Origin of the sequence: Paraplanobispora siamensis, assembly GCF_016863175.1 — a bacterium.
Taxonomy (GTDB): domain Bacteria; phylum Actinomycetota; class Actinomycetes; order Streptosporangiales; family Streptosporangiaceae; genus Planobispora; species Planobispora siamensis.
The window spans coordinates 1-49144 of sequence record NZ_BOOJ01000026.1 but is presented as its reverse complement, the minus strand read 5'-3'; the positions used below and the strand labels follow the sequence as shown (position 1 = coordinate 49144).

At 73.0% G+C, this 49144-nt stretch carries 37 protein-coding genes and 1 tRNA gene; 18 read left to right on the top strand and 20 right to left on the bottom strand.

The features are described 5' to 3' along the window. Positions 1-48: 48 nt before the first annotated feature. Entirely contained in the window at positions 49-1326 is a 1278-nt protein-coding gene (locus tag Psi01_RS14425; RefSeq protein WP_204064510.1) for an alpha/beta hydrolase family protein, read from the bottom strand. Positions 1327-1413: 87 nt separating this feature from the next. On the opposite strand from Psi01_RS14425, the gene Psi01_RS14420 reads away from it, so the two are divergent. Further along, positions 1414-1944 carry a helix-turn-helix domain-containing protein gene (locus tag Psi01_RS14420; protein ID WP_204064509.1) on the top strand — a complete coding sequence of 177 codons (531 nt, stop codon included), beginning with the start codon at positions 1414-1416 and terminating at the stop codon, positions 1942-1944. Here Psi01_RS14420 and Psi01_RS14415 read toward each other — a convergent pair. From Psi01_RS14415 to Psi01_RS14405, 3 genes are all read right to left on the bottom strand, one after another. Beyond that, positions 1925-7540, bottom strand: coding sequence for a non-ribosomal peptide synthetase/MFS transporter (locus Psi01_RS14415; protein WP_204064508.1), 5616 nt, complete (start codon positions 7538-7540; stop codon positions 1925-1927). The two genes, Psi01_RS14420 and Psi01_RS14415, sit on opposite strands and share 20 nt — an antisense overlap. A 142-nt stretch (positions 7541-7682) precedes the next feature. Then, the gene (locus Psi01_RS14410) at positions 7683-14189 is read right to left on the bottom strand and encodes a non-ribosomal peptide synthetase (RefSeq protein ID WP_204064507.1); all 6507 of its coding nucleotides are present in this window, start codon (positions 14187-14189) and stop codon (positions 7683-7685) included. A 289-nt stretch (positions 14190-14478) separates the two neighbouring features. Continuing rightward, a complete protein-coding gene (locus tag Psi01_RS14405) occupies positions 14479-15279 on the bottom strand; it encodes a helix-turn-helix domain-containing protein (RefSeq protein ID WP_275424525.1) in 801 nt (266 codons plus the stop codon). Positions 15280-15405: 126 nt separating this feature from the next. Between Psi01_RS14405 and Psi01_RS14400 the strand changes: the two genes are divergently transcribed. Further along, positions 15406-16665: an aminoglycoside phosphotransferase family protein gene (locus Psi01_RS14400; RefSeq protein WP_239127651.1), complete on the top strand. Its 1260-nt coding sequence runs from the start codon at positions 15406-15408 to the stop codon at positions 16663-16665. A gap of 124 nt (positions 16666-16789) precedes the next feature. Here Psi01_RS14400 and secA2 read toward each other — a convergent pair whose 3' ends face one another. Continuing rightward, positions 16790-19003: an accessory Sec system translocase SecA2 gene (gene secA2, locus Psi01_RS14395; RefSeq protein ID WP_204064513.1), complete on the bottom strand. Its 2214-nt coding sequence runs from the start codon at positions 19001-19003 to the stop codon at positions 16790-16792. 161 nt (positions 19004-19164) lie between these two features. Between secA2 and Psi01_RS14390 the strand changes: the two genes are divergently transcribed. The 3 genes from Psi01_RS14390 to Psi01_RS14380 all read left to right on the top strand — a co-directional run bounded on the left by Psi01_RS14390 (position 19165) and on the right by Psi01_RS14380 (position 22808). Next, complete coding sequence (locus tag Psi01_RS14390) at positions 19165-20316, top strand: lactate 2-monooxygenase (RefSeq protein WP_204064506.1); 1152 nt, start codon at positions 19165-19167, stop codon at positions 20314-20316. Next, positions 20313-21104: a class II aldolase/adducin family protein gene (locus tag Psi01_RS14385; RefSeq protein ID WP_204064505.1), complete on the top strand. Its 792-nt coding sequence runs from the start codon at positions 20313-20315 to the stop codon at positions 21102-21104. The genes Psi01_RS14390 and Psi01_RS14385 overlap by 4 nt, the downstream gene beginning before the upstream one ends. A gap of 102 nt (positions 21105-21206) precedes the next feature. Next, positions 21207-22808: a sensor histidine kinase gene (locus tag Psi01_RS14380; protein WP_204064504.1), complete on the top strand. Its 1602-nt coding sequence runs from the start codon at positions 21207-21209 to the stop codon at positions 22806-22808. Between the two features lie 670 nt (positions 22809-23478). Here the strand turns inward: Psi01_RS14380 and Psi01_RS14375 are convergent. Both Psi01_RS14375 and Psi01_RS14370 read right to left on the bottom strand, forming a co-directional pair. Continuing rightward, complete coding sequence (locus Psi01_RS14375; protein WP_204064503.1) at positions 23479-24711, bottom strand: CU044_5270 family protein; 1233 nt, start codon at positions 24709-24711, stop codon at positions 23479-23481. A gap of 38 nt (positions 24712-24749) precedes the next feature. After that, entirely contained in the window at positions 24750-25379 is a 630-nt protein-coding gene (locus tag Psi01_RS14370) for an RNA polymerase sigma factor (RefSeq protein ID WP_204064502.1), read from the bottom strand. A 133-nt stretch (positions 25380-25512) separates the two neighbouring features. Here Psi01_RS14370 and Psi01_RS14365 point away from each other — a divergent pair, with 133 nt between their 5' ends. Then, positions 25513-25878 (top strand): VOC family protein, encoded by a 366-nt coding sequence (locus tag Psi01_RS14365; RefSeq protein ID WP_204064501.1) that lies wholly within the window; start codon positions 25513-25515, stop codon positions 25876-25878. A 58-nt stretch (positions 25879-25936) separates the two neighbouring features. Here Psi01_RS14365 and Psi01_RS14360 read toward each other — a convergent pair whose 3' ends face one another. The 5 genes from Psi01_RS14360 to Psi01_RS14340 all read right to left on the bottom strand — a co-directional run bounded on the left by Psi01_RS14360 (position 25937) and on the right by Psi01_RS14340 (position 29300). Next, on the bottom strand, positions 25937-26938 hold the full coding sequence (locus Psi01_RS14360; protein WP_204064500.1) for a DMT family transporter: 1002 nt from the start codon (positions 26936-26938) through the stop codon (positions 25937-25939). 221 nt (positions 26939-27159) lie between these two features. Then, a complete protein-coding gene (locus Psi01_RS14355; protein ID WP_204064499.1) occupies positions 27160-27483 on the bottom strand; it encodes a hypothetical protein in 324 nt (107 codons plus the stop codon). Continuing rightward, positions 27480-27791, bottom strand: a complete 312-nt coding sequence (locus Psi01_RS14350; protein ID WP_204064498.1) for a type II toxin-antitoxin system prevent-host-death family antitoxin — start codon at positions 27789-27791, stop codon at positions 27480-27482. Before Psi01_RS14350 ends, Psi01_RS14355 begins: the two co-directional genes overlap by 4 nt. An 81-nt stretch (positions 27792-27872) precedes the next feature. Continuing rightward, positions 27873-28535, bottom strand: coding sequence for a hypothetical protein (locus Psi01_RS14345; RefSeq protein WP_204064497.1), 663 nt, complete (start codon positions 28533-28535; stop codon positions 27873-27875). Between the two features lie 111 nt (positions 28536-28646). Beyond that, positions 28647-29300 carry a maleylpyruvate isomerase N-terminal domain-containing protein gene (locus Psi01_RS14340; RefSeq protein WP_239127649.1) on the bottom strand — a complete coding sequence of 218 codons (654 nt, stop codon included), beginning with the start codon at positions 29298-29300 and terminating at the stop codon, positions 28647-28649. 126 nt (positions 29301-29426) lie between these two features. Between Psi01_RS14340 and Psi01_RS14335 the strand changes: the two genes are divergently transcribed. Together Psi01_RS14335 and Psi01_RS14330 are read left to right on the top strand one after the other, a co-directional pair. After that, positions 29427-30422 (top strand): GlxA family transcriptional regulator, encoded by a 996-nt coding sequence (locus Psi01_RS14335; RefSeq protein ID WP_204064496.1) that lies wholly within the window; start codon positions 29427-29429, stop codon positions 30420-30422. A 154-nt stretch (positions 30423-30576) separates the two neighbouring features. Then, entirely contained in the window at positions 30577-31494 is a 918-nt protein-coding gene (locus Psi01_RS14330; protein ID WP_239127648.1) for a DMT family transporter, read from the top strand. A 6-nt stretch (positions 31495-31500) separates the two neighbouring features. Here the strand turns inward: Psi01_RS14330 and Psi01_RS14325 are convergent, their stop codons facing one another. Then, a complete protein-coding gene (locus tag Psi01_RS14325; RefSeq protein ID WP_204064495.1) occupies positions 31501-32715 on the bottom strand; it encodes an FAD-dependent monooxygenase in 1215 nt (404 codons plus the stop codon). A 72-nt stretch (positions 32716-32787) separates the two neighbouring features. On the opposite strand from Psi01_RS14325, the gene Psi01_RS14320 reads away from it, so the two are divergent. Then, a complete protein-coding gene (locus Psi01_RS14320) occupies positions 32788-33453 on the top strand; it encodes a TetR/AcrR family transcriptional regulator (RefSeq protein WP_204064494.1) in 666 nt (221 codons plus the stop codon). A 21-nt stretch (positions 33454-33474) separates the two neighbouring features. Here the strand turns inward: Psi01_RS14320 and Psi01_RS14315 are convergent, their stop codons facing one another. Further along, positions 33475-34083, bottom strand: coding sequence for a GNAT family N-acetyltransferase (locus Psi01_RS14315; protein WP_204064493.1), 609 nt, complete (start codon positions 34081-34083; stop codon positions 33475-33477). 44 nt (positions 34084-34127) lie between these two features. Then, the gene (locus Psi01_RS14310) at positions 34128-34727 is read right to left on the bottom strand and encodes a YdeI/OmpD-associated family protein (RefSeq protein WP_204064492.1); all 600 of its coding nucleotides are present in this window, start codon (positions 34725-34727) and stop codon (positions 34128-34130) included. A 72-nt stretch (positions 34728-34799) separates the two neighbouring features. On the opposite strand from Psi01_RS14310, the gene Psi01_RS14305 reads away from it, so the two are divergent. The 3 genes from Psi01_RS14305 to Psi01_RS14295 all read left to right on the top strand — a co-directional run bounded on the left by Psi01_RS14305 (position 34800) and on the right by Psi01_RS14295 (position 38417). Then, positions 34800-36014, top strand: a complete 1215-nt coding sequence (locus tag Psi01_RS14305) for an acyl-CoA dehydrogenase family protein (RefSeq protein ID WP_204064491.1) — start codon at positions 34800-34802, stop codon at positions 36012-36014. Then, entirely contained in the window at positions 36011-37177 is a 1167-nt protein-coding gene (locus Psi01_RS14300) for an acyl-CoA dehydrogenase family protein (protein ID WP_204064490.1), read from the top strand. The genes Psi01_RS14305 and Psi01_RS14300 overlap by 4 nt, the downstream gene beginning before the upstream one ends. A 127-nt stretch (positions 37178-37304) precedes the next feature. Further along, complete coding sequence (locus tag Psi01_RS14295) at positions 37305-38417, top strand: acyl-CoA dehydrogenase family protein (protein ID WP_239127646.1); 1113 nt, start codon at positions 37305-37307, stop codon at positions 38415-38417. A gap of 68 nt (positions 38418-38485) precedes the next feature. On the opposite strand, the gene Psi01_RS14290 is transcribed toward Psi01_RS14295, so the two are convergent. After that, complete coding sequence (locus Psi01_RS14290) at positions 38486-39124, bottom strand: TetR/AcrR family transcriptional regulator (protein WP_204064488.1); 639 nt, start codon at positions 39122-39124, stop codon at positions 38486-38488. A 114-nt stretch (positions 39125-39238) separates the two neighbouring features. Between Psi01_RS14290 and Psi01_RS14285 the strand changes: the two genes are divergently transcribed. Next, a complete protein-coding gene (locus Psi01_RS14285) occupies positions 39239-40054 on the top strand; it encodes an SDR family NAD(P)-dependent oxidoreductase (RefSeq protein ID WP_204064487.1) in 816 nt (271 codons plus the stop codon). Here the strand turns inward: Psi01_RS14285 and Psi01_RS14280 are convergent. Continuing rightward, positions 40023-40616: a TetR/AcrR family transcriptional regulator gene (locus tag Psi01_RS14280; protein WP_204064486.1), complete on the bottom strand. Its 594-nt coding sequence runs from the start codon at positions 40614-40616 to the stop codon at positions 40023-40025. The genes Psi01_RS14285 and Psi01_RS14280 overlap by 32 nt on opposite strands. Positions 40617-40814: 198 nt before the next feature. Here Psi01_RS14280 and Psi01_RS14275 point away from each other — a divergent pair, with 198 nt between their 5' ends. Then, a complete protein-coding gene (locus Psi01_RS14275) occupies positions 40815-41594 on the top strand; it encodes a nuclease-related domain-containing protein (RefSeq protein WP_204064485.1) in 780 nt (259 codons plus the stop codon). A gap of 30 nt (positions 41595-41624) precedes the next feature. Here the strand turns inward: Psi01_RS14275 and Psi01_RS14270 are convergent, their stop codons facing one another. Next, positions 41625-42992: a vWA domain-containing protein gene (locus Psi01_RS14270; RefSeq protein ID WP_204064484.1), complete on the bottom strand. Its 1368-nt coding sequence runs from the start codon at positions 42990-42992 to the stop codon at positions 41625-41627. Between the two features lie 34 nt (positions 42993-43026). Next, a complete protein-coding gene (locus tag Psi01_RS14265) occupies positions 43027-43878 on the bottom strand; it encodes an AAA family ATPase (RefSeq protein WP_204064483.1) in 852 nt (283 codons plus the stop codon). A gap of 99 nt (positions 43879-43977) precedes the next feature. Here Psi01_RS14265 and Psi01_RS14260 point away from each other — a divergent pair. After that, positions 43978-44051 (top strand) — tRNA-Lys (locus Psi01_RS14260). 231 nt (positions 44052-44282) lie between these two features. Further along, complete coding sequence (locus tag Psi01_RS14255; protein WP_204064482.1) at positions 44283-45863, top strand: right-handed parallel beta-helix repeat-containing protein; 1581 nt, start codon at positions 44283-44285, stop codon at positions 45861-45863. 48 nt (positions 45864-45911) lie between these two features. Here the strand turns inward: Psi01_RS14255 and Psi01_RS14250 are convergent, their stop codons facing one another. Beyond that, the gene (locus Psi01_RS14250) at positions 45912-47222 is read right to left on the bottom strand and encodes a diacylglycerol/lipid kinase family protein (RefSeq protein ID WP_204064481.1); all 1311 of its coding nucleotides are present in this window, start codon (positions 47220-47222) and stop codon (positions 45912-45914) included. A 202-nt stretch (positions 47223-47424) separates the two neighbouring features. Here Psi01_RS14250 and Psi01_RS14245 point away from each other — a divergent pair, with 202 nt between their 5' ends. After that, entirely contained in the window at positions 47425-48273 is an 849-nt protein-coding gene (locus Psi01_RS14245) for an aldo/keto reductase (protein ID WP_204064480.1), read from the top strand. 159 nt (positions 48274-48432) lie between these two features. Then, positions 48433-49144: hypothetical protein (locus Psi01_RS14240; RefSeq protein ID WP_204064479.1), on the top strand; the 712-nt coding region annotated here is incomplete at its 3' end.

Sequence of the window (49144 nt, the reverse complement as noted above, 5' to 3'; positions counted from 1 at the left end):
GGGCGGCGGGCGGGGATGCCGTACGCCGCCCGCCGCGCCGTACCGCCCTCAGGCCTGACGACCGGGGAGCCGGTCGGTGATCCAGCCGGTCACCGTGGCGATGACCTCGGGGTCGGTGGGCCTGCGGATCTGCTGCTTGTAGGTGCTCAGGCCGCCGGCGCCCGCCTCGCGGCGGAGCAGGTGGGTCAGGTCGGGCACCCGGACGGTCGTGACGTCGCCGCCCGCCGTGGCGGCGACGACGTCGAGGTCGGCGGGGTCGGCCTGGACGTCCTTGGCGCCGGTGAGCGCCAGGATCGGCACGCGCGTCCCGCGCAGCGACGGCTTGGGGTCGAAGGCGATGAACTCGCGGTGCCAGCGCGCGTTCGACTTGCGTCCCTGGACCCGGGCGACGTCGGTCGTGCTCGCCTTGAAGGTGGCGATGGCCTCGTCCTGCTTCTTGAACAGGTCGGTGCGGAGCAGGCGCAGCATCGCCCGGACCGGCGCGGGCAGGTCCCCGGCGATCTGGCGCGCCTGCCAGCGCAGGGTCTCCTCGCCGGTCTTCGCCATGCCGGCCAGCAGCACGACCCCGGCCAGATCCGCCTCCCCGGCGGCCAGGGCGGTGGCGATGACGGCCCCCTCGCTGTGGCCCAGGACGAACACCGCCGCCGGGTCGATCTCCTCGCGCCCGCGGACCCAGGCCACTGCGGCCCGGGCGTCGGCGATGTTGTCGCTCAGGCCCGCGGCCAGGAAGTCGCCCTGCGACTCCCCGACGCCGCGCTTGTCGTAGCGGAAGGAGGCCACGCCCGCCTCGGCCAGGGCGTGCGCGAAGTCGCGGCTGACCCCCAGGGGCATGCGCTTGTGGTCGGCGTCGCGGTCCAGCGGGCCCGAGCCCGTCATGATGACCACCACCGGGTGCGGCCCCGGACCGGCGGGCAGGGCCAGCGTGCCACCGAGGACCAGGTCGCCGGAGCGGAAGGTGACGCGCTCCTCGGCGACCGGCGCGGGCAGCCCGGCCCACTGGCGGATGCGCCCGGCTAGCTCCGGCGCGTTCTCGTCGCTGACCAGCAGCTCGTCGTAGCCGGTCCCGCTCAGGCTCACCCGTACGGCGGGCACGCCCCGGTGGGCGGCCACGAACGTCCGGTGGCCGGGCCTGCGCCAGGTTCCGATCTTGGTCCGGCCCGGCAGGGCCAGGCCGGGGGCGCGCAGGCCGCCGGCGCCCGCCACCGCGTCCTCCACGACGGCGACCCGGCGGACCGCGGCGCGCGGCACGCGGATGTCGCCGTGCAGACCCGCCACCTTCTCGCCCTGGCTGAGCGCCAGCACCAGCTCGCCACCGGTCATCGTCATCGTCGCCATCGTGCTTCCTTTCCGCTTTCGTCTGGTCATGAGTATTCTCATCTTTGAGATTGATGTCAAATGTGAGAATATTGGTTCATGAAGACGACAGCTGATCTACTGCTCCACCCGGTACGGCTGCGCATCGTCCAGGCACTGCTGGGAGATCGTCATATGACCACGACGGCCCTGGCGGCCGAGCTCTCCGACGTCTCCACCGCCACGCTCTACCGGCACGTCGGCACGCTGGCGGACGCCGGGGTCCTGGAGGTGGTGGACGAGCAGAAGGTGCGCGGCGCGGTGGAGCGCACCTACGCGCTGCGCATGTCCGCGGCCCAGGTCACCGCGGAGGATCTGGCCGCGATGTCCCCCCAGGACCACCGGCAGGCGTTCACGGCGTTCGTGGCGGGACTGCTGTCGGACTTCGACCGCTACACCGAACGGGGGGACATCGACCTGGGCCGCGACGGCGTCGGCTACCGCCAGGCCGCGCTGTGGCTGTCCGACGAGGAGATGGCCGAGTTCGTGACGGACCTGCGCGAGGTGTTCGCCGCCAGGGCGGGCAACGGGCCCGGCGACGGACGGGTGCGCAGGCTCGTCACGACCGTTCTCATGCCTTCAGTGCCTTAGCCGCCGCCGGGACCTGCGGGACCTGCGGCTCGTCGTCGTCGCCGTCGCGCCGGAGCGCCTGGAGTCCCACCAGGTCGTCGGGGGCGGCGTCGGCGATCTCGTCGTCGAAGCGGGACAGCGGCCCGCCGCGCAGGCAGACGATGGCCAGGACCGCGATGGCCAGGCTCGCCAGCAGGTACATCAGGGCGATGCCGCGTCCCGGGCCGACGCCGATGATCTCGCCGACGGATCCCGCCAGCAGCCCGTCCGGGGTGAGCAGCGGGTCCAGCAGGGCGGCGGCGGCCGGTCCCACCACGGCGAAGCCGAACGGCATCGTCGACCAGGCGATCAGGGTGTTCAGCGCGAAGACCCGGCCGTGGAAGCGCTGCGGGACCTTGACCTGGACGATCGTGGCGTAGATGCCGTTGAGCAGGGAGACCCACAGCCCCAGCCCGAACGCGCCCGCCGAGATCATCACGAGGTCGGGCCGCAGGCCGATCAGCGTGCCGGAGACGGCCAGTGCCAGGGTGCACAGCAGCACGCCGTACATCCTGCGGTGACGCGGCCCGCCCCACACGGTCATCGACAGGCCGCCGAGGAAGACGCCCAGGCCCGAGAAGAACGCGACGGTGCCGACCTCGTCGAGGGTGGCGAAGGAGAGCACCAGCGGGGACGTCATCAGGAACAGCGGGGACAGGAAGATGTTCAGGATGGCGAAGAACACCAGCATGGACCGGAAGCCCCGGTTCCCCCAGGAGTAGCGGAACCCCTCGACCATCTCGGCCATGACCGACTCGCGCCGCTTCCATGCCATCGTGGAGGGGAAGCGCACGCACAGGATGACGGTCACCGCGAAGACGTAGCTCAGCACGTCGATGATGAGGATGCCCTCCAGGCCGATGGTGGCCATCAGCCCGACCGCGATGATCGGCACGATGAGCTGCGAGGTGCCGTTGACCATCTGGGTGATGCCGTTGGCGTGGCCGAGATAGCGCTTGGGCACCAGCTGTGGAATGGCCGAGCCGTAGGCCAGGCGCTGGAAGGTCAGGGCTATGGACAGGCAGACGATCAGCGGATAGAGATGCCAGGTCTGCAGGTTGCCCGTCCACAGCAGCAGTCCGAGCACCAGCTGCGTGCCTCCGGCGCACAGGTCGCCCACGAGCATGATCCGGCGCCGTTCGGACCGGTCGACGATCACTCCGGCGAGCGGCGCGACCAGCATGCCCGGCACGATGGCGAGTACGGAGAACAGGGCGAAGCGGACCAGCGATCCGGTGGTGAGATAGATCCAGATCGGGATCGCGAACTCGGTCAGGGCCGAGCCGGTGATGGAGATCAGCTGCCCGGAGGCGACCATTGCGAAGCGCCGCATGCTGGGCTGCGGGCCGGTCGGCACGACCGCCGAGGTGGAGTGCGAGACCGCGTGCAGCCACCAGGTCGCGGAGCCGTCCGCCGGCGCTCCGGACCGGGACTCCGCGCGTGTGCGCGGTACGGCGGGTTCCGGCGCGCCGCGTGTGTCCGATCCCGCGGAAGTGCCCGATCCCGCGGAATCCGCAGCGGCGGGGTCCGGGGGTTCCGGGTCGGCGCGCATGGACACGTGGATGCCGGTGACGATCTCGGCGAGTTCCGCGGCCCGGTACTTCAGGAAGAAGTGCCCCGCCTCCTCCAGCACCACCACGGCCGAGTCGTCGGTCAGGAAATGCCACTCGCGGAAGCGTTCCTGGTAGTAGTCGGTGGCCGGATCCCGCTCGCCCGCCACCGTGATGATGGGCGCCCGAAGCCGCTGCGCCGAGCTCTCGAACAGTTCGGTGAAGTACTGCTCGGCGGCCTCGGAGTCGCGCCGCATGTTACGGATGATCAGCCGGGCCCGGTCCGGGTCGAGGTCGCTCATGTCGACGCCCATCGAGGTCAGCCAGTTGGCGTACCCCTGGTCGCCGCGGAGCGACTCCATCCGGGCCAGCCGGGCCAGGCGTGACATCGCCCCGCCCCGGGGCCGGGCGAAGGGGAAGATCGCCCCGATGTAGACGGCCTCCAGCTGCCTGCCCTCGGCCTCCAGCCGCCGGGCGATCTCCACGATCAGCGCGGAGCCGACCCCGCAGTGGCCGTACAGCGCGATCGGCCCCTGGACCTTCTCCTGGATCTCGGCGACGCACCTGGCGGCCAGCTCGTCGAAGGGCAGCCGCTCCTCGTCCAGGCCCACGTCGTGCCCGGGGATGGCGACCGACCACAGCCCGTACCCGGCCGGCAGCGCGTCGGCGAGCGGCTGGTAGACCACCGCGCTGCCGCCGCCGTACGGCACGCACACGTAGCTCAGCTCGGTGGCGCGCGAGCGGGTCAGCTCGTGCAGCAGGCCGCGCGGCTCCCGGCTGTCGGCGGGGGTGTCGACCAGCGCGGCCAGCTCCCGCACGGTCCGGTGCTTGAAGACGTCCATCACCGAGACCCCGCCGCCCACGGCCGTGCGCAGCCGGGCCACGACCTGCGTGGCCAGCAGCGAGTGCCCGCCCAGGTCGAAGAAGTCGTCGTCGGCCCCGATGGTCTCGATGCCGAGGACCTCCGACCAGACGGCGGCGATCGTCTGCTCGGTCGGGGTGGACGGCTCGGCGAAGACGGCGCCCTCCTCGCGGGAGAACACCGGCTCGGGCAGCGCCGCGCGGTCGAGCTTGCCGTTGGGAGTCAGGGGCAGGGCGGGCAGCGTGACGAAGGAGGAGGGGACCATGTAGTCGGGGAGCCGCCGCTTCAGCTCGGCGCGGTGGTCGGGCGCCGGCCCGTCGGGATCCTGCTCCTCGACCAGGTAGGCGACCAGCCGCCGGTCCCCGGGGCGGTCCTCGCGGACGATCACGGCCGCGTCCGCGACCCCGGGCCGGGCGCGCAGCGCCACCTCGATCTCGCCCAGCTCGATGCGCAGGCCGCGCAGCTTGACCTGGTTGTCGATGCGGCCCAGGAACTCGATCGTCCCGTCGGGGCGCCAGCGGGCCAGGTCACCGGTCCGGTAGAGCCGTCCCCCGTTCCCGGCGAACGGGTCGGGCACGAACCGCTCGGCGGTCAGCGCCGGGCGCCGCACATAGCCGTGCGCCACCTGCACGCCGCCGATGTACAGCTCGCCGGGCACCCCGACGGGGACCGGGCGCATGCCCGCGTCCAGCACGTACAGGGTGGTGTTGGCCACCGGGCCGCCGATCGGCACCCGGGCCAGCCCGGACAGCGCCTCGGGCGCGCAGTGCCAGGCGGACACGTCCACGGCCGCCTCGGTGGGGCCGTAGAGGTTGTGCAGCTCGGCGGGGAGCGTCTCGACGCAGCGGCGGGCCAGGTCGACGGGGAGCTCCTCGCCCGAGCAGACGACCGTGCGCAGCGTGCCGCAGTCCGCCACACCCTCCTCGGCCAGGAACACCGCGAGCATGGAGGGCACGAAGTGCAGCGTGGTGACGCCCTCGGCGGTGATCAGGTCCCGCAGGTAGGCCGCGTCCTTGTGCCCGCCGGGCCGGGCCAGCACCAGCCGGGCGCCGGTGAGCAGCGGCCAGAAGAACTCCCAGACCGACACGTCGAACCCGGCCGGGGTCTTCTGCAGCACCACGTCCCGCGCGGTCAGGCCGAAGCGCTCCTGCATCCACTCCAGCCGGTTGACGATGCCGCGGTGCCCGTTGGCCACGCCCTTGGGCCGGCCGGTGGAGCCGGAGGTGTAGATCACGTAGGCGGTGTCGTCCGGACCCGCGCCCGGCCCCGCGGGTACGGCGGCCGGCCAGGCGTCCGGGTCGTCCAGCGGCAGCACCGGGCAGCCGGCCGGCCCGCCGGAGTCGCGCAGGGCCCGCAGGGCGTCCGGGCCCGCGGGGCCGTCCCCCGGGAGCGCGGAGTCCTCCGCCGGAGTGAGGGTGAGGACCGCCGACAGCCCGGCGTCCCCGGCCATGAAGGCCAGCCGGTCCGCGGGGTACTCCGGGTCGAGCGGGACGTACGCGGCGCCCGCCTTCAGCACCCCCAGCAGCGCGGCGACCAGCTCGAAGGACCGCTCGGCGCAGACGCCGACCAGGCTCCCCGGCCCGGCGCCCAGCCCGCGCAGGGCTCCGGCCACCCGCTCGGCGCGCGCGTCCAGCTCCGCGTAGGACAGGGTCGCGCCCTCGAACGTGACGGCCGGAGCGTCCGGGGTCCTGGCCGCCTGCGCCTCGAAGAGCGCGTGCAGGGTCGTCTCGCCCTGCGACGGCACGGCGGTGGCGTTCCACTCGGTCAGGATGAGCCGCCGCTCCTCCTCGCCGAGCACCTCCAGATCGGACGTCCGCAGGGACGGGTCGGCGGCCACCCGCTCCAGCAGGGCCGTCAGGTGCGCGGTCAGGCGCTCGACGGTGGCCGCCTCGAACAGGTCGGTGTTGTAGACGAACAGGCCCGCCAGCCCCTCGGCGTCCTCGCTGAGATAGAGCTCCAGGTCGAACCGGGTGGCCCAGGTCCCCAGCGGGAAGCCCTCCAGACCGGGGCCGTCGCCGTCACCGCTCTCGCCCGTGTAGTTCTGCATGGCGAGGATCACCTGGAACAGCGGCGAGCGCGACACGTCCCGGGCGACGTTGAGGTCGGCGACCACCCGCTCGAACGGGGTCTCCTGGTGGGCGTAGGCCTCCAGCGCCAGGTCCCGGACCCGCGCCAGCAGCTCCAGGAAGGTCGGGTCCCCCGACAGGTCCACCCGCATCGTCAGCATGTTGACGAAGCAGCCGACCAGTCCCTCCAGCTCGGCCAGGGGACGGCCGCCCACCGGGGACCCGATCGCCACGTCGTCCTGGCCGGAGTGGCGGCCGAGCAGGGCGGCGAAGGCCGCCAGCAGCGTCATGTACGGCGTCGCCCCGTGCTCGTGCCCGATCGCGGTCAGCCGATCGGCGGTCGCGGCGTCCACGCGGAAGGCGTGCGCGGCCCCGCCGTAGGTCTGCTCGGGCGGCCGGGGATGGTCGGCGGGCAGGGCGAGCGGCTCCACCCCCGCCAGGCGCCGCCGCCAGAAGTCCAGGTCATCCCGTTCCTGTTCCCGGCCGCGCTGCCAGAGCGCGTAGTCGCCGTAGCCCACCGGCGGCGGGGGCAGTTCCCGGCCGTCGTGCAGCGCGAACAGCTCGCGCAGCAGGACGGAGGTGGACCACCCGTCGGCGGCGATGTGGTGGATCGCCAGGGCCAGCACGTGGTCCTCGGGCGCCAGCCGTACCAGCAGGGCCCTGATCACCGGCCCCTCGGCGAGGTCGAACGGCACGGCCAGGAAGTCCGCCACCGCCGCCCGCGCCTGCGGCTCTCCGGCCGCCTCCACCACGGTGAACGGCGCGGTCGCGGCCGACGGCGGCACGACGACCACCCGGGGGCGGCCCTCGTCGTCGGCCGGGTACCGCATGCGCAGGGCCTCGTGCCGGGCCACGACCTCGGCGAAGGCCCGCTCCAGCGCGCCGGGGTCCAGCGGGCCGCGCACCCGGCGGGAGACCGGGATGACGTAGGCGGTCTCACCGGGCGTGTACTGGTCGAGGAACCACAGCCGCTCCTGGGCGGAGGACAGCGGCGGCACCTCGCCCTCCGGGCGCGGGGTGATCGCGGGCCCGGTCTTCCTGCGCCGCAGCCGCTGGGCGACCAGGGCCTTCCTGGCGTCGGCGGTGGCGGACTCGGTCATCGGCGGACCTCCGGAGTGGCGGACTCGGTCATCGGCGGGTTCTTCACGGGAGACGGGCTCTTCACGGACGGCGGGTTCTTCACGGACGGCGGGACGATCACTCGACGGTCTCCCCGGCGGGCAGCGGCGGGCGGTGCGGCGGTCACCGGACGGCTTCTCCGGCGGCGAGCCGGGCGGTGACCTCGTCGTCGGAGAGCTCGTCGACCTCGGCCGCGATGAGCTCCTCGACGGCCTCGGCCAGCTCGGCGACGGTGCGCCTGACGAAGAGGGTCTTCAGCGGGACCTGGACCTCGACCGCCGTGCGCAGCCGCGCCGTCACCCGGGTCGCGAGCAGCGAGTGCCCGCCCAGGGCGAAGAAGTCGTCGAAGGCGCCGATCCGGTCCCGGCCGAGGACCTCCGACCACACCTCGGCGACCAGCTCCTCGGCGTCCGAGCGGGGGGCGACGTAGACGGTGGCCCGGGCCTCGGGCCGGGGCAGCGCGGCCCGGTCCACCTTGCCGTTCACCGTCATCGGCAGGGCCGCCACCGTCGTCCAGAACGTCGGGACCATGTACGGCGGCAGCGAGGCGGCCAGGTGGCGGCGCAGCTCCGCCTCGTCCACCGGGGGCGCCTGGGACACTTGGGACGCCGGGGACGCCGCGCCCGCACCGGCCTCCGGGCCGGGGGAGGGGACGACGTAGGCCGCCAGGGTCTCGCCGTGCGCCAGCACCGCCGCCTGCGCGACCCGGGGATGCCCGGTGAGCAGCGCCTCGATCTCGCCCGGCTCGACCCGGAAGCCGCGCACCTTCACCTGGTCGTCCATCCGGCCCAGGAACTCCAGCTGACCGTCCGCCCGCCACCGGGCCCGGTCGCCGGTCCGGTAGAGCCGCGATCCGGGCGGGCCCCACGGGTCGGGGACGAACCGCTCGGCGGTCAGCGCCGGACGGCCCAGGTAACCGCGGGCCACGCCGTCACCGCCCACGCACAGCTCTCCCGCCGCGCCGCGCGGCACCGGCTCCCCGTGGGAGTCGAGCAGACGTACCGAGGTCGCCGAGATCGGGCGGCCGATGGGCGGGCGCTCCTCGCCGGTCGCCTCGGCGGCCGTCGCGATGATCGTCGCCTCGGTCGGCCCGTAGGTGTTGACCAGCCGGACCCGGTCGCCGAAGTGCTCCCGCCAGCGGCGTACGGCCGAGCCGTACAGCTGCTCGCCGCCCAGGATGACCAGGCGGAGCGTGTCGGGCCAGGTCACCTCGTCGATCACCTCCACCAGCCGGTGCCAGTAGGCGGTCGGCAGGTCCAGGACCGTGACCCGCCGTCCCTCGGGCGTGGCCAGGAAGTCGGGCAGCGTCTCCGGCCCGCCCGGCAGCAGGACGAGAGTGGCCCCGGCGGACAGGGTGGGATGGATCTCCTCGGCGTGCGCGTCGAAGCCCAGGGAGGCGAACTGCACCACCCTGTCCCCGGGCCGCAGGCCGTACTCCCGGACCATCCAGCGCACCCGCGCGGCCAGGCTCCGATGCTCGACCACGACGCCCTTCGGCACGCCGGTCGAGCCCGAGGTGTAGATGAGATAGGCGGCGTCCCCCGGCTGCGTGGCCCGCTCACCCGGCTGCGCGACTCGCCCGCCGGACTGCGTGGCCCGCTCGCCCGGCTCGGGGACCCCGTCGTCCCCGGACCCGCGGGCGCCGACGGCAGGTTCGAAGACGGCAGGTTCGAAGACGGCAGGTTCGAAGACGGCGGGTCCGACGACTCCGGCGGGTCCGACGACCTCGACGGCCTCGGTCTCGTCCGACCCGGTGACGAGGGCGACCGCCCGGCTGTCGGCGAGCAGGTGGGCCCGGCGGGCGTCGGGCGTGGCGGGATCGACGGGCAGGTAGGCGGCACCCGCCCGCCAGGCGGCGAGGATCGCCACCAGCGTGCCGATCGACCGCTCGGCGCGCACCGCGACGACCGTGCCGGGACCGGCACCGGTCTCCCGCAGGCGGTCCGCCAGCCGGGTGACGCGCCGGTCGAGTTCGGCGTAGGTCAGCTCCCGCCCGCCGCGCTCCACCGCGACGGCGCCGGGCGCGGAGGCGGCGATCAGGGCGGGCACCAGGTCCGTGCGGTCGTCGGCGGGACCCTGCGCGAGTCCGGTGAGCGCCTCCCGGTCGGCCTCCGCGCTCAGCGGGAGCAGGGAGACCGGGCGCTCGGGGTGGGCCGCAACGCCGCGGAGCAGCGACTGCAGGCCGCTCGCGAACCCCGCCACGGTGCCGGGGTCGAACAGCGCGGCGTCATAGCCCAGCACCATGGACAGCCCGTCGGCCTCCCGCCACGCCTCGAAGGCGAGGTCCAGCTTCGCCTGCGCGTACCCGGTGTCGAAGAGCCCGGCCCGGACGTCGCCGAAGTCGGCGGGGCGCCCGCCCTGGTTGTGCAGCACGGCCATGGTCTCGAACAGCGGCGTGCGGGTCAGGTCCCGCTGCACGCCGAGCTCGGTGGCCAGCCGCTCCAGCGGGACCTCCTGGTGCGTCAAGGCGTCCAGCACGTCGCGCCGGGTACGGCCCAGCAGCTCGGTGAAGGCCGGATCCCCCGACAGGTCGCCGCGGAGCACGAGCATGGTGGTGAAGCAGCCGACGATCGGCTCGAACTCCGGCCGGTCGCGCCCGGCGTACGGCGAGCCGACCAGCAGGTCGTCCTGGCCGGTGTGCCGGGCCAGCAGCACCTGGTAGGCGGCCAGCAGCACCATGAACAGGGTCGCCCCCCGCTCCCGGCCGATCTCCTCCAGCCGGGAGACCACCTCCTCCGGGAGCCGGAACGGGTGGAAGGCTCCCCGCCGCGCCTGCCCGCGCGGCCGGTCGGTCGGCAGGTCGAGCACGGGCGGGCGGGCCAGCCGCTCCCGCCAGTGGGCCAGCGCCGCGCTCTCGTCGCGCCCGCGCTGCCACAGGGCGACGTCGCCGTACTGCAGCGGCAGCGGGGGCAGGGCGGGCAGCCCGGCCACGCGCGCGCTGTAGAGGCGGGCCAGATCGTCCAGCAGCACGTTGAGCGACCATCCGTCCCCGATGATGTGGTGGAAGACCACGCACAGCACGTGCTCGGCCGGGCCCAGCCGCAGCAGTCCCGCGCGCACCGGCGGCGCGGCCGCCAGGTCGAAGGGGGCGTTGGTCCACTCGGCGACGATCCGGCGGGCCGCCGCCTCCGTCTCCTCGGGCGTCCCGCCCGGTACGTCCAGGTGGGTGAGCACCGTGGCGGCGGCGGGTTCGACGACCGCCAGCGGCTGGCCGTCCCGGTCGGGGAAGCGGGTCCGCAGGCTCTCGTGCCGCTCCACCAGGGCGGTGAACGCCTCACCCAGCGCGGCCGGATCGAGCGGCCCGCTCAGCCGGCGCACCAGGAACATGGTGTAGGAGGCGTCGTCGGGGTCGAGCCGGTGCAGGAACCACAGCCGTTCCTGGGCCCGGGACAGCGGTGGGGCCGTCCCGGCCGGGCGCGGGACCGGCGGGGAGGCGAGCCGGCCGCCGGAGTCACCGGGGTCGCCGGAGGCGGCGCGGCCGGTGAGGTCGTCGAGGGCGGCGGCCAGCCCGGCGACGGTCGGGTTGCCGAACAGCACGGGGATCGGGACCTCCACGCCCAGCTCGGCCTCCAGCGCCGCGATCACCTTCACCGCCAGCAGCGAGTGCCCGCCCAGCGTGAAGAAGTCGTCGTCGGCCCCCACCTCCCGGGCGCCGAGCACCTGGGAGAACAGGCCGGCCACCCGCAGCTGCGAGGCGCCGGTCGGCGGCCCGCCCCGCCCCCCGGCCGGGAGCGCCGGATCCGGCAGCGCGTCCCGGTCCACCTTCCCGTTCGGCGTCAGCGGCAGCGCGGACAGCCAGGTGAAGGTCGAGGGCACCATCACGGCGGGCAGCAGCCCGGCGGCGTACTCCCGCGGGTCGACGCCGTGCGGATCGATGCTCTGCAGGTCGACGCCGTGCGGGTCGACATTCTGCGAGCCGGTGCCGGACGGATCGGCCGTACCGGCGGACACGAGGTAGGCGGCCAGGCGGTCGTCCCGGACGACGACGGCGGCCTGGGCGACCCCGGGGCAGGACTCCAGCACGGCCTCGATCTCGCCGGGCTCGATGCGGTGGCCGCGCAGCTTGACCTGCCGGTCGGCGCGGCCGAGGAACTCCAGCGTCCCGTCGGGCCGCAGCCGCACCCGGTCCCCGGTGCGGTAGAGCCGCGAGCCGGGCGGGCCCCACGGGTCGGGGACGAAGCGCTCGGCGGTCAGCGCGGGGCGGCCGAGATAGCCGCGGGCGAGGCCCGCGCCGCCGATCACGAGCTCGCCCGGGACCCCGATCGGGGCCTGCCGGTCGTCGGGGTCCAGCACGTACACCTGCGTGTTGGCGATCGGCCGGCCGATCAGCACCTCGCGGGGGTCCCGCGGGACCTCCCACGCCGTCGACCAGATCGTGGTCTCGGTCGGGCCGTACATGTTGACCAGGCGCCGCACCCGGGGCCGCAGCTCGGCGGCGAGCGAGAGCGGCAGGGCCTCGCCGCCGACCAGGCCGACCACGTCCGCGGTCCCGGCGTCGCCGGCCAGCAGCATCCGCCATCCGGACGGCGTCGCCTGGATGTGGGTGACGCCGCCGGCCCCGACCAGCCGGGCGAGCGCCGCCCCGTCCCGCGCGGTCCGGGCGTCCGCCACGACCAGGCTCCCGCCGTGGACCAGCGGCAGGTACAGCTCCAGGGCGGAGATGTCGAACGACAGCGAGGTCAGCCAGAGCCACACGTCCCGGGGGGAGGGATCCAGCAGGGCGGCCATGCCCGCCAGGAAGTTGCTCAGCGCGCCGTGGGTGACCACCACCCCCTTGGGACGGCCGGTCGAACCCGAGGTGTAGATCACGTAGGCCGGGTCGGCCGCCTGCGGCCCGTCGTGCGACGCGGCGGACGGGGACGCCGGGCCGCCCGGCGCGGCCGGGTCCCGGGCGTCGAGCGGGACGACGGTCACCGAGGCCGGGAGCCGCTCCCGGGACTCCTCGTCGGCCAGCACGATCGCCGTGCCCGAGTCGGCCAGCATGTGCTCGATCCTGGCCGCCGGGTAGTCCGGGTCCACCGGCACGTAGGCGGCGCCGGTGGCCAGCACGCCCAGCAGTCCCGCCACCGTCAGGTCCGACCGCCCGGCGCAGACCGCGACCAGCGAGCCGGGGCCCGCCCCGGCCGCGCGCAGCCGTACCGCGACCTCCTCCATCCGCGCGCCCAGCTCGGCGTAGGTGACGCGGCGCGCGCCGCAGACCACCGCGGGGGCGGCGGGGGTGGCGCGGATCCGGCGGCGTACCAGGTCCACGACGGTTTCGGGACCGACCTCGGCGGCGGTGGCGTTGCCCGCGGCCAGCAGGGCGCGCTCCGGCTCCGGCAGCACCTCCAGCTCGGACAGGCGCAGGTGCGGGCCGTCGGCGACGGACCGCAGGAGGGTGAGGAAGCGGTCGGCGAAGCGGCGCACGGTCGCCGCCTCGAACAGGTCGGTGCTGTACATGAAGGTGGCGAGGATCCCGTCGGGCCGCTGCCACATGTCGAGGGTGAGGTCGACCTTGGCGCGGGCCCACCCGTGCGGGAACGCCGCGGACGGCATGCCCGCGAACGTGTCGGCCTCGTCGTATCCGGCGGCGTTGGAGTGCAGCGTGACCACCGTCTGGAACAGCGGCGTGCGGCTGAGGTCCCGGCCCACGTCCAGCGTGGCCAGCAACCGCTCGAACGGCACCTCCTGCCTGCTCATCGCCTCCAGGAGAGTGCGGCGGGTGCGGCGCAGCAGCTCGGTGAACGGGGGGTCGCCCGACAGGTCGCCGCGCAGCACGAGGGTGTTGGTGAACAGCCCGACGAGCGGCTCCAGCTCGGGACGGTCGCGCCCGGCCGCCGGGGAGCCGATCACCAGGTCGCGCTGCCCGGTCAACCGGCCCAGCAGCGCCTGGTAGGCGGTCAGCAGCACGGTGAACGGCGTGCACCGCTGCGTCCTGGCCAGGTCGGTCAGGGCCGCGGCCAGCGGGGCGGGGACGGTGAAGACGACCTCCGAGCCCCGGCTGTCACGCTCCGCGGGACGCGACAGGTCGGTCGGCAGGTCGAGCACGGGCGCCCCGGCCAGGCGGCGCGCCCAGTACGCCAGATCCCCGTCCGCGTCACGGTCCCCGTCCCCGTCGCCCCCGTACGGCCCGCCCGGCTCCGGCGCGGCGGGCGGGACCGGCAGCGGGGGCAGGTCGGGGGCCCGGCCGTCGCGGCGGGCCGCGTAGCACGCGCCCAGCTCCGCCAGGAGGATGTTGAGCGACCAGCCGTCGGCGACGATGTGGTGCAGCACCAGGCACAGGACGTGGTCACCGGTGCCGAGCCCGATCAGCGTGGCGCGGATCGGCGGCCCGGCGGCGAGGTCGAAGGGGGCGTTGGTCCGCTCGGCGACCGCGTGCAGGGCCTCCTCCTCGGAGAGCTCCAGCAGCTCCACGGGCACCGCCGACGGCGGCTCGACGAGCCCGTACGGCTTGCCCTCCCGCTCGGGGAAGCGCGTGCGCAGCGCCTCGTGCCGCGCCTGGAGATCGCCCAGCGCCAGCGCGAGGACACCGCCGTCCACCGGCCCGGTGACACGGTGGACGATGTTGACGTTGTAGCCGGGGTCGGCGGGGTCGTAGCGGTGCAGGAACCAGAGGCGTTCCTGCGCGGGAGAGAGGGAGAATTCCTTCATCGAGCACCCTGAGATCGCGCCGCAGCGTGTCGTCCCCGTGCGGGCCTCGCCCGGCAGCGTAGGAAGCCCCTTCAGAACGCGTCAATACCCTTCCGACGCCCGAAACCCCGATGGGGACGGGGATTCGGGTCTGTCCGAATGCCCTCTGAGCTGGGGTTTCCAATAGGTTTCGGCGCTCGGCTCCGGGCGCCGAAATTAAATAGAAAGTTTCCTATTAGTTCTGGGGCGGGGTGCTGCGGGGGCTCCCGGCCGCCCGTCGCGGGGCGGGCGGCCGTCCGCGGACGGGCCGTCAGTCGGGGTGGTGCTGGTGCTGGAGATAGGCGGCCGTCTCGGGGTTGGCCGGGAAGTAGGCCTCGATGGCGAGCTCGGCGACGGTGATGTCGAGCGGGGTGCCGAAGGTGGTCATGGTGCTGAAGAAGATCAGCTCGCGGTAGCCGCGGCGGAGCTTGAGCGGGATCACGATCTGCCCCGGGCCCGCGCCGATCTCCGGCTCGGGCTGGTCGCAGGGATAGCCCTCCAGCTCCCGCCAGAGCTCGGTGAGGTAGGGGTCGGCGGTCAGGCTGATCTGGCGGCGGAGCCGGTGCAGCAGGTGGGCCCGCCACTCGCCCAGGTTGAGGATGCGGTGGGCCATGCCCTTGGGGTGCAGGCTCAGCCGCAGCACGTTGACCGGCGGCTCGAGCAGCTCGGGCGCGACGCCGCGCAGCAGCAGGCCGGTGGCGGAGTTGCGGTCGACCAGATTCCAGCGCTGGTCCACGACCACGGCGGGATAGGGCTGGTGCCCGCTCAGCACCTGACCGAGCGCCTCCCGCACCGAGGCCATCTCCGGGGAGTTCAGCGGGGTCTCGGCGTAGACCGGGGCGAACCCGCCGGCCAGCAGCAGATGGTTGCGCTCGCGCAGGGGGAGGTCGAGCTCCTCGGCGAGGTGAAGGATCATGCCGCGGCTGGGTTTGGACCGGCCGGTCTCCACGAAGCTCAGGTGGCGGGTGGAGACGTCGGCCTGGATGGCGAGGTCCATCTGGCTCATCCGCCGTCGTTCCCGCCACTGGCGCAGCAGTTCGCCGACTGGCCGGTTCCCGCTGGTGGTGGTCACGCACGTCACGATATCCAAGCGTGATCGACCAAACCATTACCACGGATGTAATGAGTATCGCGATGTGCGGCCCGGGCGGGAGGATAACCGGTCGCGTCCCGCCCCGCCGACGGCCACACTGGCCCGGTGGATCGAGAGCGGGGCCGTACGGCCGGCGTCGTGGTGACGTCGCAGGGAGAGTGTCTGGGGACCTTCGGGCCCTTCCCGGTGGAGAGCCCCTGGTGGGCCGAGGTCGGGCCGGTCGCCGACCGGCTGACCGCGGAGCTCGGCGTGCCCGTCATGGTGCTGCGCCTGGTGGAGGTCGAGGGCGGCGAGGGCGCCAGGGACGGGCACGTGACCTACCATGCCGAGGCTCTCGCCCGCCCGCGCGAGGGGCTGCTCGGGGCGCCCCCGCCGGACGCGGCCGAGTTGCTCCGCCCCGCCCCGCGGCGGTCCGGATGGGCCACCGCCCCGGGCCTGCGCGAGGCCCTGGCGTGGGCGCGCGAGGCGCTGCGGGCGGCGGACCGGCCGGCGGACGGGGACGTCCGGCAGATCAAGAGCTGGAACCTCTCCGGGTTGTTCCGCGTCCCCACCGTCCGCGGGCCCGTCTGGCTGAAGACGCTGCCGGAGTTCGCGACCTGGGAGGCCCGGACGATCGACCTGGTCGCGCGGGTGGACCCGGAGCTGGTGCCCTCCGTCGTGGCCGCCGACGCCGGCCGTGGCCTGATGCTCCTGGAGCACGTGCCCGGCGAGGACTGCTGGGAGGCCTCCGACGACGTCGTCCGGGCCATGATCCGCCGCTGGTCCGCGGCCCAGCTGGAGATCGCCCGGCGCTGGGAGGCCGCCCCCTCCGGCCTGGCCGACCGCACGCCCCGGACCCTGGCCGGGATGGCGCACGGCCTGCTCGACGGCGAGGCCGCAACCGGCCTGACCGCGGCCGAGCTGTCGGCGGCGCGCCGGCTGGCCGACGACCTGCCCGCCATGGCCGCCGCGCTGCAGGAGTGCGGCCTGCCGGACACCCTGGTGCACGCCGACTTCCACTGCGGCAACTGGCGGTCGGACGGGCGGCGCACGGTGGCCGTCGACTTCTCCGACAGCCACTTCGGGCACCCCGCCGTGGACGGCCTGCGGGCGGGCGACTTCCGGCCGGCCGAGCACCGCGACCGGGCGACCGCCGCGTGGATCGAGGCCTGGTCGGATCTGGTGCCCGGCTCCGATCCCGGCCGGGCGCTGGTCCTGGCCGAGCCGGTCAAGCGCGTCATGCACGCGGTGCGCTACCAGGAGTTCCTGGACGGCATCGAGACCAGCGAGCGGATCTACCACGAGGGCGACCCGGCCGGCGAGATCCGCGCGGCGCTGGCGGGCGCCGCGGCACTGCGGGACGCCGGGGTACGGTTCGGCGGCTGACCCCGGCGGCCCGGTCTCGGGGAGCTGCCAGCGGCGGGCTGACTCCGGGAAGCGTCAACGGCGGACCGGCCCCGGGGAGCCGTCAGCGGAGGGCTGTCAGCGGAGGGCTGTCAGCGGAGGGCTGTCAGCGGCGGCGGATCGCGTTGGACAGGCGCTTGGTCATGCGCTCCCACTCGCTGCCGAAGGGGTTGTCCTGGACGAGGTAGGTCCAGGTGGCGGTGGGGCGCTTGAGTCCCGCATCGTCGAGGTCGAGGCCGTCGGCGGTGATGGAGGCGGTCTCGAAGGTGGCCACCGAGCGCGACTCGATCTCGGCGAGCAGCCGCTGGTAGGCGGCGACGGCCTCCTTGTGGAACTCGTCGAGCGGGTTGGCCCGGCCGAGCACGCGCAGGTGGATGCCCTCGCGGATCTCGGCCAGGTGGGCCAGGTGCTCGGTCCAGCAGGCGTCGATGTGGAACAGGACGATCTGCCGGGCGGCCGCGTGCAGCACGTCCTCGGCCGTCTCCGCGGGCAGGGCCTCGAGGAGCTCGGCCCACCGTCCGGGGGCGGCGGCGGCCAGCGCCTCCCCGCCGGCCCGGCCGCGCAGGATCCGGTCACGGCGCTCCAGGACCAGGCCGCGCTGGCGTTCGAGCAGGCGGGTGTAGCGCCAGGTGTCGCGGTGGATCTGCGTGTTGACGCCCTCGGCGACGCGCTGGGCGTGGCTCACGAGTCTCTGGGCCGGCACGCCGGAGGTGTACTCGTCGGCGACGTAGTGGGTGATCAGGTCGTCCTCGCCGCTCACCATGAAGACCGAGCCGCCGGGGTCGCCCTGCCGCCCGGCCCGGCCGCGCAGCTGGTCGTCCAGGCGGCTGCTGGCGTGGCGCCCCGAGCCGATGACGTACAGGCCGCCGAGGTCGTCCACCCCCTCGCCGAGCCTGATGTCGGTGCCGCGCCCGGCCATCTGGGTGGAGACCGTGATCGCCCCGCGCTCCCCGGCCGCGGCGATGATGGCGGCCTCCTCGGCGTCGTTCTTGGCGTTGAGCACGACGCACTCCAGCCCGCGGCCGGACAGGTTCAGCGCGAGCCGCTCGGACTCGGCCACGTCGAGCGTCCCGACCAGGATCGGCCGGCCGGTGGCGTGCACCTCGGCGATCTCGTCGAGCAGGGCCCGGTCGCGGTCCATGGCGAACGCGAAGAGCCGGTCGGGCGCGTCGACCCGGACCACCGGCCGGTTCGGCGGGACGACGGCCACCTTCAGGTCGTAGAACTCGCGCAGCTCGTCGCCGACGGCCACGGCGGTGCCGGTCATCCCGCACCGCACGGGATAGCGGGTGATCAGGCCCTGGACCGTGATCGAGTCGAGGATCTCGCCGGTCTCCGAGGGCGGCAGCGCCTCCTTGGCCTCGACCGCCGCCTGCAGGCCGTCCGGCCAGCGCTGCAGCAGCGCCACCCGGCCCCGCGAGGCGTTGATCAGGTGGACCCGGCCGTCCCGGACGATGTAGTCGACGTCCTTGTTCAGCAGGGCGTGGGCGTGCAGGGCGAGGTTTACCTGGGTCAGGGTGGCGGGGTCGTGGTAGAGCTCGACCTCCAGCGCCTCCTCGACGGTGTCGATGCCCTTGGCGGTCAGGTGGACATTGCGGGCCTGGTCGTCGATCTCGTAGTGGTAGCCCTTGACGAGCCGGCGGACCAGCGCCGCCATCTCCGGCACCGAGCCGCCGGGGTCGGCGGCGCCGGCCAGCACCAGCGGCACCCGGGCCTCGTCCACCAGCACCGAGTCGGCCTCGTCGATCAGCGCGACGTCCGGCTCGGGCTGCAGCAGGTCGCCGGGGTCGACGCACAGGCGGTCGCGCAGCACGTCGAAGCCGATCTCGCTGACCGAGCCGTAGGTCACGTCCCTCGCGTAGGCCTCGCGGCGCTCCTGCGGGGTGGAGGCCTCGCCGATCCAGCCGACCGAGACGCCCAGCGCCTCGTACAGCGGCGCCATCCACTCGGCGTCGCGCCGGGCCAGATAGTCGTTGACGGAGATCACGTGGACCCGCCTGCCGCGCAGCGCGTATCCGGCCGCGGCCATGGCCCCGGACAGGGTCTTGCCCTCGCCGGTGGCCATCTCGGCGACGTTGCCCGTCAGCATGGCCAGGGCGCCGACCAGCTGCACGTCGTACGGCCGCAGCCCCAGCGCCCGGTCGGCGGCCTCGCGCGCGATCGCGCAGAACTCGGCCAGGTCGTCCATCGAGGGGGAGGGCGGCTCGTCGAGCTCCCGCAGGCGCTCCTCGTGGGCGCCCGCGGCCGCCACGACCCGCTCGAAGGGAGCCAGGTCGACCGAACCGGGGCGCTCCAGGAACCGCCTGATGAGCTGCTTAATCGAGGCCACGTTCTCTCCAACGCCCGTTTCCGGGAACACGTTCCCGCCAGCCGGGCCACCGTACCGGCCCGGAGCGGTCACGCCGTCACGGCGCGAAACCGAATGCGATTCGTAATGATGGGCCGTAGACATGCCGCGAGAGGTCAGGACAGGCTGGAACGGTGGCGTTCTCCGATTATCAGTACGAGATCTACCTCAACGGGCTGACCGGCCAGCACCCGCCGTACTCCGCCGACCTGGCGGAGCTGGAGCGGGCCGCCAGGCGGCGGCTCGACCCCGGCGCCTACTGGTACGTGGCCGGTTCGGCGGGGACGGGCGCGACCGACCGCGCCAACCGCGAGGCGTTCGACCGGTGGCGGATCGTGCCGAGGATGCTGCGCGACGTCTCGGTCCGCGACCTGAGCACCGAGCTGTTCGGCCGGACCTACCCGGCGCCGCTGGCGCTGGCCCCGGTCGGCGTGCAGTCGATCGTCCACCCGCAGGGCGAGCTCGCCACCTCCCGGGCCGCCGCCGCGCTCGGCGTCCCCATGGTGCTCAGCACCGCCGCCTCCCACACCCTGGAGGAGGTCGCCGAGGCGGACGGGCCCCGGTGGTACCAGCTGTACTGGCCGCACGACGACGAGGTCACCCTCAGCCTGCTGGAGCGGGCCCGCAAGAGCGGCTACGACACCCTGGTCGTCACCCTCGACACCTGGACGCTGGCCTGGCGGCCCAACGACCTCGACCGCGCCTACCTGCCGTTCCTGCGCGGGACCGGCCTGGCGATCCCGCTGTCCGACCCGGTGTTCCGCTCGCGGCTGGCCCGCCCGGTGGAGGAGGACCTGGACGCGGCGATCATGCAGTGGGTGCCGATGTTCAACGGCCGCGCCCACACCTGGGACCAGCTGTCGCTGCTGCGCGACAACTGGGACGGGCCGATCGTCCTGAAGGGCATCCAGCACGTGGACGACGCCCGCCGCGCCGCCGACGCGGGCATGGACGGCGTCGTCGTCTCCAACCACGGCGGACGCCAGGTCGACGGCGCGCTCGCCTCCCTGGACGCGCTCGCGCCGGTCGCGGAGGCCGTCGGCGACCGGCTGACCGTGCTGTTCGACTCGGGGGTGCGCAGCGGGGCCGACGTCTTCAAGGCCCTCGCCCTCGGCGCCCGGGCGGTGCTCCTGGGCCGGCCGTACATGTGGGGCCTGGCCAACGGGGGACAGGACGGCGTGCGCCACGTGGTCCGCAGCATCCTCGCCGAGCTCGATCTCACCCTGGGGCTTGCGGGGTTCCGCACGCCCGCCGACCTCGACCCTTCCGTCCTGGAGCGCGCATGAGCCTGTCCGATCTGCAGCCCGTCCCCGCCGAGCAGCTGACCTTCCGGCTGCCGCAGAAGTTCGCGACCGTGCAGGAGGAGCGGCGGCACCGTCAGGAGCGCCTGGCCGCCGCGCTGCGGTTGTTCGGCAGGTTCGGCTTCGAGGAGGGCGTGGCGGGCCACATCACCGCCCGCGACCCCGAGCACACCGACCACTTCTGGGTGAACCCGTTCGGGATGTCCTTCAAGCAGATCAAGGTCAGCGACCTGATCCTGGTCAACCACGAGGGCCAGGTCGTCGAGGGCCGCCACCACGTCAACAAGGCCGCCTTCGCCATCCACGCCATGGTCCACCAGGCCCGCCCCGACGCGGTCGCCGCCGCCCACTCGCACTCGGTGCACGGCAAGGCGCTGTCGTCCCTGGGCACCCTGCTGGAGCCCCTCACCCAGGACGCGTGCGCGTTCTACGAGGACCACGGCCTGTTCGACGACTACACCGGCGTCGTGGTGGAGACCGAGGAGGGCCGCCGCATCGCCCGGGCCCTGGGCTCCCACAAGGCCGTCATCCTGCGCAACCACGGCCTGCTGACGGTGGGCGACAGCGTCGACGCCGCCGCCTGGTGGTTCATCACCATGGAGCGCAGCTGCCAGGCCCAGCTCCTGGCCAAGGCCGCCGGTCCCACCGTCCCGATCGACCACGAGAACGCCAAGCTCACCCACGGTCAGATCGGCAACGACCTCGTCGGCTGGATCAACTTCCAGCCTCTCTACGACCAGATCATCGCCTCCGACCCAGACCTGTTCGACTGATCCCGTCCCCGCGCCGATCACAGGGAGATCGTTCGGGTATCTTTCCTCAGGCATCGAGTCCTCCACCCTCCGCCGGGCGTGATGCCGGAAAACGGGAGTCCCATGTCGGCCGAAGAGACGATCATCACCCCTCCGGGGCAGTCCCACGCGGGCCGCTGGAGCGCGCAGGCGTGGTTCGCTCTGGTGCTCGCGGCGATGGCGCTGCTGGTGGTCGCGGCGGCCCTGGCCGGAGCCCTGGTGCTGCAGAACACCGCCCAGGTGTCCAACCGCCTGGTCGACCGCATCTCCCCGGCCCGCATCGAGGCGGTGAACATCCAGGCCGCCCTGCTGGACCAGGAGACCGGCGTGCGGGGTTTCGTCCTCACCGGCAGGGAGCAGTTCCTGGAGCCGTACGTCCTCGGCCGGGAGGCCGAGCGCCAGACGGTGGCCCGCCTGCACGAACTCGGCCCGGACGAGCCGCCGATGCGCGAGCTGGCCGAGGTGGAGCGTCTGGCCGGGGAGTGGCGGGCCCGGTACGCCGATCCGATGATCGCCCGGACGCGGACCGACGGGGCGGAGTCGGTGACCCAGGAGCAGACCGAGGAGGGCAGGCGGGCCTTCCAGTCCCTGCGGGACGCGCTGGAGGTCCACAACGCCGCGTGGGCCCTGGCCCGGGACGCCGCGCGCGCCGACCTGGCCGCCGCCAGGGAGAGACGCGACCTCGCCTTCCTCATCATCCTCGGGACCCTGCTGGTGGCCATCCTCGCGAACGCGCTGCTGCTGAGACTGGTGGTCTTCCGCCCGCTGGACCGCCTGTCGGCCGCCGCGCGGCGCGTCACGAACGGGGACTTCGACCACCACGTCGACACCGGTGGCCCGGCCGACGTGGCCGAGCTGGCCCGCGACATCGAGGCGATGCGCGGGCGGATCGTCGCCGAGCTGGAGGAGACCCGGCGGTCGCGGCAGCTGCTGGACGAGCAGGCCACCGAGTTGCGGCGCTCGAACGCCGAGCTGGAGCAGTTCGCCTACGTGGCCAGCCACGACCTGCAGGAGCCGCTGCGCAAGGTGGCCAGCTTCACCCAGATGCTGGAACAGCGCTACGGCGACCGGCTCGACGACCGGGCCAAGCAGTACATCGGCTTCTCGGTGGACGGCGCCAAGCGCATGCAGGAGCTCATCAACGAGCTGCTCACCTTCTCCAGGGTGGGTCGGATCACCCGGGAACCGGTGACGTTCGACCTCGGCGACGCGGCCAGGGCGGCCCTGCGCAACCTCTCGGTCACGATCGAGGAGTCGGGCGCCGAGATCGAGATCGGTGACCTGCCGCCGGTGAGCGGCGACCGGTCGCAGTTCGTGATGCTCTGGCAGAACCTGATCGGCAACGCCGTCAAGTTCCGCCACCCCGACCGCACTCCCGTGGTCCGGGTGGAGGCCGAGCGCGAGGGCACGGACTGGCGGATCACCGTGACCGACAACGGCATCGGCATCGACGCCCGGTTCGCCGAGAAGATCTTCGTCATCTTCCAGCGGCTGCACACCCGGGACGCCTATGCGGGGACGGGCATCGGCCTGGCGATCTGCCGGAAGATCGTGGAGTACCACCACGGCAAGATCTGGCTCGACACCGAGCACACGGGCGGCTCGCGTTTCATCATCACGCTGCCCGCCGTGGAGGAGGCCCCTCAGGAGGCCGAGACCCCCGCCACCGCGGCGTCCCCGGCCTGACGGGCGCGTCCGCGGTGGGCCGGGTGTCGCCCGCCCCGGGCTGCGCCGCGCGATGGTCGGGTGAGTGGGTTCTGAAGCTGGGACGCGTCCGGTGTCGGCCGGATATCGCCCCGCCCGTGAGGTGTGTCCCCGGCAGGCCGGGTGTCGCCCGCCCCAAGCTGCGCCTCATGGCAACCGAGCCTGCCCGGGATGCTGCGGCGCTTGCGATGCAGGGGGTGAGGAGCACTGTGATCCGGCGTCAGCTCTATCGCGGTCGCCCTGGAGACCAGGAGCGATGACCGGGGTACTGCCTGCATGGCCCTGCACCCGCTGGGTTCGCTGCCCGAATCGCCCGGCGTCCGGGGTGTCGGCCATCGCGATCCGGCATCAACACACCACCGGCTGACCCGTGCCGAGCCACGGCCAGCCCGTCATCCGGGCACGGATCGCCTACGGTCCGTGCCCGGATGACGGGCGTGTTCGTCCGGCTGTCGTGTGGCGCAGCCCGGGGCGGGCGACACCCGGCCCACCGGGGACGTGTCCCACGGGCGGGCGGCACCCGGCCCGCCACGGGCACGTCGCACGGGCGGGCGGCACCCGGCCCGCCACGGGCACGTCGCACGGGCGGGCCTACCACCTGGCGCGCACTGCCGTACCCGCCTCCGGCTCAGGACGCACTCGTCCTACGGCTTCAGGGCCTGTCGCCGAGGCGGTCGACCCAGCCCGCCTCCTGCAGGGTGACCCGCAGGAGCGGTGCGGACGTGCCCGCCTCGCCCACCTCGTACTGCAGCAGCTCGGCCGAGTCCGGATCCACGATCAGGCGGTACTCGATCCGCTCGCCGTCGTCACCCGAGCCGGTCGCCGTCAGGGCGGCCCCCGCGCGCCCCGTTGCGTCGGTGACCTGTCCCGGCGAGGTCATGCCCGGCTGGTCGGCCATCACCTGGAACAGGGCCGCCTTGGTCCCCGGTGTGATCGGCGCGCTCAGCAGGTCCACCCCCGTCTGCCACAGATAGACGGCGAAGTCGCCCTGCGCGCCGCCGGGGCGCGCCTTGTGAAACTGCCGCAGCTTGCGCTCCAGCTCTTCCCTGTCGGTGGGGAGGTCGCCCACGTTGCGCATGTTCAGGCCGGGGTTGTCGATCGACAGGACCCGCTCGGTTGCGTCGTCGTAGCTCCTCGGGCCGCTCCCGCCCAGGTCGGGGGCGCCCGCCTGCCGCCACTTCGCCTCGTCCCCGGAGGAAGCGAAGGTGATCTTCTCGTCCTGCCCGCTCACCGAGCGGCCCGTCGCGCCTTTCTGGCGCGGGCGCCAGGACTCGTCCGTCTGGGTGAGGAACGCGGTGTACGAGAGCGCGGCCGACTTCGGCTCGCCGATCTTCCGCTTCAGCTCGCCGACCTTCCGCTCGAACTCGCGCTCGGCGGCGGCGAGCTCGTCGGGCTTGCCCTTGAGCTCCTTCAGCTTCTCCTCCCGCTCGGCGGCCAAGGCCTTGATCGCGACCATGTAATCGCTTTCCGCGTTGTCGACCCGCTGGAAGACGCGCTGGCGGGTGTACCAGTAGCGGCCCGAGCCGGCCGGTTCCCTGGCTGCGCTCTCGGCCGCCGCCAGCAGGATGGAGTGGGCGTCGATCGGCCGGGCCCCGCCCGACCGGGGGTCACCGGCGGAGACTCCCGGCCCGGGCTCCCGGCCGCCGGGCGCGCCGTTCAACTGACCCGGAATGATGATCACGGCGGCGGCCAGTCCGGCCGCCGCCGCGCCCGCGGCCAGCACCAGCGGCCGGCGGCCCCGCTCGGGGACGCGGCGGACGCGCGCCGGGGCGGGCAGGGCCTCGAACGCGCGGGCCAGGTCGGCCGAACGGCGCCGCCGGTAGGTCTCCTCGGCCAGTTCGTCCAGCTGTCCGGGCTTGAGTAGCGCGAACGTGCGCTCGCTCATGTGTTCTTCCTCCTCGGGAGTGCTGCTGGGGCGGGACATCAGGTCTCCTCCAGGAACCGTCGTGCGGCGGCGCGGGGGTGCGGTGCCGCAGGTGAGGACTCCACACGCGGCACCGCCGGTCCGGACTCCGTACGCGGTGCCGCCGGCCGGGGCGCCGCGGGCGCCGCCGACCGTGCCTCCGCACGCAGGGTCCGGGCCAGCCGTTTCCGGGCGCGGTGCAGCCGGACGTTGTAGGTGCGCGTGGAGCAGCCCATGACGGCGGCGGCCTGCTCGGGCGGGAGCCCGTGCCAGGTGGCCAGCGCCATCGCCTCCACGTCCTGTTCGGACAGCGAGGCCAGCGCGGCCAGTGCGGCGTCCCGGTCCACGACGTGCTCGGCCACGTCCCAGGCGACCTGGTCCCGCGGGGTGCTGAGCGCCGTGATCCTGTCGATCAGCGCCTGCCGCCGGAACCGCGAGTCCCGCTGTTTGGCCAGCAGGTTGCGGGCGACGCCGAGCAGCCACGGCAGGACGGGCTCGGGCAGCTCGGCGATCCGCCGCCAGGCGACGAGGAACGTCTCGCTGCACACGTCCTCGGCCAGGCTCGGCTCGGTCCGCAGCAGCACGTAGCCCAGGACGTCGCGACAGTGCCGGTCGTAGAGCTCGGTGAATCGTTCTTCGGGATCGTTCACAACCAGTAGTCCTCCCGGGAGTCCCAGGATTACCACCCGTCGTGAAAAGCGCTGGTTCCGTGCGCCGCCGTACCGGAGAAGGCGCCTAATGAACCTGACACTCGTTGACAGGTATGGGCGCGACGATGAGGCCATGACCACCACAGCGAAGCTTCTCGCCTTGACCATCGACTGCGCCGAGCCCAAGCGGCTGGCGGAGTTCTACGCCGCCGTGTTCGGCTACGAGGTCCAGTACAGCGAGGAGGAGTACGCCGGCATCGGCGACGGCACCACCAGCATCTACTTCCAGAAGAACACCGAGCGCCGCCCCGCCGCCTGGCCCGGACCGGACAAGCAGTTCCACCTGGACGTGCGCGTCCCGGACGTGGACCAGGCGGTCGAGGACTATCTGAAGCTGGGCGCGAGCAAGCCGGACTTCCAGCCCGGCGGGGAGAACTGGACCGTGCTCGCCGACCCCGCCGGGCATCTGTTCTGCGTGTGCCCGACCCGCGACGAGTGAGACGGCGCGCCCCGGCGGCCACCCGGCTGCCGGGGTGGTGACGCCGGGGTGGCGGGCTTCACCCGGACGCCGACCGTCCCGCACGGGGGCCGGGACCGCGTCGTGAGCCTGCCCGCTCCAGGACCGGTGCTTCCCTCCGCTCGTCCAGGGCGAGCAGGACGACGGCGGCGAGCAGGAGCGCGGCGCCGCCCACCGCCACCGGAGTGAGCCGCTCGCCGAACAGCAGCACGCCGAGGACCGCCGCGCCCGCCGGCTCCACGAGCGTGATCACCGATGCGGTCGTGGCCCGCACCGCGGCCAGCCCGGCGAAGAACAGCCCGTAGGCGAGAGCCGTCGGGACCGCGCCCAGATAGGCGATGATCGCCCAGGACGCGAGCGGATCACCGGCGGGGAACAGTCCCTGGAACAGCGCCAGGGGGAACAGCAGGACGGCGCCGGCCGCGAAGCCGCCCATCGCGGTGGTGTACGGCTCGGCGGGCGCGGCCCGGTTGAGCAGCGTCACGCCTGCGTAGCTCGCCGCCGACAGCAGCGCCCACGCGACACCGGCCGGGGAGAAGCCGCCCGCGCCGTCGTCGCGGGTCAGCAGGACCAGCCCGGCCAGGGCGGCGGCGGCGCACCCCAGCCCGGCCGCACCCGGCCGCTCCCGCAGGAGTACGGCGGACCCGGCGAGCACGAGGACGGGCGTGGCGCCGGTGGTGATCACGGTGGCCAGGGCGAGGCCGGATTCGGCGATCGCCGCGAAGTAGGCCGTCTGGCACACGGCCATCGCCACTCCCGTGATCACGGCCCGCCCAAGGCGGGCTCGTCCGAGAGTGGCCCGTCCGAGAGTGGCACTTTCGGGACCGGATCGCGGTGCGGCGCCGTACCGGCGTCCGCGGAAGAGGACCCGGGTGACCAGCAGGATCGTGACCGCCCCGGCGGCGAACCGCCAGAACGAGACGGCGACGGGTCCGATCCCGCCGGCCCGGTCGAGCAGCGCCCCGGCGGCACCACCGGTGCCCCAGGCGGTCGCCGCGAGGGAGACGTACAGCAGGCCCTGCCGTACGGAGACATGCGTCATGGAGATCTCTCCGGGAGAAGTGGTCGTCAACGGCCGCACGTATGCGGGCAGCGACCACCCACCGGGTCACCCCGACCCGGTCACACAGGAGAGATCCCGCCCGCTATCGGGCGGGCGGCGGGGAGACGATCGGAGCGATGAGGAACGTCGGCACCCGCCCACCGTAACGACCCGGAGCCCCCTGACTCCACCTCATATCCGGCTCGTGGGCAGGGGTACGGCTACCGCGGGTTCGAGTGGAACTCCGCCCACAGGTCGACGGCCCTCTCCAGATCGAGTGCCGCCACCTCCTCGCGGGTCATGCCCACCGTGTAGATCAACCGGTCGGCGAGCCAGTCGGGGACCGGCTCGCGTGCGGGTGGTTCGTCGACATGGAGGTGATCGGTCAGAGCTCCGAGCCGGTCGACGACCTCGCCGAGACGGACGACCTCGGGGTTCTCCAGCAGCAGCAGGATCCTCTTGAGGATCCTGGGCGCGACGTCCGGGCCGATCCTGCGGAGATCATCGATCGCGGGATCGGTGAACACGACGTCGGACGCCGTCACTCGTCCTCGTCCGAAAGCGCGGCCAGCGACTCCCGGGTGCGCCCGAAGGCGGAGAGCACGTCGTCGATCGGTGTCCGTCGCCCGGTGTCCGTGGCCGCCCGTACGAGAACCAGTGCCAGGTCGCGCAGGTCCGCCGCGGCCTGCTCCAGCTCGTTGAGGCGCCGGATGCCCACGACGGCGGCCACCGGCCGGTGCCGGCGGGTCACCACCAGGTCGGTTCCCCGTTCCGCATCCGCAACGAGCCGGGCCACCCCGCGCTGGGCGGCCTCGGTCACCGTGAGTTCGGTCGCATCACGGAGAACATCCACAGAGACTGTATAGAAACCTATACAGAACGGCGAGCCTGCGGCACGACCTCGAGAGATGTCATGGCCGCGGGCAGCCCCGGCTCAGCGCAGGTGGTCCAGCAGCCAGGTGAGCTTGAGGTCCTCCGCCGTCAGCAGGGCGCTCTCGCGCAGGTCCCGGCTCTCCTCGCCCGGTGGCAGCGCGGCGGCGAGAGTCGCTGCGGCGGCGGCCGTCTGGGGGCGCGCCCCCAGGGCCGCGCGCAGGACGTAGGACCTGCGCAGCAGCGTCACGGCCGTGGCGTGGTCGCTCTTCAGCAGGTGAGCGGCCTGGTGGCGGAGCACATAGGACCGGAGGAGGGGATCGTCGTGCGCGTGGCCGGCCGCGGCGGCGTAGTGCTCCCCGGCGGTCCGCCGGTCCTCGTCGATGTTGTCGGCGAGCACGCCGAGCCAGAAGCGCCCCCATCCGGCGAGGCCGTCCCCGCCCGCCGCGCGCTCGAACCCCCGCCTGGCGGTGCGAACGTCGTCGGGGCGCGGTTCGAGGCCGAACAGCAGGCGGGTGTACGCGATCTGAGCCCGCAGATAGCCGGCCGTCACCTCCGGCGGCAGCGCGTCGACGGCGGCCTCCGCCTCGGCGCCGCCCTGCAGGCGCCACCAGAACCGGTTGACCAGCAACTCCGCGCGCAACGCGGTCTCCTCCGGGGAGAGCAGGGCCAGCGCCTGGTCCCAGCGTCCCGCGCGGTCCAGCATGTGGGGGGTGTCGGGCATCATGGCACTACCATCGCAGGATCCGCACTTGAACTTCTCGCGCAACGGCGAGGAAATCCCGCGCTGGATCGGCCCGGCGTTGAGAACCCCTCCCCGGCAGGCGGAAGGGGATGGTCACGGCTCCCGCGTGGTGCCGCCGTACCACTGCCATTCCGTGCGCCGGGGCAGCCCGGGGAGCGGGATGCGGCCCGTGCACCAGAGCAGGGCGGCGGACGGGTCGTGCCCGGACGGGGCGTCCGGGAAGAGGCGGGCGAGGACCGCGGCGGCGGGCCCGTCGGGCGGTGTCCAGGACAGGCCGAGGGTGCGGGTGATGTCGTAGGTGTGGACGGCCAGCTCGACGATGCCCATCGCGGCGAAGCCCGCGGCGTCGGAGTGACCCCAGGGGTGCCAGGCGCGCACGTCCTCGGGGGTGTCCCGGACCGTGGTGCCGAGCAGGGAGGCGGCGATGCCGAGCCCTTCCAGGCAAGCGGGGACGGGAGCCTCGGGGTCGATGGAGGCGAAGAGGGTGATGTAGCGGTCCCGGGGCCGGGCGATGAGCAGACCGGCGTAGCCGACCAGGCCCAGGGCGATGTGGTCGAGGGTCTGGCGGCAGGTCCAGTCGAGGTCGCCGGCCCGGCGCGACCAGTCCTCCTCGGCGCCCTTGAGGAGAACGGCCAGGCACTCCTCGGCGACGGCCGCCACCGGGTCCGGCCACGGCACGGAGGCGGCAGGTGCCGGATCCACCGGGTCCGGTCCGACGGCGGTCACGGCCGGATGCTCAGCGGTCATCCATGACTCCTTCTCTGTACGCCTGCGGCGGTCGATCACGGAGGACCACGCTCTCAGCGGACCGGGGCCGGGGAACAGTGACGGGGATGACGGGTGCCACCAAATTCCTGCCATAGGGTTCGGGCCATGAGCGCCGGTTCCGTCGCCGTGGTCGTGCCCGAGGACATCGGGGTCCCCTCCTGGGACCTGTACGAGGTGAGCATCCCCTGCACCGTCTTCGGCCAGCCGCATCCCGACCTCGCCGATCCCTGGTACGACCTGCGGTTGTGCGGGATGGGGGAGGGCCGGAGCGGCCTCGCCGGATCGTGGCTGACGGTGCGCACCGACTACGGACTCGACGGCCTCGCCGGTGCGGACACGGTCATCGTGCCCTCGGTGCCCGACGCCTGCGTCGAGGACGGCGCGCCCGTGCCGCCCGCGCTGGTGGCGGCTCTGCGCCGGGCCCACGCCGCCGGCGCCAGGATCGTCTCGTTGTGCACCGGCGCCTTCGCGCTCGCCGAAGCGGGCCTGCTCGACGGGCGTCGGGCCACCGCTCACTGGATGCACACCGCCCAACTGGCCGAGCGCTATCCGAATGTGCGGGTCGACGACTCGGTGCTGTACGTGGACGAGGGCGACGTGCTCACCAGCGCCGGGCTGACCGCGGGACTCGACCTCTGCCTCCACCTGGTACGGCGCGACCTCGGCGCGCACATCGCCAACCAGCTGGCCCGCCGGATGGTGGTGCCCGCCCATCGGCCCGGTGGCCAGGCGCAGTTCGTCGACCTGTCGGTGCCCGCGACCGATGACCAGAGCCTGGGCCCCGTCCTGGAGTGGGCGGGCGCGCACCTGGACGAGCCGCTCACGGTGGAGGAACTGGCGCGGCGGGCGGCGATGAGCCCCCGGACGTTCTACCGGCGGCTGCGGGCCTCCACCGGGATGACACCGCTGCAGTGGCTGCTCAACCAGCGCCTGGCACGCGCCCGGAGCCTGCTCGAATCGACGGACCTGCCGATCACCGAGGTCGGCGAACTGAGCGGGCTCGGTACGGCCAACAACCTCCGCCACCACTTCCTCAAACAGCTGGGAGTGTCCCCGAGCGACTACCGCCGCGCCTTCCCCGCCCGGCCCGGCCGCAGATGACGGCGGGCTTGGCAAACGTGATATCCGTCACATTGGTGATAGCCGTGGCATAAGGGGCATGTGGCAGGCGATGGGGAGGACGACCGCGGGTGGGGGAAAGAGGGGTCACCGGAGATGAGACGCGACCATCAGTTCACACCGGCCCCTAAGCTGGATGGATGACCCGAGTACCGTCTACCCCCACGTGCACGCCCTCCTCCGGGGGGTGGCGATGACCTGGGTCGGCATAACGATCGCTCTCGTCGGCGCGCTCGGTTACGCCCTGGGCGCCGCGCTCCAGCAGTTCGAGGCCGTCAGGGACGGTGCCTCGCTCAAGCTGATGCGGCGGCCCCGGTGGTGGATCGGCGGCGTCATCGGCTTCACCGGGGCCTCCCTGCACGCGGTGGCCCTGAGCTTCGCCCCGCTGGTGGCGGTGCAGCCGATCAGCGTGGCGACGCTGGTGTTCGCGGTGCCGCTCGCGGCGATGCTGCACGGCAGGAAGCCGCACCGGGCGGAGATCATCGGGTCGGTCGCGGTGGCGGTCGGGCTGCTCGGGCTGCTGCTCCTGGTCCCCCAGCACGCCGTGGCCCCGCACATGACGGGCCGGGAGGCGTTCGGCTTCCTCGGCGCCGTCGGCCTGGTCGTGCTGCTGGCCCACCTGGCGGGCCGGAAGGCGCAGGGCCCGGTCAAGGCGCTGCTGCTGTCGGTCGGCGCGGGTGCGGTGACGGCCAGCGTGTCCACGTTCGTCCGGGTGGTGGGCGGCAACTTCGGCGGTGACTGGGCCAAGCTGCTCAGCTGGTTCACCCTGGCCGTCCCCATCCTGCTGATCTGCGCCGTCGTGCTGCTGCAGAAGTCCTACGAGGTGGGCTACTTCGGCATCGCCTACGCCGGCGTCCAGGTGGTCGACCCGATCACCTCCATCCTCGCCGGCGCGCTGCTGCTCGACGAGGCCCTCCCGGCCGGATGGTCGAACGTGCTCCCCGCCCTCGTCGCGGGAGCGCTCATGATCTGGGGCACCATGACCCTCGGTCGGCTCGCCCCCGACCACAAGGCCCCCGTCGCGCTGCCCGAGCCCGTCTCGGCCACCCGCTGACCGCGCTCACGCCGTCGGCGGACGCCAGCCGAAGATCTCCTCGCCCGCCCCGGACATCGCTCCCGGGACGAGCCTGCTGACCAGGGCCGTCGCGGTGTCGCGCAGCCGTACGGCCAGCGGATTGCGGATCTTCGTGGCGCGGTTGATCGAGGACGAGCGGGTCACGATCTTCCAGGTCCGCTCCAGGCGGGCGGCGGTGTAGTCGGGCAGGCGGCTCGCGACGTCGGCCGCCGGTCCCCCGCCCGGACCCGCCACGTAGGCGAGCACCACCGCGTCCTCGATCGCCTGGCAGGCGCCCTGGCCGAGGTTGGGCGTCATGGCGTGCGCCGCGTCGCCCAGCAGGGCCACCCGGCCGCGGTGCATCGCGGGCAGCGGGGCCGCCAGGTGATAGACGTCGTTGCGCAGGACGTTCCCGGGTTCGGCCGCGGCGAGCAGCGCCGGGATCGGGTCGTGCCACCCGCCGAACAGGCGCCGCAGCTCGGCCAGCTGGTCACCGCCCCCGCCGCCCGCCGGGACCACGTCGGTGGCGTAGCAGTAGGTCGTGCCCCCGGCCAGCGGCATGACCCCGAAGACCCTGCCCGCGCCCCAGCTCTCGGAGGCCTGGCCGGGGACGCCCTCGGCGGGGACGAGCACCCGCCAGCTCGTGGTCCCCGAGTAGACGGGACCGGGGTGCTCGGGGAACAGCGCGTTCCTGACGGGGGAGTGGATGCCGTCGGCGGCCACCACCAGGTCGGCCTCGATCTCCCCCGCAGCCTCACCCTGCTCCGCCGGTGCGGCCCGCCGGTCGGGGTTCTCCCCGGCGCCGGTGGTGGCGGTGACCCGGCCGGTGTCCGGGTCCACGGCCGTCACCGTGGTGTTCAGCCGGACCGTGCCGGGGGTCAGCCGCGCGACGAGGGCGTCGACCAGCTGGGCGCGGCGGAGCAGGACCACCGAGTCGCCGTACTGGGCGGAGACGGCTTCGGCGCTGGTGCGCGCCAGCCACCGGCCGCCGGCGCTCCGCACGCCGCCGTCGCCCTGGACGGCCGAGAGCTTGCGGATCTCGTCGCCGGCGTCGATGGTGTCCAGCGCCTTGAGCGCGTTGGCCGCGACGGCCAGCCCGGAGCCGACCGGCTCCAGGGACGCCGCCCGCTCCAGCACCGTGACGTCCCAGCCGCGCCGCTGCAGCGCCACCGCCGCGGTCAGCCCGCCGATCCCCGCCCCGATCACCACTGCGTGTGCCATGACCCTCTCCTCACTACGGATGTAGTGAACGCTACTACTCCTGTAGTGAAACTACAAATGTAGTATCGGAGGGTGAAGTCCCAACGCGCCGAGCTGGTCGCCGAAGCCGCCATAACCCTGCTGGTCGAGCGGGGGATGCGCGGGCTGACCCATCGGGCGGTCGACGAGGCGGCGGGCCTGCCGCCCGGCTCGACGTCCAACCTGGCGCGCACCCGCTCGGCTCTGCTGGAGCTGACCCTGGCCCGGCTCACCGAGCTGGAGACGCGGCATTTCTCGGCCCTGCTGAAGAGCGGAGCGGACGTGGGCGTGGGCGGGGTGGACGTGGGCGGAGCGGACGTAGGCGTGGGCGGGGTGGGCGTGGGCGCGGAGCGGGAGGAGGGCGGCGGGCTGAAGACCCTCGCCGAGCTGATGGCCCAGGCGTTGTGGACGCAGTTCACCGCGGGCAGGCGCCTGACGATCGCCCGCTACGAGCTCGCCCTGGAGGCCACCCGCCGCCCCGAGCTGCGCGCGATCTACGACCGGGCGGGGGTGCGCTTCCGCGAGCCCGCCGTGGCCGTCCTCGCGGCCGCGGGCTCCCGTGATCCGGTGCGGCACGGCCGCCAGCTGGTCGCGTTCAGCGAGGGCCTGATGTTCGACGCCGTCGCCGGGGCCGGGGCCGAGCCGACCCTCGACGACATCCGTCAGGGCGTGCGGGAGCTGCTGCGGGGGATGCTGGCGGGACCCGGCGCCGAGGTCTGATCCTCGGACGGCGTACGGGGGTCAGACGGCGGCCGACGCCGCTCCCTCGGCCAGGCGGGCGGCCAGACGGGCCCGGTGGGGCGGCCACTCGTCGTCCAGGACGCTGAAGCAGACCGTGTCGCGCCAGGTGCCGTCGGGACGGCGGCGGTGGCGGCGCAGCGTGCCCTCGTGCAGGCATCCGAGGCGGAGGATGGCGGCCTGGGAGCGGGCGTTGAGGATGTCGGTCTTCAGCAGGACGCGGTTGAACCCGAGCGAGAAGGCGTGGTCGATCAGGAGGATCTTGCACTCGGTGTTCACGGCGGTGCGCCAGACGGCCTTGCCGTACCAGGTCCAGCCGATCTCGACGCTCGCGTCGAAGCCGGGCACGTCGCCGTAGGTCGTCCAGCCCATCGCCCGCCCGGTCTCCTTGAGGATCACTGCGAACGGCACATACGCGGCGTCCTCGATCAGGAAGCGCGCGACGGCGGCCAGCTCCGCCTCGGTGACGGGGGGCCGCACCGGCAGCCAGCGCCACACCTCGCCGTCGCCGCCGCCCGCCAGGAACAGGTCGGGGACGTGGGCGGAGGTCAGCGGCTCCAGCCGTACGGCGTCGCCTTCGAGGATCACGGGGGAGGGCATGCTCGCGGTCATGGGCACGACCATAGGCGGGCCGGCGGACCGGTCAGAAGGTCCACTCAGGGCGTTTTCCGGGGTGCCACCCGGGGGGTGAGCGGGGGGACGCGGCGGCCGGCGGCCGAGTCCTCGATCAGCCGGAGCAGGCGCCTGGCGCGGGTCTCGGGCTTCTTGGCGCTCGTCACCCAGTGCAGCGCGGTCTTCCGGTAGCCCGGCGGAGCCTGGGTGCGGAACCACTCCCAGGCGGGCGCGTTCGCCCGGAAGAGCCGCTCCTGCTCCTCGTCCAGGGCGGCCTCCTGGTTCCGTTCGTGGGAGTAGATCCGCGAGTTGTCCTCGGTGCGCCGTTCGTAGGCGCGCAGGCCCGCCGGACGCATGAGCCCCCGCTCGGTGAGTTCGGCGACCTTGGCGATGTTCACCGCGCTCCAGGTGCTGCGAGCCTTGCGGGGGGTGAAGCGGATCGTGTAGCTGTCGGAGTCGAGGCTCCTGCGCACACCGTCGATCCACCCGAAGCACAGCGCCTGGTCGACCGACTCGGACCAGGTCATCGACGGGCGGCCGGTGCCCTTCTTGTGGAACCCGACCAGCACTTCGGTCTCGGTGTCGTGGTGCTTCTCCAGCCAGGTGCGGAAATCCTGGGGAGTGGCGAAGAATAGGGGCTCCATGGTCGCCAGGGTAGCGGTCGACAGGCATACCGTCCGGTCGGTACGCTCCGGGGGAGACTGTGAGGAGGGCCCATGGATTTCGGGTTCGACGCCAAGACCGAGGAGCTGCGAGAGCGGCTTCTGTCGTTCATGGACGAGTGTGTTTACCCGGCGGAGGAGGCCTTCGAGGCCCAGGCCGCCGAGAGCGGATGGGCCAGCCCCCCGCTGCTGGAGGACCTCAAGGACGAGGCGCGCGGGCGCGGCCTGTGGAACCTCTTCCTGCCGGGGGAGCACGGCGCCGGGCTGACCAACCTGCAGTACGCGCCGCTGGCCGAGATCATGGGCCGGTCGCCCAGGATCGCGCCCGCCGCGACCAACTGCGCCGCCCCGGACACCGGCAACATGGAAGTGCTGTCGATGTTCGGCAGCGAGTGGCAGCGCAAGGAGTGGCTGGAGCCGCTGCTGCGCGGGGAGATCCGCTCGGCGTTCGCGATGACCGAGCCGGACGTGGCCTCCTCCGACGCCACGAACATCTCGCTGTCGATCGTGCGCGACGGCGACGAGTACGTGATCAACGGACGCAAGTGGTTCGCGTCCGGCGCGATGAACCCGAACTGCCGGATCCTCATCGTGATGGGCAAGACCGACCCGGAGGCGGCCTCGCACCGCCAGCAGTCGATGGTGCTGGTCCCGCGCGACACCCCGGGACTGGACATCCGGCGGGGCATGCACGTGTTCGGCTACACCGACGGCGACCACGGCGGGCACGCCGAGATCGACTTCACCGACGTCCGGGTGCCGGCGGACCACCTGATCGGCGAGGAGGGCGGCGGCTTCGCCATCGCCCAGGCCCGCCTGGGGCCCGGCCGCATCCACCACTGCATGCGCCTGATCGGGATGGCCGAGCGGGCCGTCGAGCTCATGTGCACCAGGGCCCTGTCACGGAGCACGTTCGGCAAGCCGATCGCCCGGCAGGGCGTCGTGCAGGACTGGATCGCCGAGTCGCGCGTGCGGATCGAGCAGCTGCGCCTGCTGGTGCTGAAGACCGCCTGGCTGATGGACACCGTGGGCAACCGCGGCGCCCACACCGAGATCCAGGCCATCAAGATCGCCACTCCGCGGGACGTGGAGTGGATCATCGATAAGGCCATCCAGGTCCACGGCGCCGGCGGCGTCAGCCAGGACTTCCCGCTGGCCGGCCTGTGGGCCGGAGCGCGGTCGCTGCGCCTGGCCGACGGCCCGGACGAGGTCCACAAGCGTTCCCTGGCCTACCGCGAACTCAAAAAGTACATGGGAGACCGTTCATGACAGGTGAGGACGTCGCATCTCTGGCCAGGGAGTTCCTGGCAGCGCATGACCCGGGTGATCGGCTGGAGTTCCTGCGGGCCCGGTTCGACGCCGGGCTGGCCTGGGTGCACTTCCCGAAGGGCCTGGGCGGCCTGGGCGCCCCGCGTGAGCTGCAGCAGGTCGTCGAGCGCGAGCTCGCCGGGACGCCGCAGCTCGACACCGGGGTCCAGGGGATCGGCCTGGGCATGGCGGCGCCGACGATCCTGGCGTTCGGGACCGAGGAGCAGAAGAAGCGCTTCCTGCGCCCGCTGTGGACGGGCGAGGAGATCTGGTGCCAGCTCTTCAGCGAGCCCGGCGCCGGGTCCGACCTGGCGACCCTGGGCACCCGCGCGGTGCGCGACGGGGACGAGTGGGTCGTGGACGGGCAGAAGGTGTGGACCTCCGGGGCGCACCACGCGCGGTGGGCGATCCTGGTGGCCAGGACCGACCCGGACGTCCCCAAGCACCGCGGGATGACCTACTTCGTGTGCGACATGCACGCGCCCGGGGTCGAGGTGCGGCCGCTGCGGCAGATCACCGGCGAGGCCGAGTTCAACGAGGTCTTCCTGACGGGCGTACGGCTCGGCGACGACCTGCGGCTCGGCGAGATCGGCGACGGCTGGCGGGTCGCGCAGATGACCCTGATGAACGAGCGGGTCGCCATCGGCGGGGCGCCGGTACGGCGGGGCGGCGGCATGGTCGGGGTGGTGGCCGAAACCTGGCGGTCCCGTCCCGAGCTGCGCACCCACGACCTGCACCAGCGGCTGCTGCGGCTGTGGGTGGAGTCGGAGGTCACCCGGCTGGCCGGGGCGCGCCTGCGCGAGCAGCTCTCGGTCGGGCAGCCGGGTCCCGAGGGGTCGGGCATGAAGCTGTCCTTCGCCTCGCTCAACCAGGCGCTGTCCGGGCTGGACGTGGAGCTGCGCGGCGAGGAGGGGCTGGAGTACGACGACTGGTCGTTCCGCCGCTCCGACAGCGTGGACTTCTTCGGCCGCGGCGCCGGATACCGCTATCTCCGTGCCAAGGGGAACTCCATCGAGGGCGGCACCTCGGAGATCCTGCGCAACATCGTCGCCGAACGCGTGCTCGGCCTGCCGTCCGAACCCCGCGTCGACAAGGACGTGCCCTGGAAGGACCTGCCCCGATGACTTCTTTCCGTGCTTTCGTGATGGAGTGGTGAGCGACCAGTGACCCGGAGTGAGCCCGACGCAGTGAGCGAAGTGGAGCGCGAGGGACGAGTGCTCCGCGCAGCGAATGAGGAGTGGTGAGCGACCAGTGACGCTGCTGTACACAGAGGTCGAGGAGGAGCTGCGGGCCTCCGTGCGGGATCTGCTCGCCGACCGGTGCGGATTCGACGCCGTGCTGAAGCGGGTCGAGTCGGACACGCCGTACGACATGGAGCTGTGGAAGACGCTGGGCCGCGAGATCGGGGTGGCCGGGCTGCTCGTGCCGGAGGAGTACGGCGGGGCCGGGGCGTCGGCGCGCGAGGCCGCGGTGGTGCTGGAGGAGCTGGGCCGGGCGGTCGCGCCGGTGCCGTTCCTGACCAGCGCGGTGCTCGCCACCAAGGCGCTGCTGGAGGTGGGCGAGGAGGACCTGATCCAGGAGCTCGCCTCGGGTGAGACCACGGCGGCGCTGGTGGTCCCGCTGGCGGCTTCGCCGTACCGGCCGCTGCGGGAGACCGTGACGGTGGGCGAGGACGGCACGCTGAGCGGCGAGGTGCGCGGGGTGGCGGGCGCGGACGTGGCCGACGTGCTGCTCGTCCCGGTCGGCTCGGCGCTGTACCGGGTGGAGGCGGAGCATGCCCGGATCGAGGTCGTGCCCTCGCTGGACCTGACCCGGCCGGTCGCGACGGTCGCCTTCTCGGGTGCCCGGGGCGAAGTACTCGGGCATTTCGAGCGGCGGAAGGTGCTCGCGTTCGGGGCGGGACTGCTCGCCTCCGAGCAGCTCGGCGTGGCCGAGTGGTGCCTGGAGACGACGCTGGCCTACATCAAGGAGCGCCACCAGTTCGCCCGGCCGATCGGGTCGTTCCAGGCGATCAAGCACCGGATGGCGGACCTCTGGCTCGACGTGGTGCGCGCCCGCGCGGCCGCACGCAACGCCGCCGACCTGCTGGCGGCCCCCTCGGACCACCTCGCGCCCTCCGGGGCGAGCGGTGCGGCGGGCGCGGACGCGGAGCTGGCGGCGGCGGTGGCCGGGTCGTGGTGCTCGGAGGTGGCGCTGCACGTCGCCGAGGAGAGCGTGCAGCTGCACGGGGGCATCGGCATGACGTGGGAGCACCCGGTGCACCTGTACCTCAAGCGGGCCAAGGCCTCGGAGATCGCCCTGGGCGCCCCGGGCGCCCACCGCGAGGCCGTCGCGGAACTGGCCGACCTCCCCGCTCCGGCCTGAGAATCCTGCCTGATCAGTACGGCTGACGACCCCGGGACGGGTGCCCGGGGTCGTCGGCTTTCCACGGGTCAGTCCTCGCGGGGCCTGTCGGCCTCGGGGCGGGCCGGGCCGAAGCCGCGGATCAGGGTGTCCATGACGCGGGTGGCCAGTTCGTCGATGTCGGCGTCGGTCTCGGCCGGGGTCTCGGCGGGGGGACCGGCGTGGCCGGGGTGGGGGCCGTGGGCGGCCTCGGTGAGGAGGGCCAGATAGACCCGGCGCACCCACAACGGGTCGGCGTCGGGGCGGATGGCCCCCTCCTGCTGGCCGCGGCGGATGGCGAGGTCGCACTTGCCGATGACGTCGGCCTCGATCCGGGCGGCCTCGCCGGAGAGCGGGCCGCGGTTGGTGAGGGCGAAGCGCCAGCCGGACTTCACCCGCAGCACGTTCGCGGTCGCCTGGTACATCGCCACCTGGGGCGGCGCGGTGGAGGGGCGGGCGGCGTCCACCGCCTCGGCGATCTCTCTCCAGGCCGCCACCGTCATGATGTCGATCAGCGCCTCGCGGCTGGCGAAACGCCGGTGGATGGTGGTTCTGGCCACCCCCGCGGCCTCGGCGATCTGCTCCATCGTCGCGCCGGGGTTCTCACTGAGCACCCGCTCGGCCGCCTCCATGATCGTCCTGATGCTGCGCTCGGCGTCCGCCCGCAGCTTGCGGCCTGTCGTACCCATGCTCAGAAGTTACACCATCGGTCCCGTTCGACAATTATCCGATACATCAGTGTTGCAATTATCGAATCAGGTGTTACTTTATCGGCACAGAAGAGTCGCAGACAGGAGATCGTCATGGCTGGAACCGCCCTCGTGACCGGTGCCTCCTCCGGCATCGGCGCGGAGTTCGCCCGTCAGCTCGCCGGCCGCGGGCACGACGTGGTGCTGCTCGCCCGCTCGGCCGACAGGCTGGAGAAGCTGGCCGGAGAGCTGCGGCAGACGTACGGCGTGCGGGCGGAGGTGGTGGTCCGGGACCTCACCGAGCCGGACGCCGCCCCGGCGGTCGCCCGGGAGCTGGCCGCCCGGGGGCTGACCGTGGACCTGCTGGTCAACAACGCCGGGTTCGGCACCGCCGGGCGCTTCGAGGAGATCCGGGCGGAGCGCGAGCACGACCAGCTGATGGTCAACGTCGTCGCGTTGGTGGGCCTGACGCACGCGCTCGTGCCGGGCATGCTCGCGCGGGGGCGCGGCGCGGTGGTGAACGTGGGCTCGACCGCGGGCTTCCAGCCCTCGCCGTTCTTCGCGACCTACAGCGCGTCCAAGGCGTTCGTGCTCAACTTCAGCCTGGCGCTCTGGAGCGAGCTGCGCGGCAGGGGGGTGCGGGTGCTCGCCGTCACCCCGGGCCCGGTCGAGACCCCCTTCTTCGAGGTGATGGGCACGCGTGAGGCGGCGATCGGCGCGCGGATGAACACCCCCGAGCGGGTCGTGCGCAGCGCGCTGCGCGCCCTCGACCGCGACCGGGGCTACGTCGTGCCGGGGTTCGGCAACATCGGCCTGGCCCACCTGATGCCCAGGCGCCCGCGCAAGCTCATCGCCCTGATCGGGCGGATGGTCACCCGGAAGGTGGCGGACTCGCCGGTCACTCCGGCTTCTCCGGCCGTAGCGAGGTGAGCAGCAGGTCGGCGAAGTGAGCGCCCAGCTCGGCGCCGGAGAGCGGGCCCTCCGGGCTGTACCAGGTGCCGAGGTGGTGGACCGAGCCGAAGAAGAAGTCGACCACGATGTCGGCGGGGACGTCGTCGCGGAAGACGCCCTCGCGCTGGCCCTCGGTGATCAGGTCCCGGAAGCGCTCGTGATAGACGCGGCGCTCGGCCCGCACGCTCTTGCGGGTGTCCGGCGCGAGCAGGTGCATGGACCGGAAGAAGATCTTCGAGTCGTCCAGGTTCTCGACCGTGGTGCGCACGACGTCGGCGGCGGCCGCGTGCAGACGCTCGGCCACCGGGCCCGGGCTGTCGGCGAACTGGTTGAGCCGGTCCATCTGCATGCGCAGGACCCGGCCGTAGATCTCGTGGAGCAGGTCGTCCTTGGAGTCGAAATAGTGGTACATGGCGCCCTTGGTGACGCCCGCGGCGGATACGATCTCCTGTACCGAGGTGCTCTCGAAGCCTCGCTCGGCGAACAGGCGGGTGGCCTCACCGAGCAGGCGCTGCCGTACCGGCTCCTGGTCCTGAGTCATCGTCTCCCCCATGCGTGTGGTGGAGCAAGCATACCGACTGGTCGGTCAATGCGTTCAGGGGTTGCTCTAGGGGATGACGGCAGCGTGTTATTTACGTCACTTTGACGTGCCGGAACTCCAGGTTGGGTATTTGATGACCAAGGATCTCCAGAGTCGCAGATCCGTCTCCCTCCCACCACTCACCCCCGGGGGTTCGCTGTGCCTGGCGGATCGATCTACGTCCCGCCCACCGACCAGCTCAACGGCCTGTCACCGCAGGTGATGTACGAACAGTTCTGGCGCAAGGAGGCCAAACAGCGGTTGAAGATGCGCGGGCTCAAGGCGGCGGGCGGCGTGGTGGCCGGCGTCGTCCTGGGCTACCGCTTCGGGCTGCCGGGCCCGGTGGCGATCGGCCTGGTCCTCGGGCTGCTGGTCGCCGCGGCCGACGCGTTCCTGGCCTGGCGCTCCTACGACGCCACCGCGGTCTGGCGGGGCAGGCGCCGGGGCGAGACCGTCACCGCCAAACTGCTCAAGCGCCGGCTCGGCCGGCACGGCTACCGGATCCTCGGCGGTCGCGCGGTCCCCGGCCAGGCCTCGATCGACCACCTGGTGATCGGCCCCGGCGGCGTCTGGATCGTGGACAACGAGGCCTGGGACCCCGAGACCGAGATCGCCACCTACGGCGAGCGGCTCTTCCTCGGGGAGAAGTACGGCTCGAAGGAGGCCAGGGCGCTCAGCGGCGTCGCCTCCTCACTGGCCGAGGTGCTCAGCCGGGAGTCCGGCGTGCCCGTGACGATCGAGTCGCTGATCGCCGTCCACTCCGGCAGGCTCGTGCACGGCCGGGACCGGCGGCGCTCGGTGACCGCCGAGGGCGTCACGCTGCTCGCGCCGCGCCACGTGGCCTCCTGGATCCTGGGCGCCCCGCGCCAGGAGCTGGACGAGAGCCAGGTGGAGGTGCTCAGCCGTACGGCGGCGCGGGTGCTGCGCCGGATGCGCTGAGCGCGCCGTACGGCCGCCGGCCCGGGAACCTCAGGCGAGGTCCTCGATGAAGGCCGCGAGCTGGGCGACGTTGCGGCACTCGTACATCGGCACGACCGTCCCGTAGGCCGTGGCCACCGAGTCGCCGCTGTCCCACTGGGCGACCGGTTCGGGGTTGAGCCAGTAGGCGTGCCGGGCGCCCGAGCTCAGGCGCTTGAGCGTCTCCAGCGCGGGCGGCTGGTAGTTGGAGCGGGCGTCCCCCAGGATCAGCAGCGACGTCTTCGGACCGACCGCGTCGCCGTATCGCTCGGCGAAGCGCTCGAAGGCGTGGCCGTAGTTGGTCCGGCCGAACCTGACCATGTCGGCCTCCTTCGTCAGCCGGGTCATCGCCTCGGCCACGTCGGCGCCGGGGACGAAGAACTTGGTGATCTCGTCGACGGTGTCGACGAACCCGAAGGCGCGGACCTTGGTGAACTGCTCGCGCAGCGCGTAGGTCAGCAGCAGCGTGAAGTGCGCGAAGGAGGCCACGGAGTCGCTGGTGTCGCACAGGATGACCAGTTCGGGCTTGTGCGGGCGGCGGGGCCGGTTGAAGGTGGTCAGCGGGACGCCGCCGGTGGACAGCGAGGCCCGTACGGTGCGCCGGAAGTCCAGGCGCCCGCGGTGGCCCAGCCGGTGCTTGACGGTCAGCCGGGCGGCCAGGCGGCGGGCGAGCGGGTGGACCTCCCGGCGCAGCCGGGCGAGGTCCTCCCTGGTGATCCGGAGGAAGTCGAGGTGCTCCAGCGGGGGCCGCACGGCCGAGCGGGCGATGCGCTCGATCCCGGAGTCCTCGGCGATGCGGCGCCGTACGTCGGTGGAGACGGCCTCCTCGAACCGCTTCATGTTGCGGGTGATCCGCTGACGGGCCACCTTCTCGGCCATGCCGCCGCGCTCCTGGCCGGTCAGGATCTCCGCCAGCAGACGGGCCATGAGCGTCTCGGGGGACAGGGCCCGCATGACCGGATAGGAGAACCAGTTCTGCCGGCCCGGCCCGGCGGGCTGGCGGCCGAAGCGCTCCACCATCGCGCGGGCGAAGGCGTTCATCTCGGCGGTGGCCTCGCCCGCGTCCGCGAGCAGCTCGGCCAGCCGGTCGCGCAGCTCGGGGAGCTCTGCGCTCTGCGGGTCGGGACCCGCCGCCGGGCCGGGGCCGGACAGGCCCGTGGTCGAGGCGGGGAACCACAGGTCGAAGAGGGTGTCGAAGCCCGGCCGGTACGAGGGCCGCTTGACCAGCGTGGCCGCGTAGGCCGCGCGCAGCGACTCCCGCTCGGTCAGGTCGATCACCTCCATGGCCCGCACCGCGTCCAGCCCCTCGGCCAGCGACACGGGCAGTCCCGCCTCGCGCAGCGCGTGCACGAAGCCGACGTGCCGGTCCAGCAGGCTCACGCGACCCCCTCCGCCGCGGGCCCGTCCGGGCGGGTCACAGGCCGAGCTCCTTGCGGGCGCGGGTCTGGTCGGAGGCGTGCTTGAGCACCACCCCGAGGGTGGCGCCGGCCGTCTCCTCGTCCAGCTCGGTCCGGCCCAGCGCGAGCAGCGTGTTGGCCCAGTCGACGGTCTCGGCGATCGAGGGGGCCTTCTTCAGCTCCAGCGTGCGCAGCGTGGCGACGGTCCGGGCGAGCTGTTCGGCCAGGGCCTCCTGGATCCGCGGCACCTGGGCCAGCACGATGTCCCGCTCGCGCTCGGGCGTCGGGTACTCCAGGTGCAGGTACAGGCAGCGCCGCTTGAGCGCCTCCGACAGCTCGCGGGTGGCGTTGGAGGTCAGGACGACGTACGGCGTGCGCGCGGCGGTGATCGTCCCCAGCTCGGGGATGGTGACCTGGTAGTCGGACAGGATCTCCAGCAGCAGTCCCTCCACCTCGACGTCGGCCTTGTCCGTCTCGTCGATCAGCAGGACCGTGGGCGTCTCGGCGCGGATCGCGGCCAGCAGCGGCCGTTCGAGCAGGAACTCCTCGGTGAAGATGTCGTCGTGGGTGGCGTCCCAGTCCTGCCCGCCGGAGGCCTGGATGCGCAGGAGCTGCTTCTTGTAGTTCCACTCGTACAGCGCCCGGGCCTCGTCCAGCCCCTCGTAGCACTGCAACCGGATGAGCCGCGCCCCGGTCGCCGCCGCGACGGCCTTGGCGAGCTGGGTCTTGCCCACTCCCGCCGGGCCCTCGGCGAGCAGCGGCTTGCCGAGCGCGGAGGCGAGGAAGACCGAGGTCGCGATGGCGTCGTCGGCGAGATAGTCCACGGCGGCGAGCCGCTCACGGACGTCGGCGGGCGAGGCGAACCACATGTGTGCTCCCAGACAGAACCGAATGTTGTTCTAGCTTAGCCGGTCGAATCACCGGTTACGGGGCACCGGTAAAAGTGCGCTATCCTTCAAGGGCTTCACGCGCCGCTAGCTCAGTTGGTTAGAGCAGCTGACTCTTAATCAGCGGGTCCGGGGTTCGAGTCCCTGGCGGCGCACCCGGCGGAAACCCCGGCTCACCACGGTGGGCCGGGGTTTCTTCGTCTACCGGCCCGCCCGGTGCTCGAAGCCGGGCTCCGGCGCCTCTGCCCGTGAAACTTTCACGCCCCGGCGGCCCTTCACGGCCCTTCGGCGGCGGAGGGCTTTCCACACTCCACAGCGCGTGCTTAACTCTGTCCACCACTCTGGAAAGCGCTTACCAAAGGCGACGCCCCCTACGGAGACCAACGATGCGCCTGAAAGCTGTCATCGCGTGCACCGGCCTGGTGGCCGGCGCCCTCGCCGTGCTGTCACCGTCCGCCGCGCAGGCGGCGTCCATCCGGTACGAGGCGGAGAGTTCGCCGGCGGTCTGCACCGGAACCGTCGACGCCAACTGGCCGGGCCACTCCGGCAGCGGCTTCTGCAACGGCACCAACGCCAGCGGCGCCTACGCCCAGTTCACCGTGAACGCCGCGGCCTCCGGCACCGCGACGCTGGGGATCCGCTTCGCCAACGGGACCACCACGGTCCGGCCCACCAGCCTGATCGTCAACGGATCCGCCGCGGGGAGCACGTCGTTCGAGGGCACCGGCGCCTGGTCGACCTGGGTCACCAAGACCCTGACCGTGCCGGTGAAGGCCGGCGCCAACACCATCAGGCTGAACCCCACCGCCTCGGGCGGCCTGCCCAACATCGACTACCTCGACGTCGAGACCGGCGGCCAGCCGCCCGCGAACGCGCTGTACGTGGCGACCGGCGGCGACGACGGCAACCCGGGGACGGCGGCGTCGCCGCTGCGCACGATCCAGCGGGCGGTCGACCTGGCGCAGCCGGGGTACACGATCTTCATTCGCGGCGGCACGTACGCGCCGAGCACGAACATCCAGCTGCTCAAGAGCGGTACGGCGAGCCAGCCGATCACGATGCGCAACCACGAAGGCGAGCGGGTGATCATCGACGGCGAGAACATGCCGTACACGCCCGGCGCGGTCGGTTCCAGCATCCCGCGCGCGGAGCGGGGCGCCGTCCACATCGAGGGCGAGTACTGGCGGCTGTCCGGACTGGAGATCATCCACGGCCCCTACGGGATCTTCGGCCTGGACACCGGCGGCAACGTCTTCGACCGCCTGGTCGTCAGGGACAACTACGAGTCGGGCCTGCACCTGCAGGGCGCCTCCGGCAACAACCAGATCATCAATCTGGACGCCTACGGCAACCGCGACCCGCGCAAGAACGGCGAGAGCGCCGACGGCATCGCGATCAAGGAAGGCTCGGGCGGCGGCAACGTGATCCGCGGCGCCCGGCTGTGGAACAACTCCGACGACGGCCTGGACTTCTGGATGTTCACCTCCCCGGTCACCGTGGAGTCCTCGGTGGCCTGGGGCAACGGGTTCAACCGGTGGAACCTGCCCGGCTACACCGGTGACGGCAACGGCTTCAAGCTCGGCGGCGGCGACCCCGACCCGGCCGCCGACCACGTCGTGCGCAACTCCGTCGCCTTCGACAACGCGGTCGGCGGCTTCATCGACAACGGCAACCCCGGCCGGCTGTCGATCGAGCGCAGCACCGCGTGGCGCAACGGCGGCGCGGGCTTCGACTTCGCCGACTCCGACTCCACCCTGACCAGGAACCTGGCGGCGGCCAACAAGACGCAGGTGTCGCTCGGCTCCTCATCGGCCGGCTCGGGCAACTCCTGGGACCTCGGCGGCACGTGGACGTTCGTGAGCACCGACCCGGGCACGATCACCGGACCCCGGGCGGCGGACGGCTCGATCCCGTCCTCCGCCTTCCTGCGTCCCGCCGACGGCGCGGACGTCGGGGCACGGATCTAGCGGACCCGGTCCGGCGGACCCGGCGGCCCGGCGCCCGGAAGGGGCCTGTCAGGCCGCCGGTACGGCCGACGGCTCGTGCCCGCGTCCGAGCGCCATGCGGAGGACGGCCCGGAGCATCTCGGCCGTGCTCTCCGGCTCCATCGCCGACGGCGAGGCGCCCGGATGGTTCTTGGAGATCCGGGCGCGCAGGGCCGCCGGGCGGATGCGGAAGCACACCGGCGGCTCCATGCGTACGGCCTCGCCGTCGATCCCCAGCGGGACCATGCGGTCGGAGTCCACCTCGAAGGTGGTCGCCGACCAGCCGCGCCACGGCTGGCGGCCGCGGGGGCGGCGGTCGGCCGAGGTGGGCGCGCCGAGCACGACGATGCCGAGCAGGCCGTCGTCGATGCACGGCCGGGTCCCCGAGCCGATCATCCGCCCGAGACGGTAGCGGTTGTTGGACACCAGCAGGGTCGCCCCCGCCTGGTGCTCGTGGCCTCCCGGGCCCACCCAGCGCAGGTCGAGCCGGCCGTCCTGCTCCGCCGCCTCCGGGCCCAGGACCTCGGGCATGATCTCCAGGAAGGTCTTGAGCTTCGCCTCCCGGTAGCCGGGCCGCTGCACCGCCTCCGCGTACAGCCCCAGGGACACGTTGTTGACGAAGACGCGGCCGTTGACCTCGCCGAGGTCCACGACGTGCTCGCCGCCGTCGACGAACGCGTCCAGGGCCCCCACCACGTCGTCCCGGTCGACGCCGAGGTCGAGGGCGAAGTGGTTGCGCGTCCCGGCGGGTATGCACGCGTACGGCAGGCCGTGCTCGGCGGCGATCGCGGCGACGATCGCCTGGGAGCCGTCCCCGCCTGCCATCGCCAGCCCGTCCGCCCCCTCGGCCACGGCGGCGCGGACCAGCGTCTGCAGATCGTCGCCCGGCTTCAGCTCGATCGGCTCGATACCCCGCTTGCGTGCCTCGTCCGCCAGGTGGAAGCGCTCCGCCTTGCCGCCGCCGGAGCGGGGGTTGATGAAGAGCACGGCCCGGCGGGGCGCTTCGGCCGGTGGCAGCGGGACGCGCGTCCGGAACGCGGCGCGGGCCGCCGCCAGCGTCAGGACCGCGCAGGAGAGGGTGAGCAGCTGTGCCAGGAGCCAGCCCCCGAACACCAGCAGCAGCACGCTCGTCACGAGGGCGAGCCCCGCCACGGTGAGCCCGAGCACTCTCGGCAGGCCCCTGCGGCGCAGGCCGTACCAGGCCGTGCCCAGAGCGACGGCGAGCAGTCCCAGCAGCACGAGGCCGCGGGGGAAGGCCGAAACGGTCAGCCACACCGCCATCCCGACGGTTACCGTCCCGAGCACCAGGGCGGCCAACGCCGCGACACGCTGGGTCGTCATTCGCTCCTCCTCCAGGTCTTCTGGAAGGACCGGACGACGCCGGGCGATCGATCTGTGTGGTGTGCGCCGCCCGTCTTCACCCCTCCATGCGTAGCGTGTACCGCTTCGCCGGTTCTTTCCAGCCTTTACCGGTCCGGTGAGTGGGGGGCCGCGGAGCGGGGAGCCTTGACCTGAAGTGAACTCCAGCTCCCAGGATGGACATATGGAAACACGCATGATCGGGAACATCGCCGTCGGAGCGATCGGGCTCGGCGCCATGCCCATGTCGGTGGCGGGGCACATGCCCGACGAGGCGCAGTCGATCAGGACCATCCACGCCGCGCTCGACGCGGGCGTGACGCTCATCGATACGGCCGACGCCTACACGCCGTCCTCCGACGACGTCGGGCACAACGAGCGGCTGGTGGCCAAGGCCCTGGCGCTGTGGTCAGGCGACCGCGGGACGGTCCTGGTGGCCACCAAGGGCGGGCACACGCGCACCGCGGGCGACGGCTGGGGCGTGGACGGGCGGCCCGCTTATCTGCGCCAGGCATGTGAACGCTCACTCAAGGCGCTCGGCGTCGAGGCGATCGGGCTCTACCAGCACCACAGGCCCGACCCCGCCGTGCCGTACGAGGAGACCGTCGGCGCGATCCGCGACCTGCTCGACGAGGGGAAGATCCTGCTGGCGGGGATCTCCAACGCCGATCCGGAGCAGATCAGGACGGCCCACGAGATCCTCGGCGGACGGCTGGCGAGCGTGCAGAACGAGTACTCTCCGCGCTTCAGGAGCAGCGAGCCGGAGATCGACGTCTGCGCCGAGCTGGGAGTGGCGTTCCTGCCCTGGTCGCCGCTGGGCGGCATCTCCTCGGCCGACCGGCTCGGCGGCCCGTTCGCCGAGGTGGCCGCCGCGCGGGGCGTCTCGCCCCAGCGGGTCTGCCTGGCCTGGGAACTGGCCAGGAGCCCCGTCGTGATCCCGATCCCGGGGGCCAGCCGGCCGGAGAGCATCATCGACTCGGCCGCCGCCACCGAGCTCACCCTGAGCGAGGAGGAGCTGGCCCTGCTGGGATGAGCCCGCCGCACCGGCCGCCTCACCGGGCCGTTCCGCCGGGACGGTCCGGTATGCCGGGGCGATGAGATTTCCCTCACAGATTTTCGTCAACCGGCCGTCCGTCCGGTCGATGGAAGAGCGACAACTACCATCGCGCTTCGCCCATCGAAGGAGACGGCCATGTCCGGTCTGCGCAATTGGGGAGTCGGCAGACGCCTGGGCCTGTCATTCCTCCTGGTCACCCTCCTCATCGTCGTGGCCGTCGCGGCCGGCCGTTCGGGAATGAACAGCCAGGACGACATCGCCACCCGGCTGGACCGGCTCGAACAGGTCGAGGACGACGTCCAGAAGCTGACCTTCTACGCCGCCGACATCACCGGCTGGCAGGGGCTGGTGGTGGCCGACGCCGGCGCCTACGGGGGCAAGGTCGCCACCGCGCCCGACGCCTACAACCGCGAGGGCGAGCTGGCCAGCAAGAAGGCCCTGTACGACGCCCTCGACGCCACCCACGTCGAATACCTGACCGCGGCCGAGAAGGCCCAGTTCGACAAGCTCGAGCCCGCCTGGGACGCCTTCTTCGTCTGGGACGACAAGATCATGGAGCTGCTGGCCGCGGACACCCGCGAGGCGCGGGCCGAGGCGATGGACAGCATCAACGGCGGGGAGGCCGCCGCGGCCTACTCCGAGAGCCTCGACATCAACGCCGCCCTGACCGACTCCCTGGCCGGACGCGTCGCCGAGCTCAGGAAGGAGGCCGCCGAGGTCAAGGAGGAGAGCAACTCCATCCTCCTCGTCACGCTGGGCCTGGCCCTGCTCGTGGCCGCCGGGCTGAGCACCGTGGCCACGCGCTCGGTGGTGCGGCCGCTGGGCGTCGTGGTGGCCGCGCTGGGCC

What these genes read in the sequence shown, in the direction of transcription:
- Psi01_RS14425 (WP_204064510.1), bottom strand. Translation starts at nt 1,326, where the DNA reads ATGACGATGACCGGTGGCGAGCTGGTGCTGGCGCTCAGCCAGGGCGAG.
- Psi01_RS14420 (WP_204064509.1), top strand. Translation starts at nt 1,414, where the DNA reads ATGAAGACGACAGCTGATCTACTGCTCCACCCGGTACGGCTGCGCATC.
- Psi01_RS14415 (WP_204064508.1), bottom strand. Translation starts at nt 7,540, where the DNA reads ATGACCGAGTCCGCCACCGCCGACGCCAGGAAGGCCCTGGTCGCCCAG.
- Psi01_RS14410 (WP_204064507.1), bottom strand. Translation starts at nt 14,189, where the DNA reads ATGAAGGAATTCTCCCTCTCTCCCGCGCAGGAACGCCTCTGGTTCCTG.
- Psi01_RS14385 (WP_204064505.1), top strand. Translation starts at nt 20,313, where the DNA reads ATGAGCCTGTCCGATCTGCAGCCCGTCCCCGCCGAGCAGCTGACCTTC.
- Psi01_RS14380 (WP_204064504.1), top strand. Translation starts at nt 21,207, where the DNA reads ATGTCGGCCGAAGAGACGATCATCACCCCTCCGGGGCAGTCCCACGCG.
- Psi01_RS14375 (WP_204064503.1), bottom strand. Translation starts at nt 24,711, where the DNA reads ATGAGCGAGCGCACGTTCGCGCTACTCAAGCCCGGACAGCTGGACGAA.
- Psi01_RS14365 (WP_204064501.1), top strand. Translation starts at nt 25,513, where the DNA reads ATGACCACCACAGCGAAGCTTCTCGCCTTGACCATCGACTGCGCCGAG.
- Psi01_RS14360 (WP_204064500.1), bottom strand. Translation starts at nt 26,938, where the DNA reads ATGACGCATGTCTCCGTACGGCAGGGCCTGCTGTACGTCTCCCTCGCG.
- Psi01_RS14345 (WP_204064497.1), bottom strand. Translation starts at nt 28,535, where the DNA reads ATGATGCCCGACACCCCCCACATGCTGGACCGCGCGGGACGCTGGGAC.
- Psi01_RS14340 (WP_239127649.1), bottom strand. Translation starts at nt 29,300, where the DNA reads ATGACCGCTGAGCATCCGGCCGTGACCGCCGTCGGACCGGACCCGGTG.
- Psi01_RS14335 (WP_204064496.1), top strand. Translation starts at nt 29,427, where the DNA reads ATGAGCGCCGGTTCCGTCGCCGTGGTCGTGCCCGAGGACATCGGGGTC.
- Psi01_RS14330 (WP_239127648.1), top strand. Translation starts at nt 30,577, where the DNA reads ATGGATGACCCGAGTACCGTCTACCCCCACGTGCACGCCCTCCTCCGG.
- Psi01_RS14325 (WP_204064495.1), bottom strand. Translation starts at nt 32,715, where the DNA reads ATGGCACACGCAGTGGTGATCGGGGCGGGGATCGGCGGGCTGACCGCG.
- Psi01_RS14315 (WP_204064493.1), bottom strand. Translation starts at nt 34,083, where the DNA reads ATGACCGCGAGCATGCCCTCCCCCGTGATCCTCGAAGGCGACGCCGTA.
- Psi01_RS14310 (WP_204064492.1), bottom strand. Translation starts at nt 34,727, where the DNA reads ATGGAGCCCCTATTCTTCGCCACTCCCCAGGATTTCCGCACCTGGCTG.
- Psi01_RS14305 (WP_204064491.1), top strand. Translation starts at nt 34,800, where the DNA reads ATGGATTTCGGGTTCGACGCCAAGACCGAGGAGCTGCGAGAGCGGCTT.
- Psi01_RS14300 (WP_204064490.1), top strand. Translation starts at nt 36,011, where the DNA reads ATGACAGGTGAGGACGTCGCATCTCTGGCCAGGGAGTTCCTGGCAGCG.
- Psi01_RS14290 (WP_204064488.1), bottom strand. Translation starts at nt 39,124, where the DNA reads ATGGGTACGACAGGCCGCAAGCTGCGGGCGGACGCCGAGCGCAGCATC.
- Psi01_RS14285 (WP_204064487.1), top strand. Translation starts at nt 39,239, where the DNA reads ATGGCTGGAACCGCCCTCGTGACCGGTGCCTCCTCCGGCATCGGCGCG.
- Psi01_RS14280 (WP_204064486.1), bottom strand. Translation starts at nt 40,616, where the DNA reads ATGACTCAGGACCAGGAGCCGGTACGGCAGCGCCTGCTCGGTGAGGCC.
- Psi01_RS14265 (WP_204064483.1), bottom strand. Translation starts at nt 43,878, where the DNA reads ATGTGGTTCGCCTCGCCCGCCGACGTCCGTGAGCGGCTCGCCGCCGTG.
- Psi01_RS14255 (WP_204064482.1), top strand. Translation starts at nt 44,283, where the DNA reads ATGCGCCTGAAAGCTGTCATCGCGTGCACCGGCCTGGTGGCCGGCGCC.
- Psi01_RS14250 (WP_204064481.1), bottom strand. Translation starts at nt 47,222, where the DNA reads ATGACGACCCAGCGTGTCGCGGCGTTGGCCGCCCTGGTGCTCGGGACG.
- Psi01_RS14245 (WP_204064480.1), top strand. Translation starts at nt 47,425, where the DNA reads ATGGAAACACGCATGATCGGGAACATCGCCGTCGGAGCGATCGGGCTC.